Below are 56619 nucleotides of genomic sequence, written 5' to 3' on the forward strand. Positions count from 1 at the left end.
CCGCTACACACAGCGCGATTTCATCGCGCTCGTCCAACGCCACCGCATTGCCTACCACGAGAAGACGCTTGGGCAGTTGTTCTGCGACGGCTCCGCACGCCAGATCATCGACATGCTGGTCTCGGAAATGCAGGGCAGGGGCGTGGAGCTGGCACTGTCGACCAAGGTTGAGGATGTCCGCAAAACCGCCGAGGGGTTTATGCTCACCCTCTCCACGGGCACGGTCACTTGCCAGTCCGTTGTTGTGGCCTGTGGCGGCAAGTCGATCCCCAAGATGGGGGCGACCGGTTTCGGCTATGAGCTTGCGGAACGGTTTGGCCTTGCTGTTGTCGAAACGCGGCCGGCGCTGGTACCGCTGACCTTCGACGCCAACACGCTCGAGCGGTTGGCGCCCCTGGCTGGCAACGCCGTCGACGCGGAAGTCGCCTGCGGCAGCACGCGGTTCGCTGAAGCGATGCTGTTCACGCATCGCGGCGTCAGCGGACCGTCCATCCTGCAGATATCGTCCTATTGGCGCGAGGGCGATGAAATCCGCGTCGCCATGCTGCCGGGGATGGATGTGGCGGACCTCATTCGCGCCGCCAAGCACGGCAATGGACGGCAAGCGGTGCAGACAGTGCTGGCAAACCATCTGCCGAAGCGGCTTGCACAATCGATCGCTGAGCGAACCGGGCTCGACGGTAACCTCGCCGATCTTTCTGACGCCCAGATCAAAACCGTCGCCGCCGCGGTCAATGAATGGCGCATCAAGCCGGCCGGTTCAGAAGGCTACCGCACCGCCGAAGTGACGCTGGGCGGGGTCGACACCAACGGACTCGACCAGAAGACGATGCAGGCGAAATCCGTGCCGGGCCTGTTCTTCATCGGCGAAGTCGTCGATGTCACGGGTTGGCTGGGCGGCTATAATTTCCAATGGGCATGGTCGTCGGGCTGGGTGGCGGGGCAGGCAGCTTAGCGCCGATCCACGACGGGCTTGGTAGTTTTACTTCTGTGGCTTTGCTCCAGTAACCACCGGCGCCTTCTTCTTCTTTTTGGCCTGATTGTAGTCGATAGCGGCACGGACGAGCTCTTTCAGGGCATCCTCATCGAGCTTATCGCCCTCAAAGATGTCGATCGCCCGCCACACCTTGCCGCCAAAACCGTTGTTGAACAGCTTGTCTGGATCGGGCAGGCTGGCGCCATGGGAAAAGGTGAGCTTCACCTTATCCTTGTGCGCGTTGCCGACCACGATGTTCCCGTCGCGGCACCATACGGGGCTCCCCATCCACCTCCACTCCTCGACGATGTCCGGGTCGGCTGCAAGGATGGTCTTGCGGATGCCGGCGAGCGTCTCGCCGCGCCAGTCAGTGAGCCCGGCGATCAGTTGGTCGATCTGTTCGGATGGGCTCATTGTGTGCCTTCCTGTGTCTCGATGGGTTTCAACTGCCGCCTGCTACCAGCGCGCCAACTGAGTGATCTGAACGAGGTTGCCGCAGCCGTCGTTCAGCTGGGCGATCGTTGAACCCGTGACCTCGGTCGGCGCCATGGCGAATGCTGCGCCCTTCGCCTTGATGCGCTCGTAGTCGCCCTTGACGTCGTCGGTGAAGAACATAACCGCGGGCTGGCTCTGTTTGAAGATAGCTTCCTGATAGGCCTTGGCGGCCGGGTTGTCATTGAGCGCGAGCTGCAGCTCGGTCCCGTCGGGTTCTTCGGCAGATGCAACGGTCAGCCAGCGATAGGGCCCATTGCTGAAATCGGCTTTCTTGATAAAGCCGAGCACGTCGGTATAGAAGCGCAGAGCGTTTTCCTGGTTGTCCACGTACACGCTGGTCAGCTTGATCTTCATAGCTATTTCTCCTCTGTCGTATTCGGTCGCTGCGGGATCCAGCCGGGCAGGGCCGCGGCCTGTTTCACCCAGTCCGCCATCCGCGCCTCGTCGAACTGGTCTTCGCGGATGTCGATCCAGCGCACATCCTTGCTCTTTGCCGTGCCGCCGGGCGGGATCGGCCGCAATGACGTGCCGCTGAAGAAGGTCACCTTCACGTAATGGGTGAAGACATGGAACGACACGAACCAGCCCTGGCCCTCGATGCCGTAGAATGGCGAGTTCCATCGCACGGCCTTGCGCACGTCAGGCACGTTGCGCTGGATGAGTGCGTCGAGGCGCTCGCCTAGGCCGCGCTTCCAGCCCGGCATTGCGGCGATGTATGCCTGCACCGGGGCGTCGCCGTCGCCTTTGGCTATCTGCGGGTTGCCGCCCGACAGCAGGACCGGTGCGGCGCTGGCCTTGGTCGATTGTCCCGGCGTCTTGGCCATTCTGCCACTCCTATCCGCCCGCATGCTGCGCGCGGTTGGCGGCATAGGGCAGCACGAACATGTACAGACCGCTGAATAGCAGCAGGAAGAGCGGCAACAGTGGTGAGTAGACCACCCAAGCGGGAGGCTGCCCGAATGCCATGGTGACGAAGTTGGCGATGACGGTCAGCGTAAAGATGATCGACAGCCAGCGATGAATTTGCCGGATCCATTTGTTCCAGTCCAATGAGACCTCCCGTCAGGCGAGCCGAAGCGGACCAGCGATCCGCTTGCCGACAGTTTCAATCCAGCCGCGCCAGCACATCCTCCAGGGCCGTGAGGAACCTTTGCCAGCCTACCGTGGCGCCGCGGAAGTAAGGCTGCTGATCCGACCGGAAGCCCGTCTGCTCCATGCGCAGATGGGTCCCCTTGCTCGTAGCGGTAAGCGTCCAGGTGACCACGCTCTCGAGATCCTTGGTATCCCAGGTGTAGGATAGCGTCTTATTGGGCTCGACTGTCTGGACCTGACAGGTGACGCCGCCCCAGTCGGCGCTGAGATTGAACCGGTGGTCCACGACTGGCTTGAAGTTGTTCTTCATCAGCCACTCCTCGATCAGATGCGGTTGGGTGAGCGCGCGCCAGATCTTTTCCGCCGGATAAGGTATCTCGCGTTCGACGACGACGGAGCGCGTTTCGGTTGCAGTGTTGGTCATTGGTCCATTCTTTTGAGCAAATTTTCGAGGTCGTCGAACCGGCTCTGCCAGAACGCGTTCATCTGGTTCGTCCAATCGGTCAGTGGGGAAAGCGCTGCGAGCTGGGCGCTATAGTGGGTCTGCCGTCCCTCATGGCGATCGCGCACCAGCCCGGCCTGCCTGAGCAGACCGAGATGTTTCGACACCGCCGGCTGTGACACGCCGGATTGAGCCGTCAACGCCCCCACCGTCTGTTCACCCTCGCGGCACAGGCGCTCGAAGATCGCCCGACGCGTCGGATCGGAGAGCGTCCTGAAGAGGACATCATGAGCGTTGGTCATTGGATTGATAACTCACCAGCTATTGATTTGACGTATAACCGCCGAGATATAGATGTGTCAAGCGGGCGTTGATGGTCACGATCCGGCTGTTTCCAAAAAAATCTTTCCATTGCCCAAAGGAATCGCCATTAGCCTTCGTCCAACAGGCAAATGATGGCGATGATGCTGGATGAAAGCGAAGCCTCCGACGCCGAACTGATAGGGCGTGCGAAGGGCGGAGACAGGGGGGCCTTCGGCACATTGCTGGAAAGGCACTATGACTTCGTCTATCGCGCCGCCTATCGCTGGTGCGGCAAGAAGGCGGACGCCGAAGACATCGCCCAGGAAGTCTGCGTGCGGTTGGGCAAGGCGATCCGCGATTATCGCGGCGGCGGCGCCTTCACGACATGGCTCTATTCCGTGACGATGAACGCCGCGCGAGACATGATGCGCAAGACCGCGCGCGAGACTATCAAGACCGAGGCCTATGGCATCCATGCGCTGATCGCGGGCGAGGCTTCGGCGGAACCGGAAGACCCGGCCGATGCGCTTTGGGCAGCGGTGCGGCAATTGCCGGACAAGCAACGCGACGCGGTGCTGCTGGTCTATGGCGAAGGATTGAGCCACGCGGCCGCCGCCGAGGCGATGGCGATCTCGGAGACGACGGTTTCCTGGCACATCCATGAAGCGAAGAAACGGCTGAAGACGCTGATGCGCACGGCCGGGGAAGTGTGACCATGGTCGACGACAACGAACTCAAGAGACTGCGCGATATCGCGGCGCCGGCGCCGGGCGGGAGCGCGAAGGCCCGTGCCTTCGAAGCTGCTCTGCGCGCATACGATCAGGAAAATATTGCTGCTGTCACCCAAGGATCGGTGGGGGGGCTTCGTCTCACAGAGCGAGCACAAAAGCTCTGGAGCGAGATCATGCAAAAGAAACTCATTGCCACGCCGGCCCTTGCAGGGCTCGTCGCCCTGCCGATCGCCGGATACGCCACCTTCCATATGCTGAGGGAGCAGCCGCCCAAATTCGGCGGCGACGAGAAGATCAGCGAGACGCTGGCCGACAAGCCGACGACCCTGAAGCCGACGACCGCCGAGCCGAAGCCGGTTCGCACCGAGCTGGAGAAAGACAAGAAGGCCGACGCCGATGTGGAAAGCCGCGATGCCACCGATGCGCTCGTGGCGCCGGTCTCGCCGCCAAAATCCGAATCGACCGTTGCCGCCGGCGGTACGGCACAGCAGGAATCGGCGATTTCAAGTGGCGCTCCACGACAGGACGCGCTGGGAGGCGGCGTGCCGGCCGAACCCGTGCCACCGGCACCGACAGGTGAATTCGCGTTGGATGGCGCCGTAAGCGCACCCAGCACCTCTCGGGCCGCCCGCATGCCGGCCGAGTCCAAGCTGATGGTGCCGCAGCCGTCGACCTTGCCGGCCGACCAGGTGCAGCCGCAACAGGAAAACCGCGACCGCGTCGAGGATTTCAAGACCAATCCGGTGCATGCCGCGCTCGAGGACCCGGTCTCGACCTTCTCGATCGACGTCGACACGGCCTCCTATTCCTTCGTGCGCGGCTCGCTGAAACAGGGCACCCTGCCGCAGGCAGATACGGTGCGCGTCGAAGAGATGATCAACTACTTCCCCTATGACTGGAAGGGGCCGGATTCGGCCTCGACGCCATTCAACTCGACCGTCAGCGTGATGCCGACGCCATGGAACACGCACACCAGGCTGATGCATGTCGCCATCAAGGGGTTTGACGTCAAGCCGACCGAGCAGCCGAAGGCCAATCTGGTTTTCCTGATCGATGTCTCGGGCTCGATGGACGAGCCGGACAAGCTGCCGCTGCTCAAATCGGCTTTCCGGCTGCTGGTCAGCAAGCTGAAGGCGGACGACACCATCTCTATCGTCACCTACGCGGGTGACGCGGGCACAGTCCTGGAGCCCACTAAGGCGTCCGAAAAGGACAAGATTCTCCGTGCCATCGACAATTTGACGCCTGGCGGTAGCACGGCCGGCGAAGCGGGCATCAAGGAAGCCTACAGGTTGGCGCAAAAATCCTTCGTCAAGGACGGCGTCAACCGGGTGATGTTGGCTACCGACGGCGACTTCAATGTCGGCCAGAGCGACGACGATGATCTGAAGCGGCTGGTCGAGAGCGAGCGCAAGAGCGGTGTCTTTCTGTCGGTGTTCGGTTTCGGCCGCGGCAATCTGAACGACCAGATGATGCAGACCATCGCCCAGAACGGCAACGGCACCGCCGCCTATATCGACACGCTTGCCGAGGCAGAAAAGGTGCTGGTCGAGGATGCCTCCTCGACGCTGTTCACCATTGCCAAGGACGTGAAAATCCAGGTCGAGTTCAACCCGAACAAGGTCTCGGAATATCGCCTGATCGGCTATGAGACCCGGGCGTTGAACCGCGAGGATTTCAACAATGACCGCGTGGATGCCGGCGATATCGGTTCGGGCCATTCCGTCACCGCGATCTACGAGATCACGCCGAAAGGCAGCGGTGGCGAGCAGATCGATCCGCTGCGCTATGGCCAGGCGTCAGTGGACAATGGCGGCGTTGCCAATGCGGACGAATATGCCTTCGTCAAGATACGCTACAAGCTGCCCAATGAAGACGTCTCGAAGCTGATCACCACGCCGGTGACCTCGGCCAACGAGATTTCGTCCTTCGACCAGGCCAGCACCGACCAGCGCTTCTCCGTCGCCGTTGCCGCCTTCGGCCAGAAGCTGCGCGACGAGGATGCGACCGCGAAGTTCGGTTACGACAAGATCATGGAGATCGCCACTGCCGCTCGAGGAGCCGACCCGTTTGGGTACAGGTCCGAGTTCCTCTCGCTCGTGCGCCTTGCCTCGGCGCTGGGCGGTAACCGGTAGTGGTGATAACGGCCGGTTTCTTTCAGATGGGATCGTTCTGACAGGGGAACCGACCAACGGGCAGGTGAGGCAGGCCGGCGAGGGGTTCATTCCCTTGCCGGCCCTTTTTTGGGAAGTTTCCCGGGTCGTTAAATTGCGCAGCATTTCCGGTACCGGATCGCAACCTCCTCCTTGCTACACGGGATAGGTCTACGGGGCTTGAGGAGCCGGAATTGCAGATCAGGACTATCGCCAACTCGATACCGCCGGCAGGGGACGCCTCGGCGGTTCCATCTGCCCCGTCATCCGAATCCAGGCGCATCGGCGACGATGTCGCGCAGGCGCGCCACACCGCCATGTCGGCGCTGAACAACGACCGCTTCCGCATCATGCTGGAGCAGATCACCGATCCGACTTCATCCGGCGCGCTGATGACGATGCGCAGCGACAGTTTGGTCGATTTCAAGTCGGCGCAGTCGAGCTACGCCGACAACAGCGAGTAAAAGACCCACAGGATCAGGCGCGGCTGCGGCGGCGCTCGCGGCGGGCTTCACTGGTCTCGGCGGTGTTTTCCGTCGCCACCTTGTTGCGCATCGGACCGATGCGCTCGACAATCGCGGCAACCGTCGGACGATCCGCCTTGGTGTGGGCGTCGAGCGCCTTGCGCATCGCGGCAAGGTGCTGGAACGAGGTGCCGCAGCAGCCGCCTATGATTTTGGCGCCGCCATCGACGGCGAGCCTGACATAATCGGCCATCAGTTCGGGCGTGCCGGAATAATGGATTTCGGTGCCGCGGAATTCAGGAATACCGCAATTGCCCTTGACGATCACCGTCGCCTCCGGCTTCGCCTCGGTCATGTCGAGCAGCGAGGCCAGGATATCGGATGCTCCGACACCGCAATTGGCACCAACGCCGAGCGGCGCCTGCGACAACCCATCGGTGACGCCGTGGATATCCCTAGGCAGCAGACCCATCATAGTGCGGCCGGCGGTGTCGAAGGAGCCGGTGTAAGTGTAGGGCAGGCCGACGCGGATGGCAGCCTCGGCAGCGGCGCGGATCTCGTCGGGAGCCGACATCGTCTCGATCCAGGCAACTTCGGCGCCGCCGGCCTTGAGGCCCTCGATCTGCTCGGCGAAGGCGTCGACCGCCTCGTCATAGGTCATGGCACCAAGCGGCACCAGCAATTCGCCGGTCGGGCCGACCGAGCCGGCGACGATCACCTTGCGACCGGCCTTGTCGGCGACAGCGCGCGCGAGCTCGGCCGCGCGCTTGTTCAGCGCATGCGCGCGGTCCTGCGCATGGTGCAGCTTCAAGCGATGACGAGTGCCGCCGAAGGAGTTGGTCAGGATGATGTCGGCGCCGGCATCGACGAAATTCTGGTGCAGGCTGGTGATAGTGTCGGGCGCCGTCTCGTTCAGCAGTTCGGGCGCCTCGCCGGCCTCGAGCCCCATGGCGAACAGATTGGTGCCGGTGGCGCCATCGGCGAGCAGCACACCCTTTTCAGCCAACAGCGCATCGATCGGGTTGGTGGTCGTCATCGGATTGGCTCTCATGTTTCGAATTCGAATAAGGATATAAAGAAGTCTTTATGTGCAGTCAATGAAATAGCAGTGACGGCAGGATCCAGTCCGCCCATGGAATCATAATCCCGAGGCTCAGACAGTGCCTGATGGGAACGACATGCCGGCCAGTCTGTGCGCGAAGCCTGCCGCCTCGTGCGCGTTGATGTCGGCGGCGCGGATCAGATTGTCGAAATGCTGGATCAGCGTCTGGATCGGCTGCGTGGCGTTGAGCACCAGATACATGTCGCCGACATAAATGGCGGCACGATAGGGCCCGAAGATGGTGTAGGGGATCGAATAGCGCATCCGCCCGTCATAGAGAAACAGCCGGAATGCCGGATAGAGATCGTCGAGCAGGGTCGCCATGTGCAGCAGCTGGGCGCGCCGATCGGCTTCCGGGAAACGATCCCAGACGCCCAGCCCGCGCGCGAATATCTCCAGCGTATGGCGCGGCATGCAGACTTCCATGTCGGTTTCCGGCCGCCTGTTATAGTCGATGCGGTATTGCGTTTCGCCGGCCTGCGCCAGGCGGCTCTTGTTGGTGATGCCCGCTTCGTACTCGACCAGCGCTTCGGTGCGCAGGAGATCGGGAATGCCGGCCGGCACGTAGCGGATCTTGGTGCCGGCGGCCTCGGCATGCCATTTGGCCAGCAGCGTGCGATCGAAGCCATCGGGTGCCTCCTCGATCTCGAGGCTCTCGCGGATTTCGCCGGTGAGGCCCTCGTCCTGGCTGAGGCCGAGAAGCCAGTCGAGCGACACTTTGAACTCGGCAGCGATGTTGAGCAGCGTCTCGGCGCGAGGCAGGCGGGTCGAGGCGCCTGACAGCAACTGCGACAGCGCCGAGCGATCGATGCCGACCGCAGTCGCGAAAGCCGACTGATTGAGGTCGGAGCGTGTCAAGAGCATTTTCAGGCGTTCGCGAAAGATGGTCGACAGATCACGCTTGTCCATATCGGTGCTCCGGTCCGATTGAGGAAAAATTTGCGCCGAAGCGTCTTCGAGCGCTCCCTAGGCGTAAATGAATCCATAAGTCTGTTTACAATGTATAACATGTGCGGTCAAAAATGCGCAATCGCAACAGCTTGTGCACTTTGTCGCGTTGAGTCGAATCATTTCTCCTGACACAATGCTGTCAGGAACCAGTTGGGGTTCCGGCGACTGAGGGCAGTGGTCGATAGCATGACGGGCAAGAGCATCAGGCGACACAGCATACCGGCTATCGAATGGCCGACAGTGGCTCTCGCTTTCTTCTGTTACGCAACATGGCTAGCCGCTGGTTTCCTGCTCTGGCCATCGTACCCCATCCTCGCGCTCGCCGTCCTGGCCTTCACCGCCGCACTGCAATCCTCGATCATGCACGAAGTGCTGCACGGTCATCCGACGCGCAGCGCGCGGGTCAACGAAGCCTTCGTCTTCCTGCCGATCGGCCTGGTCTGGCCATTCCGACGCTTCAAGACCATACATCTGCGCCACCACGCCGACGAGCGGCTGACTGACCCGTTGGACGATCCGGAAAGCTATTATCAGGCGCTGTGGCAGCATGAAGAGCTGCCGCCGACGATGAGATCTCTGCTCAGGATCAACAACACCATGACCGGCCGTCTGGTGCTCGGCCCCTGGCTGTCCTGCATCGGTTTCTTCATCGACGATGCCAGGCAGATGATCGCTGGCGACAAGGTGGTCCGCAGAGCTTGGCTGCTGCACGCGATCGGGCTTGCCATCGTGGTGCCGATCGTCCAGTTCGGCTTCGGCATTCCGCTGTGGCTTTACATTCTCGTGCCGGTATGGCTCGGCCAGTCGCTGATTTCGATCCGCACGTTTGCCGAGCATCAATGGTCGGAACACCCGGAGGGCCGCACGGTGATCGTCGAGCGCTCGCCGCTGTCGTTCCTGTTCCTCAATAACAATCTGCATTTCATCCACCACAAGAGCCCGACAGTAGCCTGGTACCAGCTTCCAAAGCTGTTTCGCGACCGTCGCGACGAGTGGCTGCGGATGAACAATGGCTATGCCTATCCAAACTATTTCGCGCTGATCAAGGCCTATGCCTTCAAGGCGAAGGAGCCGGTCGTGCACCCGGTACTGCGGCGCCAAGCGGAGCCCGGCAGGGCGTTCAAGCCGCGCGTAAGGGCGCGCAGCATCAGCGGGCTTGGCAGCGCGCCGGTTCCCGCCGAGCCGCCCAAGGAATGAGTTTTGCGGCAGGCAGGTGCTGCCTGCTTGACTGGCTGGGATCGGTTCCCTTCAGTCCAGACATAGTGGTCAGATTCGGTCATGAGTGAATTGGTTGCTGCGTTGCCGATGTATGATTGGCCTGAAGTGCGCGCCCAGATAGACGCTCAATGGGCGGGATTGCGCGATGCATTCCGGCAAAAGGCCATCGACGCGCCGGAAACCATCGTGCGGCGCAATGGTGACCTGCCGCCGGTGCCGGGCGGCATTCACGATGCCAAGGGAGCACTGATCGCGTCCGACCCGGTGACATTGCCGCCGGACGAACTCGATTTTCACAGACTGTGGCTGCACCCGGCGCTGCTATTCGCGCAGACCTGCTGGGGGCCGATGGAGCTTGGCCTGTCCAGGCATGTGCAGGTGATCGGCCAGCCGAGCTACGACGGCTATGAAGGCGGGCAGGGCGAGCTCTACTCCAGCGCCATCGTCATGCTGGCGGATGGCGCGCCATCGGTTGCCTCGCCAGCTGACGGCGGCCCGCTGATCCCGCTCGATCGCATCCGCGGCAAGCGCTTCACCTTCAACAATCTCGATTCCATGTCCGGCCTGATCGGACTGACGCGCGACCTGGAGGCGATGGGCGAGAGCCTTGACCTCTTTGCCTCGCGCAGCAAAAGCGGCGGGCACCGTTCCTCGATCGTCGCAATTGCAGAGGGCAAGGCCGATGTCGCGGCCATCGACTGCGAGAGCTGGGTGCTGGCGCAGCGCTTCGAGCCGGCAGCACAAAAAGTAAGGGTCGTTGGCTGGACGAGACGGCGCAAGGGCCTGCCTTACATCACCGCCGCAACGACACCGGAAAAGACGGTAACCTCACTGCGCGAGGCGCTTGCCGGCCTACCCGAGCAACCGCTGGTCAAGCGGATAGGTTGAAAGCTGCTCGTTGCCGGTCTCAGTGATGAGGATCTGCTGCTCGATCTTCACGCCTTCGCGCCCGCCAAGCCTGCCGATATAGCTTTCGGCGCACAGCACCATTCCCGGTTCCAGCGCGCCATCCGGCGTATCCGACGTCCAGTCGCCGGCATGCGGCAAGGTCGGGTATTCGTCGGCCAGACCGACCCCGTGATAGAGCACGCCGTAACGAGCCGGGTAGCTGTCTCCCGGTGGCACCGCCGAGTGCTCGACGAGGTCGCGGAACGACATGCCGGGCTGCAACAATCGCGTGTTGTGCTCAATCTGGTCGGCCGCGATGCGGAACAGCTCGCGCTGTTCGTTGGTAGGCGTTGCGTCGCCGCATAGCCATGTGCGCGACAGGTCGGCGCAGAAGCCGTAGGGGCCGATCAGGTCGGTGTCGAAGGCGACGAGGTCGCCTGATACAATCTCGCGTGACGAGCATTCCTGGAACCACGGATTGGTGCGCGGACCCGACGTCAGCAGCCGTGTCTCGATCCATTCGCCCCCACGCGCAATGTTGCCGCGATGCAGTTCCGCCCATAGCTCGTTTTCGGAAATGCCAGGCTTCAGAGCCCGTTCCATCTCGCCCATTGCCGCCTCGCAGGCGACGATAGCGCGGCGCATGGCAAGGATTTCGTCCGGCGACTTGATCAGCCGCGCATTCTCCATCACCGCTTCACCATTGCCGATAGAGACGCCAAGGCGCGCGAGTTCGTCGATGCCTTCGCGGTTGATGTGATCGACGGCGATGCGGCTGTTGCCGCAGCCATGTTCCCTGACCAGATCGGCGATGTCGGCGGCCCAGCGGCGGACCTTTTGCTCCGTAAGCTCGCCGCTGTAGAGGTATATCCACGACACAGCGGGTCGAACCTCGTCGACGATGCCGGAATGATCGGACAGATGTTCGCAGGAGAAATAGTCGAAGAGCACCACCGGTCCGTCGGTGGCAACGAAGCAATGCCGCGTCGGATTGTGCGCCACCCACAATTGCATGTTGGTGCTGTCGGTGGCGTAGCGGATGTTGACGGGGTCGTAGAGCAGGACGCCGGCATAATCGCGGCGCTTCAGTTCAGCGCGGATGCGCTCCAGCCGGTATTGGCGCATGGCGAGCAGATCGGGAGCGGCAATGCCTGCCGCGGCCCATTCAGCCTCCGCCTGCGCGCCATAGCCCAGCACATGCTGGTTGAGCGCCGCCGCCTTCTGCCGGGAGGCGTCGCGCATCGCCTCGATCGAGCCCGGCTCGAACGGCATGATCTTGCGATGCCGGCCAAAGCTGCCCTTTGGCCCCGCGCTGTCCATGTCGAACCTCAGGTCCGCATCTTCTCGCCGCTCGGGTCGAAGGGCGCCTCGACATTGATGCGGGCCGGGCGCCGATGTCCGAGGATCTCGATCTCGAACACTCCGGCACTTTCGTCCTCGGCAAGAGCCGCCGGCACATAGCCCTGCGCCATCGACTTCTGGACATAATGAGCATAACCGCCTGAGGTGACCCAGCCGACCACGCGCCATTCGCCGTCGACGATGCCGCGCACGGCGGACGCACCTTCGGCAGCCTTGGAGCCGCGTATTTCCTTGCCGCCCTTGTCGAAACGCGGCGCGCCATAGCCATGCGGCTTTTCAACCGTGCCGTAATCCTTGCTGACCTTGGCCCAGATCGGCTCGTCGCCCATGACGTCAGCATCGGCGGCATCGACGATGAAGGAGACGCGCCGCAGTTTTGGTCCTTCTGCCTGTTCCTTGGCGGCTGCCTCGCGGCCGATGAAGTCGTTTTTCTCCAGTTTGATGAAGCGGTCCATCGCCCCTTCAAACGGTCCGTAGATCGGCCGCAACTCGCGGAACCAGGTCGGAAAATTCTTTTCCAGGCGCATGGAGAGCAGAGCCCGCATGCCGAAATCGACGAGGTCGAATTCCTCGCCGGCATCCTTGATCTGATGATAGACGAGGCGCTGGTACGCCGGCGCCATCCAGATCTCATAGCCGAGATCGCCGGTGTAGGTGATGCGGTTGACCAGGCACGGCGCGCCGCCGACCGCCATCTCGCGGAAATCCATGAAGCGGAAGGATTTGGTCGAGATGTCGACATCGACCAGCTTCTGTAGCAAATCCCGCGATTTCGGTCCGGCGATCGACAGGCCGACCAGCGTCTGGTCGAAGCGGTGGATGCGCACCGACCCGTCCTTCGGCAAATGCTTCTCGAACCAGCGCATGTGGTATTTCTGCGCCGCCGATGAGCCCCAGATCATGAAGCGGTCTTCAGCGGCCTTGGCGATGGTGAAGTCGCCGATCAGCTTGCCGAATTCGTTGAGCATCGGCGTCAGCACGATGCGGCCGGTCTTCGGCATGCGGTTGGTCATCAGCCGGTTGAGGAAGTTCTCAGCCGCCGGTCCCGACACTTCGTATTTGGCGAAGTTGGCGATCTCGGTGACGCCGACGCGCTCACGCGTGGCGCGCACTTCCTCGCCGATCGGATCAAAGTCGTTGGAGCGGTGGAATGAGACGATATCCCTGGGCTCCTGGCCTTTCGGTGCGAACCAGAGCGGTGTCTCGAGACCCCAGGAGTCACCCATGACGGCGTTGTTGGCCAGCATGGTGTCGTAGAGCGGCGTTGTCTGCGCCGGGCGTGCGGCCGGCAGTTCCTCATTGGGGAAGCGGATGGAGAAGCGGCGCGAATAGTTTTCGCGCACCTTGGCGTTGGTGTAGCGCAAGCCGGCCCATTCGCCGAAGCGTGTGACATCCATGCCCCATACGTCGAAGCCGGGATCGCCATGAACCATCCAGTTCGACAGCGCCAAGCCGACGCCGCCCCCCTGGCTGAAACCGGCCATGACGGCGCAGGCGCACCAGAAATTGGTCAGGCCCTGCACTGGGCCGACCAGCGGGTTGCCGTCCAGCGCGAAGGTGAAGGGACCGTTGATGATCTGCTTGATGCCGGCCTTCTCGATGCCGGGGAAATGCTTGAAGCCGATTTCCAGCGACGGCGCGATGCGGTCGAGGTCGGGCGGCAGCAATTCGTGGCCGAAATCCCACGGCGTGTTGACCGGCGACCACGGCTTGCAGGCCTTCTCATAGGTGCCGAGCAGGATACCGTTGCGCTCCTGGCGCGTGTAGATCTCGCCCTTGAAGTCGAGCACGCCGATCATCTCGCGGCCGGTCGATTTGTTGAATTCCTCGACCTCCGGCATCGGCTCGGTCAGGAGATACATGTGCTCCATGGCCAGCACGGGCAGTTCGACACCGACCATGCGGCCGATCTCGCGCGCCCACAGGCCGCCGCAATTGACGACATGCTCGGCCTTCACCGTGCCCTGTTCGGTGACGACATTCCAGGTGCCGTCGACCTCCTGCGTCAGTTCGACGACGCGGTTGCGCAGCACGATCTCGGCGCCGAGTTTCTTGGCCGCCTTGGAATAGGCGATCGTCGTGCCGGACGGATCGAGATGGCCTTCGACCGGATCCCACATGGCGCCGACGAAATTGGTCTCGTCCATCAGCGGGAACATCGCCTTGGCTTCGGACGGAGTGATCAGTTCGGTGTCCATGCCGAGATAGCGACCCTTGGCGTGGGCAAGGCGCAGGAAGTCCATGCGCTCGGGCGTATCGGCCATCATCACGCCGCCGGTCAGGTGCAGCGAGCAGGACTGGCCTGATATTTCCTCGATCTCCTTGTAGAGCTGCACCGTATAGGCCTGCAGCTTGGCGACGTTGGGATCGCCGTTCAGCGTGTGGAAGCCGCCCGCGGCGTGCCAGGACGAGCCGGAGGTAAGCTCCGAGCGCTCGATCAGCATGATGTCGGTCCAGCCGGCCTTGGCCAGGTGATAGAGAACCGAGCAGCCGACGACGCCGCCGCCGATCACAACCGCTTTTACATGAGATTTCATCTAGATAGGTCCGTTTTTGAAGAGGTTGAATCGAGAGGGAGCGGCGTGCGCCCTTCCTCTACCCCGTCGATTGGGGGAGAGGTGTCGAGCGCAGCTCGACGGAGTTGGGGTCGACTGTTCATCAACAACACAGACGATCAAAAATCGGTTGGCGCGCCGCCCTCGGACCGGCGCTTGGCGACGAAGGCGTTGAGTTCCTCGCGGATGGCCGGGTCCATGTAGGGCTCTTCGTAGGACGCAAGCCGTTCCTTCCAGACTTTGTTGGCCTTTTCGAGCGCTGTCGGCGAGCCGGCTTCCGCCCAGGTCTCGTAATTGCGCCAGTCGGACAGGATCGGCGAGTAGAAGGCGGTCTTGTAGCGATCCTGCGTGTGCTGGGTGCCGAAGAAATGGCCGCCGGGACCGACCGACTGGATGGCGTCGAAGCCGAGCGCCTCTTCGGAAAGGTCGAGCGGGGTCAGGAATTCGGCCACCATCTGCAGCAGGTCGATGTCCAGAATGGTCTTCTCGTAAGAGCAGCGCAGGCCGCCCTCGAGCCAGCCGGCGGCATGCATCATCAGATTGCCGCCGCCCTGGATGGCGCCCCACAGAGAGAACACGCTTTCATAAGCGGCCTGCGCGTCAACCGTGTTGGCGGCGCAGGTGTTGGAGGTCCGGTAGGGGATGTTGTAGCGGCGGGCGAGCTGGCCGCCGACGAGCTGCGCCTTCATGTATTCCGGCGTGCCGAAGGCCGGTGAACCGGACTTCATGTCGACATTGGAGGTGAAGCCGCCATAGCCGACCGGCGCGCCCTTGCGCACCATCTGGGCGAAGGCGATGCCGGACAGTGCCTCGGCGTTCTGCTGCACCAGCGCGCCGGCGATGGTGACCGGCGCCATGGCACCCGACAGGGTGAATGGCGTCACGACGACGACCTGGCCCTTGCTCGACATCTGGATGATGCCTTCCATCATCGGCACATCGAGCTTGAGCGGCGAATTGGTGTTGATGATGGTGAAGACGGACGGCTCTTCGAGCAGCTGCTCGGGGCTGATGCCGCGCGCGATCCTGGCGATCTCGATGCCGTCCACATTGCGCTCCTTGCCGAGCGAATAGATGTGGAACACCTTGTCGGTGAGCACGCTGAGATCGCGGATGCATTCGAGGTGGCGCACGGACGGATGGATATCGGTCGGCTCGACCGGATAGCCACCCGTGCAGTTCAGGATGTTGTGCATCTGCGCAAGCTTGAGGAAGTTGCGGTAGTCCTGCTGATTGCCGGGCCGGCGGCCATGATCGAGGTCGGAGCAATTGGGCGCCGACGCCATCATCGAGATGATCACATTGTTGCCGCCGAAGCGCACATTGTGCGCCGGATTACGGGCATGGATGGTGAATTCCGACGGGCAGTGCGACACCAGATCCAGGATCATGTCGCTGTCGAAGCGCACCCGCTCTGAGCCGTCGCGCACGTCGGCGCCGTGCGCCTTCATGATGCGGCGGGCTTCGTCATGCAGAACGTCGACGCCGATTTCCCGCAGCACGCGCAACGAAGCGAGGTGGATCGACTCCAGCTCGTCGTCGGAGACCAGCCTGGTCGGCGCCAGCGGGTTTTTCAGTTGGCGGAAAGCCGGCTGCTCGAACGCGGCCGAGCCGCCGGCGCGCTTTCCGGCGCGGCCGCCGCGGCGGGCGCGGTCGGTGGCCAATGCCGGTTCTGCTGGTTGTAAGGCGGCGGTCATGGCGGTCCTCATAGGATGCGGTAGCGGGCGGCATAATGGACCGGCGGCTGTCCAGCCATTGCGGAGGCGGCGACCACTAGGGCTAGGGAAGCGACATACCGGAACGGCAGTTGCGCGGCCCAAATGCGTTGCCCCGTTGGCGCAAGCGTATTTCGCTTTCCGGCCCTTCCGTTCTCCGGATCGAACCAGTAGCTAGTTGCGCTTGCTGGCCGGATGGCCAGCGCAATTCATTTGGACAGCAGCATGGTCGCGACCGGCTCGAGCGAAAGCGAAGCGACAACGCAATGGCCAGCGCTTGCCGGCCTCACCGCGGCACTTGCCATGTTCGGCGCGGCGCAAGGGGTGGCGGTGCGGCTGGTCGGTGCACGCGTGCGCCGCGCCGCCTGACAGACATCGTACGGAGCAAAGCGGTTTTCGCCCTCCGGGGACTTACCACCACGTAACTAATCGATAATCCTGCAACCCCGATAGCGGTGCGGACAATGAACCTGGCGGAATCGAACGACGAGACGATGCAGTGGGCTGGTATCACCGGCGTGATCGCGACCGTATCTGTGTTCGCCATCGCGCAGGGCCTGTCCTATCCGCTGCTGAGTTTCATCCTGCAGCGCCAGGGCGTTTCTCCGGCGATGATCGGCCTTTCGGCGGCGATGACGCCGATCGGCTTCATCGTGTCGTCGCCATTGATCCCGTCGCTGGCGTGGCGGTTCGGGGCAGGGCGCACGGCGCTCATTTGTGCCGCGCTTTCCGCGGTTGTGCTGGCGCTTATCGGCTGGACGCAGAATGTTTATCTCTGGTTTCCACTGCGCTTCCTGATCGGCGTCGTCACCAATCCGCCTTACGTGCTGAGCGAGATCTGGGTGATCGCGCTGGCGCCGCCGGCGCGACGCGGTCGCGTCATGGGCGTTTACTCGACGATCATCTCGGCCGGTTTCGCGGCTGGCCCGCTGTGCCTGCTTGCCGTCGGCACGGAGGGCTGGCCGCCATTCCTCGTCGGCATTTTTGCCTTCGTGCTGTGCGGCATCTTCCTGGCCTCGGTGCTGCCGCGCTTGCCCAAGGTCGACGAGGCCGGGCATCAGGTTTCGGTGCTTGGCTTCGTGCCGCTGGCCTGGCTGCTTTTGTTTGCCGTCATCGTGGCTGCCGGCTTCGAACAGGGCGCGCTGGCCTTGTTGCCAGTCTACGGCACCCATCACGGCATCACTGAGACCCGCATGTCGGCGCTGCTGTCGGTAATGATCGCCGGCAACATCGCCATGCAGGTGCCGCTCGGACTGCTGGCGGAAAGGCTTTCTGCGCGCCTGGTGCGGCTTGCCTGTGTTGCGCTGACGGTGCTCGGCTGCGTGCTTCTGCCGCTGCTCATCGAGACGCCGCTGATCTGGCCGATGATTTTCGTCTGGGGTGCTGTTTCCTACGGCATCTACACGATGTCGATCATCGAGCTCGGCGAGCGCTTCACAGGCTCGACACTGGTCGCCGGCAACGCAGCATTCTCCTTGATGTGGGGCGTCGGCGGCATCGCCGTGCCGCCGCTGGCGGGCGGCGCTATGGATATTTTGGGCGCCGGCGGGCTGCCGATCACGCTCGGCCTGATGTGCCTGGCGCTGGCCATCGCGAGCCTGGCTGGCCGGCGGAAAGCCTCAATTGTGCGCCGAACATATTGAATATCGGACATGGCATATCGATGTTGGCAATCCCCAATGCGACGCGTTTATCGGAGACCTCATGACCAAGCCCATCCAAAAACCAGGATCCGCCACCGAGACCAACGATCCGTTTCTCTGGCTGGAAGACAGGACAGCCGCGCAGTCGCTTGACTGGGTGCATCGCCAGAACGAGGTCACAGTTGGCGAGCTGCAGGGTGATCCGTCCTATCAGGTTTCGTTCCAGACCGCGCTCGACCTGATGACGGCCGAAGACAACATCGCAGTCGGCGCAGCACTCAAAGGCCATGTCTACAATTTCTGGCAGGACAAGACCAATGTGCTCGGCCTCTGGCGCCGCACGACGGTTGCTTCCTACAAAACCGAAAAACCCGACTGGGAAACGATCATCGACTTCGACCAGCTTGCGGCGAAAGAGGGGATCAAATGGGTGTTCGGAGGCGCAAGCCGACTCTATCCGGACTTCAATCGCTGTCTGGTGAGTATGTCGCCCGATGGCGGCGACGCCAGCGAGATGCGCGAATTCGACATCGAAACGAAATCCTTCGTGGAAGGTGGGTTTCGCGCGCCCGCATCCAAGTCGGGTTTCAGCTGGCTGGACAAGGACACGGTCATCGTTTCGGCGGCGTTCGAGGAGGCCGACAAGACTGAGTCCGGTTATCCGCGCGTGATCAAGCTCTGGAAGCGGGGCACGAAGCTCAAAGACGCGACACCGATCTTCGAGGCGCAGAAAGAGGATCTCGCCGTTGGCGCAGCTGTCGAGTTCGACGGCGACAGGCGCTATTTGATACTGGCCCGGACGCTGAATTTCTTCGCTTCGCACATCTTCCTGAGGCTGCCTTCCGGCGAAAACAGACGTCTGCCGCTGCCGGATGACATGACCGACACCGCGATCTTCAGGGATCAGCTCGTCTTCGGCCTGCGCAGCCCGTGGACGGCGCCCGATGGCACGTTGTGCAAGCCTGATGGCCTCTATTCGCTGGATCTGGCGCTCTGGGTCGAGACCGCTACGCTCGGTCCGGTGGAAACCGTGTTGGAGCCGGCATATCGGGTGTCCATCGCCGGCATTGCCCGCACGCAGGACCGGCTGTTCATCAACCTGATGGACAATGTGCGCGGCAAGGTCGTCGTCTGCGAGCGCAAGGAGGGCGGCTGGTCGCTGAAACCGGTCGCGTTGCCCGAAAACGGCAATGTAGGCATCAGCCATGCCGAGCAGTTCGGGTCGAGTGTGTCGTTCTCCTTCACCGATTTCCTGACGCCGAGCTCGATCATCTGGTCGGACGACAATGGCGAGACACTAGCAACCGTGAAGTCGCAGCCGGCGCGTTTCGATGCCTCGCCGCTGATCTCGGAACAGTTCGAGGCGCGCTCGAAGGACGGCACGATGATCCCTTATTTCGTCGTCAGGCGGCGCGACCAGAAAGGCCCGGTGCCGACGCTGCTCTATGGCTATGGGGGCTTCGAAGTGCCGTTGCTGCCCGGCTATGCCGGCGTGCGCGGCAGGCTGTGGCTGGAGAAGGGCAACGCCTATGTGCAGGCCTGCATTCGCGGCGGCGGCGAATTTGGCCCGGCCTGGCATCAGGCGGCGCTCAAGGGCAATCGCCAGAACGGCTTCGACGATTTTGCGGCAGTAGCACAGGACGTCGTCAAACGCGGTATCGCCACGGCTGCTTCGCTCGGCATCCAAGGCGGTTCGAATGGCGGCCTGCTGACGGGCGTTTCCCTGACGCAGCGCCCCGAACTGTTCGGCGCCGTCATCATCGAAGTGCCGCTGCTCGACATGCTGCGCTACACCGAATTGCCGCCGGGTGCTTCCTGGATGGCCGAATATGGCGACCCGTCGAAACCCGAAGACGCGAAGTGGCTTGCCGCCTATTCGCCCTACCAGCATATCGATGCCGGAGCTGCCTATCCGCCGGTGCTGCTGACCACCTCGACCGCCGACGACCGTGTCCATCCCGGCCATGCGCGGAAGATGGCCGCCCGCCTGCAGCAAGCCGGCCATGCGAGGACTCTATTCTTCGAGGAGACCGAGGGCGGGCATGGCGGCCGCGGCGACCGCCGGCCGCAGGCGGCGCAGACGGCGATGAAATATGTCTTCCTCCAAAGGGCGCTGGGTGGAACGGCATAGACGGCGGATTTTGATGCAGTTCCCGAGGAAGAGCACTACGCACTTTCCTCGGGGAAAACCGTTTCACACTTTTCCCGAAATTGCTCTAAGGTGCCATCCATGGCTCTCGAAGGGACATTGGCTGGCGCATTTGGGCTTCGCGCATTGCGGGTCGCGGTGACACCGTCACCGCGCACGCTGCGCGCCGAGCTTTTGCGGCTGTGCGCTCGCATCGGTTATTCGCCACCTGTCTGCCTCTGACGCATTCACCCCGGCTTGGGCCGGATAGAATCCAGAGGAAAGATCAGATCCATGACTTATCAGAATTATTCGCTGAAGCAGCTTCAGCAGATCGATGCCGCGCATCATCTGCATCCGTTCACCGATCACAGGGAACTGCGCGAAGTCGGCTCGCGTATCATCACCCGCGCCAATGGGCCGTTCATCTATGATTCCGAGGGGGCTGAAATCCTCGACGGCATGGCCGGGCTGTGGTGCGTGAACGTCGGCTATGGGCGCGACGAACTGGCCGAGGCAGCCTATGCCCAGATGAAGGAGCTGCCCTACTACAACTCCTTCTTCAAATGTTCGACGCCGACGCCGGTGCTGTTGTCACAAAAACTGGCGGAAATCGCACCGAAGAACGTCAGCCAGGTGTTCTACGGTTCGTCCGGTTCGGAAGCCAACGACACGGCGCTGCGCCTTGTGCGCCATTACTGGGTGTTGGAAGGCAAGCCGGAGAAGAACCGCATCATCTCGCGCAAGATGGCCTATCACGGCTCGACCGTTGCCGGCACCTCGCTCGGCGGGATGGATGCCATGCACAAGCAGCTCGGCGGCGCGGTGCCCAACATCGTCCATGTGATGATGCCCTATGCCTATGAGCTGGCGCTGCCGGGCGAGAGCGATCATGATTTCGGCCTGCGCGCGGCCGGAGCTGTCGAGGATGCGATCCTCGAAGCCGGCGCCGACAAGGTTGCCGCCTTCATCGGCGAGCCTGTCATGGGAGCAGGCGGTGTGAAAATACCGCCGGTCAGCTATTGGCCGGAGGTGCAGCGCATCTGCCGCAAATATGATGTCCTGCTGATGCTGGATGAGGTCATCACCGGCTATGGCCGCACCGGCGAATGGTTCGCCGCGCAGACGCTCGGCATCGAGCCGGACACCATCACCACGGCCAAGGCCCTGACCTCCGGCTATCAGCCGCTGTCGGCATTGTTGGTCGGCGACCGCATAGCCTCGACGCTGGTCGAGAAGGGCGGCGAGTTCAATCACGGCTACACCTATTCCGGCCACCCGGTGGCCTGCGCTGTGGCGTTGAAGAACCTCGAGATCATCGAGCGGGAAGGGCTGGTCGACCGCGTCCGGAACGATACCGGTGCTTATTTCGCCAAGGCGTTGCAGGAGCGCATTGCCGAGCATGATCTGGTCGGCGAGGTGCGTTCGATCGGGCTGATGGGCGCGATCGAGATCGTAAAGGACAAGGCAACCAAGGAGCGCTTTCTTCCGGCTGGAAGTGCGGCGGTGACCGTGCGCGACCACGCCATCGCGCACGGCATGATGCTGCGCGCCACCGGCGACACGATGATCCTGTCGCCGCCGCTGATCTGGACCCGCGATACGATCGACATGGCCTGCGAGCGCATCTCGAAGGCGCTGGATCTGGCGCAAGCCGATCTGCGCAAGCGGTAGGGCTCGACCTCCAACCAGGCATTCCTCGGCAGGAGCGCCCGGTCTCGACAACATGATCAAGCGGCGAGTGAACGAATTCCATCCCGATCGCGTAGTGTGTGGGGCAGCGGCTGATTCGGCCGCCACAAGGGGTTTGTTTGGATGAGAAAGATCGGCAAGAGCCGACGGACGCAAGAAGCGGCCAGCATCGGCGGTGATCTGATGCTGGCGCCGCTGGTGGCGATGATGCGGCTGCCTCTGATGGCCATGGATGGCGGGAGCAGCCAGCCATGGGGCACGGAGACGGCGCGTGCGGTAAACGAGAAGACCGCCGCCATGGCCCAAGGCGCGTTTGCGGCGCAAATGTCTTTCCTGCAGTCGGCATCGCGGTTCTGGCCGGAAGTCTTTTCCGGCCGCACGCCGTCGCTGTTCAACGGTGTTGCGGCGGAACGCTCGATTAGCGCTGCGCTGAAGCCGGCAAGCCGTGCCGTGAAGGCGAATTTTCGCCGACTGTCCAACAAGACCTGATCGAGTTGCAGACCTTTGATTTTGCGCATCGAGGAGTGCATGCGCTAGAACCAGTCGGTGCAGTTACCGATGGGGGACACGATGGCCGGACAACCGCTCAACCAGCCGGCTGAAATTCCAGCCGAACTCGACCGTTGGAACTGGGGCGCCTTCTTTCTCAACTGGATCTGGGGCATCGGCAACAGCACCTTCATCGCGCTGCTGGCGCTGATCCCGTTCGTCAATATCGTCATGATCATCGTGCTGGGCGCACGAGGCAGTCGCTGGGCGTGGCGGAACCGCGCCTGGCGCGACGCGGAACAGTTTCGCAAGACGCAACGCAACTGGGCAATCGCCGGCGTTGTCGTGTGGGTGGTCGGGATCGGCGGTTGTGCGACGATGGTCGGCAGCATCCCCTACGTCCTGAAAGGCAGCGATGCCTACCGCATGACCATGGACAGACTTCGCGCCGACGATCGCGTGAAGGCCGCGCTCGGTAATGATGTGGCGGCCGACAGTTTCTGGGTCGGTGGCCATCTCAATATCAATGCGAATGGTTCTGGTGACGCCCAGTTCAGCATTCCGGTCCACGGCGCCAAGGGCAAGGGCACTGCCTACTCAACCGCAGTCCGCGCTGCCGGCACGTGGAGCCTGCGCCTGCTGGTCGTCAGGCTCGAGGGGGCCGATGCACCGATCGTGCTGATCAACGAAGATCATGTCCCGATCCCGAATGCGGCAATCGGAATATAAAAACCAGACTGTGCGGATAAACTGGCTGAAACACAAAAACCGCGCTCCATCGGGAACGCGGCTTTGCCAGATACGCATGGCGCTTCGCTACTCAAATACTTTGCGAAACCTACGGCATTTGTCGAAACTTACAGACTCCGGTACGCGAGACCTGATCCGGAGCGCCGGGCGGATGCGATATGTCCGCCTCGCAATCCGTTTTATAGGAACATCGTTACCGCAGAGTTATCGAGAGCTTAAGCAAATCTAAATTCGCATTTTTTCTGCCGAACGAAATCGGAAAAAGCCTGCCAAGTCCGTTGGTTACGCTGGATTGCCGCGCAGAAAATTAATTATGCCGGAGAAATCGGCGCCGCCATGTCCCTGGGCGTTGAACAAGGCATAGAGCTGGGCTGCCTCGGCGCCAAGCGGCGTCACCGCACCCGCGCTTTGTGCTGCTTCCTGGGACAATTTCAGATCTTTCAGCATCAGTGCCGCTGCAAACCCTGGCTTGTAGTCCCTGTTGGCGGGCGAAGTCGGCACAGGGCCGGGCACCGGGCAATAGGCGGTCAAGGACCAGCATTGCCCCGACGAGGTCGAGGCGACATCGAACAGTGCTTGGTGCGAGAGGCCGAGCTTTTCCGCCAGAACGAAGGCTTCGGCGACACCGATCATCGAGATGCCGAGGATCATGTTGTTGCATATCTTTGCCGCCTGTCCGGCGCCGTCGCCGCCGCAATGGACGATGCGGCCGGCCATCGGCTTCAGGACCGGCTCGGCTGCGGCGAAGGCATCGCCGGAGCCTCCGGCCATGAAGGTGAGCGTGCCGGCCGCGGCACCGCCCGTGCCACCCGAGACGGGTGCATCGATGGACAGCAGGCCGTGTTTGGCGGCAATGGCATGCGCCTTGCGCGCCGATTCGACGTCGATGGTCGAGGAATCGATGAACAACGTGCCTTTTTTCGCCTTGGGCGCGATGTCCTCATAGACCGACAGCACGTGCTTGCCGGCTGGCAGCATGGTGATCACCACCTCGGCGCCCTTCACCGCGGCCGGTGCGTTGGCCATGACGACCACGCCATGCTCGCGGGCGACGGTAAGGTTCTCCGGCACCAGGTCGAAGCCGTGCACGGCATACCCCGCCTTGACCAGGTTGGCGGCCATCGGATTGCCCATGTTTCCGAGGCCGATGAAGGCGATGGTGGTCATCGTGGTGCTCCGTGATTTGTGCTAGGCAGTAGGGTTGTCTATTCCGGCTTAAGTCTGACAATGAGTTGGCGAAGCATTTTGCCGATGCCCTCGGTGGATGTCAGCAAATGATCAGCTTGATCATGCGTGGCAAGGCCAATGCGTTCGGCGATCTGGAGGTGTGTCTCGAACTCCTTCAGCGAGCCTTGGGCTATTCTGAGAAATTGCTGATAAGAGCCTCCGTTATCTCGACCGTAACCTTCGGCGATGTTTGCAGGGATCGAGGTCGCTGAACGGCGGATTTGGCTGGTCAACCCGTACAATTCTTCCTTGGGCCATACCTTGGTCAAGGAATAGGTGGCGACAGCCAGGTCCATCGCCTGCTGCCACACGATAAGATCCTTGTATGAATTGATCTTGCCGGTCATCTCACTGCCTACTGCCTACTGCCTACTGCCTTCCAATTAATGCACGCGCGATGATGACGCGCATGATCTCGTTGGTGCCTTCGAGGATCTGGTGCACGCGCAGGTCCCGCACCAGCTTCTCGATGCCGTAGTCGTGCAGGTAGCCATAACCGCCGAGCAGTTGCAGCGCGTCGTTGGCGACATTGAAGCCGGTGTCGGTGACGAAACGCTTGGCCATCGCTGACCATTTGCCGGCATCCGGCGCCTTGCGGTCGAGCTTCGAAGCGGCGGCATAAAGGAAGATGCGCGCCGCCTGCAACTCGGTCTCCATGTCGGCCAGCTTGAACTGCAAGGCCTGGAACTGATTGATCTTCGAGCCGAAGGCCTTGCGCTCGGCGGTGTAGCCAAGCGCCTTGTCGAGCGCCGACTGTGCGCCGCCGAGCGAACAGGCGGCGATGTTCAGCCGGCCGCCATCGAGGCCCGCCATGGCAATGCCGAAGCCAGCGCCTTCGCCCGACAAAAGGTTCTCTGCCGGCACCTTGCAATCCTCGAAGATGACCTGGCGGGTTGACTGCATGTGCCACCCCATCTTGTGCTCGTTGGCGCCGAAGGAGAGGCCCGGTGCATCTTTCGGCACGACGATGGTGGAAATGCCTTTCGGCCCCTCAGTGCCGGTGCGCACCATGACGGCGTAGACATCGCTGTCGCCGGCGCCCGAAATGAACTGCTTGGTGCCGTTGAGGACATAGTCGCCGCCGCTCTTGACCGCGCGCGTCTTGAGCGCCGCGGCGTCGGAGCCCGAGCCCGGCTCGGTCAGGCAGTAGCTCGCAAGCCATTCCATCGAGGTAAGTTTCGGCAGGAAGCGCTGGCGCTGTTCCTCATTGCCGAAACGGTCGATCATCGAGGCCACCATGTTATGGATCGAGATGAACGACGAAAAGGCTGGATCGGCGTGCGAAAGCGCCTCGAAGATCAGCACGGCATCGAGCCGGCCCAGCGCCGAACCGCCGACATCGTCCCTGATATAGATGCCGCCGAGGCCAAGCGGCCCAGTCTCGCGGATCACATCGGCGGGAAAGTGTTTCCGTCGATCCCAGTCGAGTGCATTCGGCGCGACGCGGTCGGCGGCGAAGGCCTGCGCCATCTCCTGGATGGCGCGCTGTTCCTCATTGAGTTCGAACTGGCTGGTGCTCGCATCGACCGAGGCGTCCATGGCGTGCTCCCTATGTGCTGGCCCAGCTAGCCCGCTGGCCCGTCGTTTTTGGCTTTGCGCGCGCACCAATCTAGACCAATGATGCCGCCGCGCAACCCGACCCATCAACCGCCCATTTGGGGAGCGGCTGTGCATCAATGCCTGTCCGGAGCATGACGTGACGACAAAATTTGATGATTTGCTGGGGCAGTTCCACGCATACCTTGCGTCGATCGATCACGCCCTGGTGCGCGATGCCGTGGCGCAGATCGGCTGGGACATGCCCGCCCGCGCGCTGGAGCCGCATCCGCTTGCCTGCCTGCGCCATCTCGATCGCATCGTGGAACCGGCGCCGCCGGATGCCAAGCCGCTGGTGCGGCTGCTTGCCGAGCGTCGGAACGATTTCCGCTGCGGGCAGACCTATGGCGAGGCGGATTTCGGAAAAGAGTTCATCGACAATTACGGCTGGCTGGAAGTGTTCGGCACGCGCGGCCATTTCGCCAATGACGAGGTCGCCGCCGGCCTGCTGATCCTGGGGCCGGATATCGTCTATCCCGACCACCATCATGTTGCCGAGGAAATCTACATTCCGCTGACCGGTGGCACCGAATGGCGCATGGGCGAAAGCGCTTTTTGCCCGCGTATGGCCGGCGAGGTCGTCCACCACGCTTCCAAAGTCAATCACGCCATGCGCACCGGCAAAGAGCCGTTGCTGGCGCTCTACATCTGGCGCGGCGGGCCGCTGGCGCAGAAATCGAGCATCACCGGAACCGTGACGCAGGGCAGGGGCTGATGGCCAGGGCGATCATGCTGCAAGGCACGGGTTCGGATGTCGGCAAGACGGTTCTGGTCGCCGGCCTCTGCCGCGCGGCAAAAAAGCGTGGGCTGAAGGTGCGGCCATTCAAGCCGCAGAACATGTCGAACAATGCTGCCGTCGCCGACATTCCGGGCGACAACAACCATGGCGGCGGCGAGATCGGCCGTGCCCAATGGCTACAGGCGATGGCTTGCGGCGTCGCCCCATCGGTCCACATGAACCCGGTACTGCTCAAGCCGCAGACCGATGTCGGCGCGCAGGTCATCGTGCAGGGAAAGGTATTCGGCGAAGCGCGGGCGCGCGACTACCAGGTGATGAAGGGCCAACTGATGGATGCCGTTCTGGACTCCTGGGACAAGGTTGGCGAGGGCGCCGATCTCGTCATCGTCGAGGGTGCCGGCTCGCCGGCCGAGATCAACCTGCGCAGCCACGACATCGCCAATATGGGCTTTGCCACGCGCGCCGACGTGCCAGTGGTGCTGGTCGGCGATATCGATCGCGGCGGCGTCATCGCTTCGGTCGCCGGTACGCATCTGATCCTGCCGGAAGAGGACCGGCGCATGATCGTCGGCTATCTCATCAACAAGTTCCGCGGCGATGTTTCGCTGTTCGATGACGGCATCAGGTCAATCGAGACATTCACGGGATGGCGCTGTTTTGGCGTCGTTCCGTGGCTGAAGGCGGCGGCACGTTTGCCTTCGGAGGATTCTGTCGTGCTGGAACGGCTGGCGTCCGGTGAGGCGCGCGCGCTGAGGGTGGCCGTGCCGATGCTTGGCCGCATCGCTAATTTCGACGATCTCGACCCGCTCAAGGCCGAACCGCAGGTCGAGGTGGTGTTCGTTCCACCGGGAAAGCCGTTGCCGCAAGACGCGGGGCTGGTGGTTATCCCAGGCTCGAAATCGACGATTGGCGATCTCATAAAATTCCGCGAGAACGGCTGGGACCGCGACCTTCTCGCGCATCGCAAGCGTGGCGGCCATGTCGTCGGTATCTGCGGTGGTTTTCAGATGCTTGGCCATACGGTGCGCGATCCCGACGGCATCGAAGGCAGCATCACCGAAGCCGAAGGGCTCGGCCTTCTCGACGTCGAAACGGTGATGGAACCGGAGAAGACCGTACGCAATGTCAGCGCCCGTTCGGTGCCGTTCGACCTGCCGCTCGAAGGCTACGAAATCCATCTCGGCCGCACCACCGGGCCTGATACGCTGCGGCCGTCGGCAACCATCAATGGTGTCGAGGACGGGGCGGTGTCGGCCGACGGCAAGGTGATCGGCACCTATATGCATGGCTTGTTTGGCGCCGACGGCTTTCGCGGGAAATTCCTCGAAAGCCTCGGCATCAAGGGCGGCGGCATCGACTATCGCGCCGAGGTCGAGCGGGCGCTGGACGAGGTCGCAGCCGAGTTGGAGACGCATCTCGACTGCGACGCAATCTTTGCGCTGGCGCGGTAGATTCGCCCATCGCTTCGTCATCCACGGGCGGGCCAAGAAGGGAAGCGACGCGGCGCAGAGCCGATATTCCATGCCGCGACTTCAAAGCGTTGCAGCGGTACAGAATTCTGCTCCGTTGCACTCCGCGGGATCCGCCCGGCGACGGTTCGGTCCTGCTCGTGCTGGGGTTGCATCTCGGCTGGCATCGGCCATTTGCGCCAAGGCAAATCTAGCAGACCCATGGCCCGAATCAAAAGCGCCCCGCTTTTTGCCGGGCGCTGCTCGTCCCCACTTCAAAGGAACTTGTCAGGCGCCGCGCATCAGGCAGCCGCCGGCAAGCACGATGAAAGCGATAAGAACAATCCACACCGATGCAAGTGGAATGAACGCAAGAATGCCAAGCGCGGCGAGAACGCCGATGATGGCGATAACAACGGAAATGATAAAAACGATCTGGGTAGGTGCGCTAAGATTCATGTCTGGCTCCTCGCAACATGATTCGAACAGTGGCAGTCTATCAGTGCACGTGATCACACACCAATCATGGCACGCAGCGGGTTCGCTGGGTCGGCCAGAAGCTTCACGGCCAGCGCCAGACAGACGATCACCAGCAAGGGCTTGATCAGTTTTGCGCCGATGCGCATGGCCAGGCTGGCGCCGACGCGGGCGCCGAGGAACTGGGCAATGCCCATCATCAGACCGATCTTCCAGTAGACGACGCCGACCGCGGCGAAGACGATGAAGCCGCCGATGTTGGAAGCGAAATTGAGCAGCTTGGTGTGGGCGGTCGCCTTGAGCACGCCGTAGCCGGCAAGTGCCACGAAAGCCAGCATGTAGAAGGAGCCGGCGCCTGGCCCGAACAGGCCATCGTAGAAGCCGATGGCGGGCACGAGGGTCAGTCCGAACAGGAACGGCGACAGGCGCTCGGCGCGGTCGACATCGTTCATGTTGGGTTTGAATGCGAAGTAGACCGCGATGGCGATCAGCACGATGGGCAAGGCCGCCCGCAGAATGTCACCGGGCACGATCGTTGCCAGCAAGGCACCGATGGCGCTTCCGACAAGGGCCAAAAGCGCCGACGGCAATTGCCGGCGCAGGTCGACATGACCCTTCGACGCGTAGTGGATAGTCGCCGAGCCCGACCCGAACATACCTTGCAATTTATTGGTGGCGAGCGCCTGGACCGGTGTGAAGCCGGCAAGCAGCAGCGCCGGCACCGTGATCAACCCGCCGCCGCCCGCGATCGAATCGACAAAGCCCGCGGCGAAGGCGGCGAAGGCGAGCATGGCGACGGTCTGGATGCTAAGGTCGATCATCTGATGTATGGAGGGCTCGGTCGGCTGAGATGTCCGGCGTTCGACCACGACCGCCCTGTTTGCGCAAGACCGATTCCGCGCTACCTCTATGAAGAGGAATCGGAAAGGGACCATGATGGCGTTCGCATTGCTGGACCAGATACGTCAGATCTTCGACGGCGACCCGGGCGTGCGCAAGGTGGCGGACGATCCGGTTCTGTCGGCGGAACTATTGATGCTGTTTCGCATGATCCTGGCCGACGGGTCGGTCAGTGAGAGCGAGATGGTTGCCTTCCGGCGCATCTGCAAGGACGCCTTCGGAATTGCGGAAACCAGCGTCGACAGCGTCATCCAATATCTCAACGAGTTCGGCTACGAGACCAATGGCTCGCAAGCAATTGCGCTGTTCCGTGATCTCGACATCGAACGACGCAAGCAATTGGCCCGCCATATGGCTGACATCGCCAAGGCGGATTCGCAACTGGCCGAGAGCGAGGTGCGCCTGCTGCGGCGCACGCTCGACCTGCTCGATATCAACCCGGTCGATTTGGTGAAGCCGGAAGGCTAGGCATTGCCTGGGCAACGGTTCGCTGACGTCAAAGGGAGTATTCAAATGGCCTTTGCCGACAGCTATCTGGGACAATTGCGGGCGTTGATCGGAAGCCGTCTGGTGTTGATGCCGGGTGCGCGCATCGTCATCGAACGCGCCGACAGCCGCATCCTGTTGCAGAAACGGACCGATTTTGGCCTGTGGGGCCTGCCTGGCGGCAATGCCGAGGAAGGCGAGGGTCTGGAAGCGGTGGTCATCCGGGAGGTGCTTGAGGAAACCGGGTTGATCGTCAGTGATGTCGAACCATTCGGGTTCGGCTGCGACCCGCACTATGAAACCTTCCAGTTTCCAAATGGCGACCGCGCCCAGTTCTTCGCTTTGATGTTCTACACGCGCTTCTTTGAAGGCGAGCCGGCCGTCACCGATGACGAAAGCAGCGCCGTCGGCTGGTTTGCGCCCGACGGCTTGCCTGAAATGCTACCAAACATGGCGCGCAGCATCGACGCCTACCTCCCATTCAAGGCCACCGGAAAATTCCAGATGATCTGAGAGGTTTTGCTTTGTGCATGTCGTTCTCCCAAAACCGGGGCCACTTTGGGCGACATGCATTAACCCTGCTCGCGCATCCGTTTTGCAATCGCCCGGTGCAAATCAGGAGCGGCACTGACAAGCGCCTTGGCCGCCTCGGACTGCGGCTGGTCGAGCACCTCGCTGGTCTTGCCGCGCTCGATGATCTTGCCATCATGCATGACCAGCACCTCGTCCGTGATGGCGCGGGCGACGGTCAGGTCGTGGGTGATGAAGAGATAGGCGATGCCGAGCTTCTGGTTCAGCTCTGCGAACAAATCAAGGATCTGGGCACGGATGGAGACATCGAGCGCCGAAACCGGCTCGTCGGCGACGACCAGTTTCGGGCGCGTGATGATGGCGCGGGCGATCGACAGACGCTGGCGCTGGCCGCCGGAAAATTCGTGCGGGTATTTGTCCATGTCGCGCTGGTCGAGGCCGACTTCGTGCAGTGCGTGCGCCACCATCTCGCGGCGCTCGGCGCGCGTCGGCTTTTTGTCCAGCACATGCAGGGGTTCGGCGACCAGTTTTTCGACCTTCTGGCGCGGATCGAAGGAACCATAAGGATCCTGAAAGACAACCTGCATGTCACGGCGCGCCGGCTTCAGCTCGGCTTCGCTCTTGCCGGTGATGGTTTCGCCGCGAAACCGGATGGTGCCCGAGCTTGGCCGGTCCAGCGCCAGGATCATGCGGGCGAGCGTTGACTTGCCGCAGCCGGAGCGGCCAACCAGCGCCACCGACTGACCCGGCGCCATCGACAAGGACACCTGGTCGACCGCTCTGATATCAGGCGCTCGCCTGAATAGCGAGATGCGCCGACCGGCATAGTCGCGGGTCACGCCCTCGACCTGGAGCAAAGGTCGGCCCGTCTCGATACCATGCGGCCTGGCGCGCGCCGGCACATGCATCGAGGCCTGCGCCAGCTGGCGCGTGTAGGGATGGAGCTGTTCGGACAGCGTGCGCGCCGTGTCGCCGGTTTCCATAACCTCGCCGCGGCGCAGGATGGTGATACGGTTCGCCATCTCGGTCACCACGGCAAGGTCGTGCGAGATCAGCAGCAGGCCCATGCGGCTCTCGGCGACGAGGTCGCGCAGGAGGTCGAGGATCTGGGCCTGCAGCACCACGTCGAGAGCCGTGGTCGGCTCGTCGGCGATCAGCAGCTTCGGCTTCAGCGCACAAGCGATGGCGATGACGACGCGCTGGCGCTGGCCGCCCGACAGTTCGTGCGGATAGCGCGACATTGGGAATTTCGCCGAGGGCAAGCCGACCCGGTCGAGCATTTTTCGCGCCCGGTCTTCGGCTTCGGCGCGGCTTGCCTTGGTGTGCCAGCGAATGCCTTCGGCGACCTGTTCGCCGATGGTCTTGACCGGATTGAGCGCCGTCATCGGCTCCTGGAACACCATGCCGATGTCATCGCCGCGCAGTGCGCACATCTGGTCCTCGGTTGCCGCGAGGAGGTCGATGCCGTCGAATGTGACGCGTCCAGTAGCGCGCGCGGCATAGGGCAGAAGCTGCATCACCGTCAGCGCGGTCATCGACTTGCCCGAGCCGGATTCGCCGACCAGGCCCATCACTTCGCCGGGCGCGACGGAAAGTTCCATACCCTTGAGGATCGGCGTGTCGCCGATGGTCAGCGAAAGGTTCTTGATGTCGAGCAGGCTCATCGCTGCCGCCGCGATTTTGGATCGAGAATGTCGGCGATACCGTCGCCCAGGAGGTTCAGGCCGAGCACGGTGACGACGATCGCCATGCCGGGAAAGATTGCCATCCATGGCGCCACTACCATGCGGGTCTGCGCGTCGAACAGCATGCGGCCCCAGCTCGGCATTGGCGGCTGGGCGCCCAGGCCCAGATAGGAAAGCCCGGCCTCCGCCAGGATACCCAGCGCGAACTGGATGGTGCCTTGCACCAGGAGCAGCGTGGCAATGTTGGGCAGCACATGTTCGATGGATATCTGCGTGCTGCTCTTGCCGGCGGCGCGCGCGGCAAGAATGAACTCGCGTGGCCAGATCGCCAGCGCGCCGGCCCGGGCGACACGGGCAAAGACCGGTATGTTGAAGATGCCGATGGCGATGATGGCGTTGACGGCGCCCGGCCCGAAGATAGCGGTGATCATGATGGCCGATAGCAGCGCCGGAAAGGCGAAAACGAGGTCGTTCAGCCGCATCAGCGCCTCGTCGACGAGGCCGCCGCGTGCTGCGGCAAAGGCGCCGAGCGGCACGCCGACCCCCATGCCGATACCGACCGCGACCAACGCTACGGCAATCGAATTGCGGGCGCCGACCATGACCATCGACAGGATGTCGCGGCCGAAATGGTCGGTGCCGAACCAGTGCGCCAGCGAGGGGGCTTGCGTCTTGTCCGAGATCAACAGTTTCGTGACGTCGTAGGGCGTCCAGGCATAGGAGACGATGGCCATTGCCAGGATCAGCACAGTGATGACGAAACCGGCAACGAAGGCGGTGTTCCTGAATGCCTTGGCCAGGATGCTACCGAGCGTCTCCTCAGGGATGTCAATGTGCAGCGTCATTGCCGGTTTCTCAGGCGCGGATCGACGACCGCATAGGAAAGGTCGACGAGAAGGTTGACGGCGATGACGGCGGCGACCAGCAGCATGACGACGCTTTCGACGACGATCAGGTCGCGCTGGGTGATTGCCTGGAACACCAGCCGGCCGAGGCCGGGCAGGTAAAAGACATTCTCGATGATGATGGTGCCGGCAAGCAGGAAGGCGAATTGCAGGCCCAGGATGGTCAGCACCGGGATCATGGCGTTGCGCAGCGCGTGCCGCCACAGCACGGCGCGATAGGGCAGGCCCTTGGCGCGGGCGGTGCGGATATAGTCCTCGTTCAGCACCTCGATCAGCGCCGAGCGGGTGACGCGCGCCAGGATCGCGGCTTGCGGCAAGGCAAGTGCGACCGCCGGCAGCAACAGCGATTTCAGTGCCGGCCAGATGCCGGCACTCCAGCCGGGAAAGCCACCGGCAGGCACCAGCCGCAGCCAGACGGCGAAGACATAGATCAGCATCAGGGCGAACCAGAAATTGGGCACGGCGACGCCAAGCTGCGCGGCGCCCATGGAAATCGTATCGCCAGCCCGTCCACGCCGGCTGGCGGAAAACAGGCCAACGGGAATCGCGATGATGGTGGAGAGCGCAAGCGCAATCAGCGCCAGCGGCAGCGAGACGGCAAGCCGCTCGCGCACCAGATCGATGACCGGCACCGAATAGGTGTAGGAGCGGCCGAAATCGAGACTGAACAGGCCGCCGGCCCAGTGAAGATAGCGCAGGGCCAGTGGTGCGTTGAGGCCCATCTGGTTGCGCAGCAGTTCAACCTGGTCGGCGCTGGCGTTCAAGCCCAGCATCAGCCGTGCCGGATCGCCGGGCAGGACCTCCAGCACGGCGAACACCACCATGGAGGCCAGGATCAGCGTCGCGAGGGCGATGGCGAGGCGTTTTAGGAGATAGGCGGTCATGGAAGGTCGGGGACCGCTGTTTTGCCGGGGGCAGGCAAGAGGTGACGATAGCGTTCTACGGCGCCCCCCTCTGTCATGCCGGACATCTCCCCCTCAAGGGGGGAGATTGGAAGTTTCAGCGCCGGTGGCACAAATACAGCGTTGATGATTGGCGAAAGCAGCAGCGAGAGCGCAATCTCCCCCCTAGAGGGGGAGATGCCCGGCAGGGCAGAGGGGGGCGCGAAGGAACGCAAGGGTCGCCTTTTGGCCAGCAACCTCACTCGCTCCACTTCACCTTGGTCAAATCATTGGCCTGGATGGGTGCGTTTTCCCACAGGCCTTGCAGCTTGGCGTCCCAGACGCCGACCTTGGGCAGTTCGTAGAGGAAACCGACCACGGCATCGTCGGCCAGGATCTTCTGCGCTTGCCCCAGCAATTCCTTGCGCTTGGCCTCGTCGGAGGTGACGCCGAGATCGGCGATCACCTTATCGAAGGCCGGATTGTCGTAGTTGAAGTAATAGTCCTTGCGCGAATAGATATCGATGTCGTTGGGTTCGGTGTGGGAGACGATGGTGAGGTCGTAATCTTTCTTGGTGAACACCTGATCCAGCCACTGTGCCCATTCGACCGGGATGATCTCCAGATCGATGCCGACGTCGCGAAGCTCGGAGGCGATGATCTCGCCGCCGAGCCTGGCATAGGCGGGCGGCGGCAATTTCAGCGTCGCCTTGAAGCCGTTCTCCAGCCCCGCTTCCTTCAGCAATTCCTTTGATTTGGTGACATCATGCGGATAGCGGCCGGTGAGGTCGACATAGTCCTTGTTGGCAGGCGACATGTGCGAGCCGATCGGCACGCCGAGGCCGGCCGAGGCGCCGTCGATGATCGCCTTGCGGTCGAGTGCATAGGAAATCGCCTGTCTCACCTGCAATTTGTCGAAGGGAGGCTTCTTGTTGTTGATCGACAGGATGGTTTCGCCTTCGGTCGCGCCGATCACCACCTTGAAGCGCGGGTCGTCCTTGACCTGCGCGACGCTGTCGGGATCAAAGAAGGGAAAGGCCTGGATATCGCCGGAGAGCAGCGCCGGCACGGCGGCCGCGGCATCCGGAACGATGCGGAACTCAGCCTTGTCGAGAGACGCCGGCGTGCCCCAGTAATTGTCCGATTTGACCAGCGTGATCGAGGATCCCTTGGCCCAGTTCTGGAATTTGAACGGGCCGGTACCGATCGGCTTCTCCTTGTTGGTGTCGGCCGTCTCAGGCGCCACGATCACCGCGTCGCCCCACCCCATATTGTAGAGGAAGGAGCCTTGCGGGTTCTTCAGCGTGACCTTGACCGTTGCTGGGTCGACGATTTCGACCGTGTCGATGGCCGCGAACAGGGCCTTTTGCGCATTGACCGAATTGTCGGCGCGGGCGCGGTCGAGCGAGAATTTCACGTCACTGGCATCGAAGTCGGTACCGTCGTGGAATTTCACGCCGGTGTGCAGCTTGAAGGTGTAGACCTTGCCGTCATCGGAAATGGTCCAGCTTTCGGCCAGATCCGGCAGCACCTCACCATTCGGCCCGATGCGGGTCAGGCCCTCGAACACATTGGCGTAAAGCACCTCGTCGATCGCCGCGGCGGCACCGGCGGTCGGATCGAGATGCGGTGGTTCGAGCGGGATGCCGATGACGAGGTCGGTTCGCGCGGCGAACGCCTGGCAGTCAGCGGCCAGTGCAAGGATCGTCGCGGCCAGGATGGTTTTCCACAATTTCATCGTGCAACTCCCCATGCGTTTCAGACAGGTGCTCAAACCCGGGCGATAGAAGCGTGATTTTGCCACGGAGTAAATTGCGTTTCGTTCTGCCCGTTGGCGTAGCCGGGAATGTTTTTGTCGTGGCGGCCTCGTCGGCAGGTCGAAGCTTGGCGCGAAGCGCGCGTTATCCCGTGGCGGTGCCGCGCAACAGCACGTTGAGCCCGATCGCCATCACCTTGGCCGATTCCACCATGTCCGATATTCCGACCCATTCGTCCGGCCGGTGGGCGAGGTCGAGAATGCCTGGACCATAGGCGATGCAATCGTAGATGTGGCCGATGCGGGCAATGTGCTTCTGGTCGTAGGTGCCTGGCGAGATGACGTAGTCGGGTTCGCGGTCGAACACAGCCATTATGCCTTGCGCCACCGCCTTGACCACCGGCGCGTCGCGCTCCGTCATCAGCGGCAGCACTTCCATCAGGTCGCGGATTTCATAGTCGAATTTTTTCCGATCGCGCTTCAGGCGCTCGAGAATGCCGGTTACTTCACCTTTGACGGTATCGAGATCTTCCTCGAGCAGAAAGCGACGATCGATGGTCAGCCGGCAGGAATCGGGCACGTTGGGCGAGGGCAGGCCTGGCCGGAAATCCTCGGTCTGGCCGCCATGGATCGAATTGATGTTCATGGTCGAGCGTTTTGCGCCTTCGGGCACGACCGGCATGCGCGTCATCTTGCGGTCGAGTGCGGGGAACAATTCGTCCTCGAATGCCCTTAGCACGGCGCCCATGTGACGCACCGCATTGTCGCCGAGGAACGGCATTGAGCCATGCGCGATCTCGCCCTTGGTCTCGATCTCCGCCCACCAGACGCCACGATGACCCAGACAGATGCGGTCCTTGTTCAGTGGCTCGGGAATGATGACGTGGTCGACCCTGGGTTTCGAGAAATAGCCGAGGCTGGCCAGATGGGCCACGCCGCCGAAGCCACCGGACTCCTCGTCGACCGTGCCGGAGATTTCGATAGCGCCGGGAAAGTCGGGGAAGACTTCCAGGAAGGCCTCGGCGGCGATGATCGAAGCGGCCAGGCCGCCCTTCATGTCGCAGGCGCCGCGACCATAGACCTTGCCGTCCCTGACGACACCGGCAAAGGGATCGACCGTCCAGCCGTCGCCTGCTTCGACAACGTCGATGTGCGAGTTGAAGTGGACGCAGGCACCGGGCGACCTGCCGTCGAAACGGGCAACGACATTGACGCGCGGGTAGCGGTCGGTGTCGCCGGGCGTGCCTTCGGCGCGGATGAATTCTGTCTCGAAACCGCTCTTCTTCAGCCGCGCGCCGAGATACTCGGCGCATGGCCGGTAGGCATCGCCGGGCGGGTTGATGGTCGGAAAACGGATTAGATCGGCGGTTAGCGCGACGACATCATCGCGCCTGATATCGATTGCCTGGAGGAGTCGCTCGTTCATGCGCAGAGTTGAGCAACGATCGTCTTGATTTTGCAAGCCCACCGGTGACCAAGCCCGAGCGGCGTGTCGTTGCGGCAACTATTGCGGGAAATCGTTCAAATTGGCTGCTTTGGATTGGCGAATTGGTCAAGGAGTGTGTGTTACCCGGTTCACCTGCCATTAAAAAGGTGAAAACAACGTGATGGCAGGCAAGTAAGGGGCAATCAAAGGGGTTTGATCGCATGAAAAAGACAGTTCTCATGGCGGCCATTTTTGTCGCGATGCTGTTCGGTGCTTCGGGGCAGGGCTGGGCAGCCAGCCTCGTTGCAAACATAGACGTGTCGTCGCAGACGATGACGGTCAGATATGGCCTGTCGGTTTACCGGTGGAGCGTGTCCACCGCGCGTCCCGGTTATTTCACGCCGCGCGGCAGCTATAAGCCGCAGCGTACGGCACGGATGTGGTATTCGCGCAAATACCATATGTCGCCGATGCCATACTCCGTCTTCTTCCATGGCGGCTATGCCATCCACGGGACCGGTGCCGTCAGGCAACTCGGTCGGCCGGCGTCGCACGGCTGCGTGCGGCTGCACACGGCCAATGCCGCAACTTTCTATGCGATGGTGCGCGAAGTGGGTTTCGGCAACACGCGGATTGTCGTGACAAACTGAGGCGATCCAGAGTCGCTGAAGTCGGCATTATCGGCTGGTGTAGGACTAATCTCCTCGCCAGCGAGGCTTAAGCGTTTGCGGCCGGAGCGGGCTTCAGCCGGCGCTTTCGTCGTCCGCCCCCAATCTCCCACCTTTTGTGGAACCACATCCACTGGCCGGGATCTTCGCGTACCCAGCGTTCGACCACGTCGTTGAGACGCTGGGTGGTGGCGCGGACATCGACGCTGCCGTCAGCGGTGCGCGGCAACGTCAACTTGTCCTCGATCTCGAGCCGGAAGCGGTTGCCTGGCAGCCTGACGCAGCGCGCCGGATAGACGTCGCAGTCGTAGTGACGGGCAAGGGTGGCCAGCACCCGATTGCTTTGGCAGGGGCGGCCGAAGAATGTCGTATCCAGGCCGTTGGAGAATTTCTGATCGACAAGGATGCCGATGTTGCCGCCATTCTCCAGGACCCCTGCCAGCGCGAACGAGGCGCCGGCCATCGACGGCAGCAATGAGCCCATGGTCGAGCGGCGCGTTGAGAGGATGTAGTCGGCGAGATAGGGATTGTTGGGCGGCCGAAACAGCGCCGTGATGTTCATGCCGAAGGTCGCCGCCGCCACCGGCAGCAACTCGAAATTGCCGAGATGGCCGGTGAAGACGATATGCGGCTTCCGTTCACCTGCGATCTCGACGAAATGCTCTGTTCCCTTGACCTCGACGCGGCCGGGCTTGCTGGCCGCAGGATCGTAATCGAACAGGGCGTCGAGAAAGATGTATTCGGCGGCAAGACGAGCCATGTTGCCCCACATGTCGGAGGCGATCGCCTGGATTTCGGCTTCGCCCTTTTCCGGATAGGCCTTGCGCAGATTGTCGACGGCGACCTGATGGCGTCCCACCCAAGGGCCGATGCGGCGTGCGACGCGGTCGGCGAAATTCAGCGCACTGTCCGCCGGCAGCAGACGCAGGATCGAGATGATCGTCATCGCCGCGCGCGCAACCAGCCAGTAGTTGAATTGGCGCAACTGCCTACCGTAGCGAAATTTGAGATCCCGGCGAAACTTCTTGAACACAGAGGGCAAGGCTCTAGCCGACGCGCAGGATGATCTTACCGAACACGTCGCGGCCTTCCATGCGCTTCAGCGCGGTATCGATACCGTCGAAGTCGACTTCGGTGTCGATGACCGGTGCGACCTGTCCTGCTGCCATCTTCTGCATGGCGTTGGCCATGTTCTCCATGCGACAGCCGAAGGAGCCGAGCAGTTTCAGTTGCTGCTGGAACAACTGCATCAGGTTGATTTGCGTCGACACACCGGAGGTCGAACCGCAGGTCACAAGGCGGCCGCCACGCTTCAGGCACAGCATTGAGGCGGCAAAGGTATCGGCGCCGACATGTTCGAAGACGACATCAACGCCCTTCTTCTTGGTCAGCTTGCGCACGACGCCCTCGAAACGATCGTCACGGTAGTTGATGACATGGTCGGCGCCGAGCGCCTTGGCCTTGTCGATCTTGTCGTTCGAACCGACCGTGGTGATAACAGTGCAGCCCATCCGCTTCGCCAACTGGATAGCCGCCGAGCCGATGCCGGATCCGCCGGCATGGATGAGAATGGTCTCGCCGGGCTGCAGCCTGGCATTGTCGAACAGCATGTGCTCGACGGTGCCGAAGGTGACGGGCGCCACCGCGGCACCGACGTCGGTCACGCCGGGCGGTGCGGGGACCAGCAGGCGAGCCGGCAGGTTGATTTTCTCCTGCGCGAAGCCGTCGAGATGGAAACCGTGAACACCCGAAACATGCTCGCAAAGATTGTCTCGGCCTTCGCGGCAGGCTCGGCAAAGCCCGCAGGTGCGGGCACCATAGATCGACACCAATTGTCCGGGCAGCAGGCTGGAAACACCGGGGCCGACCGCTTCGACCTCGCCCGAAGCTTCCGCGCCGACGACCAGGGGAAGCTTGCGCTTGGCGAAGGCCATGCCGCGCCAGCCCCAGACGTCGATGTGGTTCAGCGCCACCGCCTTGATGCGCAGCGTGACTTCGCCGAGTGCCGGCGGTGGGGGAGGCGGCAGGTCCACCGTTTCAAGACGGCGGTCCTCGATAAGTTGCAATGCGCGCATGGGGCCTGTCGGTCAGTCTGGCTGAAAAAGGTCGCTTAGACCGGTTCCCGCGCCATGACAAGGCAAGTGTTCTGGCCGCCGAAGCCGAAGGAGTTCGACAGAACCGTGCGTACCTCGGCATTGCGCTTCTTGTTCGGCACCACGTCGAGCACGATCGCGGGATCCGGATTGTCGTAGTTGATGGTTGGCGGAATGACGCTTTCGCGCATCGTCATCAGCGAGAACGCCGCCTCGACGGCGCCCGCCGCCGACAGCGTATGGCCGATCATCGACTTATTCGACGAGACCGGCATCGAGCCGATCCGCTCGCCGAACACCGTCGACAGCGCCAGGTGTTCCATCTTGTCGTTTTCTGGCGTCGACGTGCCATGGGCGTTGACATAGTCGATCTCGTCTTCCCTCAGGCCTGCATCGGCGAGGGCAGTGCGAACCGCGGCGATGGCCGGCGAAGCGTCGGGCTTCGAACGGGTGCGGTGGAAGTCGTCGGCCTTCTCGCCGCAACCGCCCAGGATACCGAGAATGGTCGCGCCGCGAGACAACGCCGCTTCGAGCGATTCCAACACCAGCGCCCCGGAACCCTCGGCCAGCACGAAGCCGTCGCGGTCCTTCGAGAAAGGCTTCGATGCCTTTTCGGGAATGTCGTTGTGCGTGGAGAGCGCCGAAAGCAATGAGAAACGGATCAATGCCTCGGCGGTGGCAGAGCCATCGGCGCCGATCGACAGCGCGCGTTCGCATTCGCCGCGTCTAATCGCCTCGACACCGAGCTGAATCGCGGTGGCACCCGAAGCGCAAGCCGTCGACAGTGTGATCGGCAGGCCGCGTGTGCCGAGGCGTTCGGCAAGGCGGTCGGCGATCGAACCGAACTGAGTCGTCTCGAAAATATCCAGCTCTTTCAAGCTGCGCGCCACCCGAAGCAGTTTTTCGGCGGCGGTGTCATCCTTGTCCTTGCCGGAATTGTAGAGCGAGAAGCGTTCGGCCCAGTCGAGTTCGACCGGTGGCGAGGCGAGGAAGAGCGGTCCGCCGAAATCGCTGGAATCAAGACCGGCTTCGGCCACCGCTTCAAGGCCCGCAAGCTCGGCCAACTCATAGGTGAGGGGGCTGGCGCCCTTCGAACTCGACGGCAGGAAATCGACCATGCCGGAGATGCGGGTGTTGAGTTGATCGATCGGAAAGCGCGTAATCGGGTGGATGCCTGACTTTCCCGAGGTCAACGCCGCCCAATTGTCTGTCTTGCCGACACCAAGCGAGGTCACCACGCCGATGCCGGTGACCGCGACAATCGGCCTGCCCATGTGATCGTTCAGATTGGCCATCCGGGAGTTCTCGACTTCTATCGTTGCAGCATGGATTGCGGAGTGCCGTCTCAGGCGGTGTTGACCAGCGCCATGCCCTCGAATTGGTGATAGCCGATCGCAGTTGCAAGGACAGTTGCGGGAATGCCTTCGAACGGCTTCTCGGCTGCGGCATCAAAAACAGGATAGGCAGCCTTGCGGTTGACGGCGAGAGCCGCCAACGCCACGGCGAAGGGAAACTGCGCTTCCTTCATGTGCCCGGTCAGCGTCGAGAAACCGCGCGCTGATATCACAGGATTGGCAAGAAGTGCCGCTTGCTCGGCTGATGTGGCCGCATGGGCGCCCGATGCGCCCGAGAGGGCCAGCAATTTGCCGTTCGGCAATGCAGCCTGCTTGAGCAGCGCGGCGATCGCGGTATCGAGTTCTCCCCGCTGCCGTCTGGCGCGGCCGGAGACGACCGGCCCTAGCTCGGCATAGATCTTGCGCCCACGGCTTGTCGCGTGTTCGCGCTGCTCCAGCACCAGGAAAGCACCGCCAGACCCGGTCACGACGCCGCCGCCCTCAGCACCTTGTCTTTGCCAGACGGGTTTCCACGGGCCGCGATGCAGATAGCCGGCAAGCTCATAGCCCAGCAGCATGTCGGAATGTTCGGTCTGGAAGGCACCGCCGACCAGGATGTGCGTCGACTGGCCCGATCGGATGCGTGCGGCGGCGGTCTCGACGGCGGCGACGCCGGCACCTTCCTCACCCATGAAGGTTCTGGACGATCCCGTCACCTTGTGGACGATGGAGATGTTGCCGGCGAGCAGGTTGGAGAGTTGGGCCAGGAACAAAGTAGGCCGCAATTCGGTGGTCAGCTTCTCGTTGAGCAGCACGTCGCGGTCGTTGCGGCTTTCCGAAGCGGCGAGAATGGCGGCATCGACCGCCTCGTCGCGCTCGCCACCGCCTGCGGCCACGACCATGTCCATGGTCGTGCAGAGTTCGTCATTGCCCTTGATGCCGGCGTCGTCCAGCGCAAGTCCCGCGGCGTAGGTGCCGAGTCTCTGCCAGGTTTCCATCTGGCGCTGATCGCCGCGTTTGGCGATCTGCAGGTTCCAATCGATCTCCGGTAGCGGATGGACGGTGTAGGGGGCAAAGCGCGCCGCTTCGAGCACCGGCTGCAGGCCCGGCTGAGTGAGCTTCTGCCAATGGGCGTCCGGACCTTCCCCCAAGGAGGAGACCAGGCCGATACCAGTGATGACGACGTCGCGGGGGCTGCTCATGGGCGGCTTTGTGGGTCAGGCGGCAGAGCGCGTCAAGGTCGCGCGCTCAACTGACGTCAGGCGGTCTTGGCGGCGACCAGTGCGTCGATCTTGGCGCACAGGTTCTTCATGACGAAGTAATCGTCGGTCGAAGCCTTGCCGTCATTGACCTCCTGGGTCCACTTTTCAAGCGGCACCTTGATGCCGAATTCCTTGTCGATGGCGAAGACGATATCGAGGAAATCGAGGCTGTCGATGCCGAGATCGTCGATCGTATGGCTCTCCGGGGTGATGGTGTCGATATCGATCTCGCTGGTGTCGGCAATGATCTTGGCGACTTTGTCGAACGTGGTGGACAAGGGCTTTTCCTTCGGTTGCGGGCGGAATCTGTCCGCATCTAGTTTCGGCGCTGTCTAATCGGTTTTTCCCGGCAGGAAAAGGCCTCATACGCCGGGCGCAGATGGGAACCCGCTCTGCAAAGGCAAGAAGGGCCGCCGGGGGCCCGGCGGCCCTTCCCCTGACGTAACGTCAGCCATTGTTTCGATGCAGGTCGCTTTCCCAAGCAGGAACCAGTCTTGGGCGGCATGCATCAGCTGTCGCGGAGCTTGACCAGGTCGTTGAGCAGTCCGCCCGTACCGTTGTGGACGGTCAGCCGCTCGACCTTGCCGGCGATGGTTTCCAGAGCCTCGAGCTCCTTCAGCCGCAGCATTACCGGGTTTTCCGCCATCACCCTGGCCGTGTTGAGCAGCGAACGCGTGGCGTTCGTCTCCTCGCGGCGACGGATGATGTTGGCCTCGGCCTGCTTTTCGGCCGACACCACCTGGTTGAGGATCTCGCGCATCTCGCCCGGCAGGATGACATCCTTGAGAGCGATATCGCTGACCTCCACTCCGATCTCGGCCATATCGGCGCGAACCTTGGCCGCCGCCTCCTCGTCGATCGTCACCTTCTTTTCAAGGATCTGGTCGAGCGTCAGCGCGCCAAGCGTCTTGCGGAAGGCGTACTGCAGGGCGCGGTAGAGGGCTTCGGAGAAGTCCTTCACAGCGCTCACCGCCTTGACCGGATCGACGACGCGGTACTCGGCTGATATGTTGACGCGGATCGTGACGCGATCCTTGGTCAGCACTTCCTGCCCGGCAACATCGAGCGACTGGCGCTTGAGGTCGACGACCTTGATCTGCACCATGCGTCCGACGTTCCAGAAGCCATGCACGCCCGCCGTCAGCGTCCTGACCAGGACACCGTCGATGAACAGCAGTCCGGATTGACCATCGACGACCGGATGGACGGACATCAATTCCGCCTTCCGAGCCTGGCCGAGCCGGCGCATGACTGCCAAATCGATGGCGAGGTCGACCGATGTGTCGATCAGCGTCACCTTCCACGGACCGGCATCCGTCCACAGCACCAGCTTGCGATCCGGCGCCAGCACGGCGTGCAAATTGCCGTCACGCTCGATGATTGCAACGTCCGTGCGCCCGGTGCGAACGACGGTGAAATGACGCGCGGCCACATCCGGGAGCTTGTCGAACAACGCCTTCTCGTATGCCGAAACGAATTCCGGGTTCTTTAGATCGTGCCGGGACACTTCGAGGCTGCCGCGCCGGTTGGCGAGCCAATGTTCGCCCGGCATCAGGACGGCCTTGATCTCACCCTTGTGCAGGGTGAGGGCACGTTCGTTTTCCCTTACGAGGACGCGCTCGCGTCCAAGAACCTGATCGAGAATAGTCATTGTCTTTTACTCCAGTCGGGCATGGCCCCATGCGAGGCGTCAAGTCATGCGTCGATCGTCCTTTTCGTTTCTCGTTTCACATCGTTTCGTCCGGGCACGAATGATCCGGGGACTGGTGGCATCAATCCGTGGCGGGCCTGCGGGAGCGGATCGCGAGGCAGCGAAGCGAGCGCCGGAGGCCCTGGCCTCCCTTGCAGGCGACACTGCGCCTTGATCGTCACCGCGGGCCTGGCCGCGAGCCGATGGCGGAAGACGCTCAGGATGATCCGTGCCCGAGGGCCTGGGCCATCCGTCCAGTCTTTCGCATTCCAGTCCCCGGACCGTTTTCGAATGGCTTGGAAGCCAATGGAGAAGGAATCGAACCTTCGACAGTCAGATTCTCGATCTGATGCTCTACCCAACTGAGCTATCCGTGGTGCAGATGAAGGGAATTGAACCCCCGACCTCCGGACCCAAATCCGGCGCTCTCCCGCTGAGCTACATCCGCGATCCCAATCCCCAAAGCGGCGCCGTATACAGGGCGGCAAAGCCGCCTGCACGGGCGGAGACGAAAGCTCCAACCGTTGTGCTCACTCCAGTTCTCGTGACCGGGAGCGCGCCTATAGCCCCTGCGACGGGTTGTCGCAAGCGGGATTGTCGCGGCTGATTTGCGGCGTCTTTCAATGGTGGCATTTCGGCAACACTGCTTCAAACCATCCGTGATGGAGTGCAGTGCCTAAAAGGTGACCCGGCCGAGTACGCGCAGGCCATCGTCCTGCGGTTCGACGACCACGGCCTCGCCTTCGCGGGGCGAAACGCCGGTCAGTGCCTGGATATTTTCCAGATGGGTGACCATGACCAGATTGTCGGAGCCGGAATAGGCGCGGATCTCCTTCAGGATCGCTGCGATCTGAGAGGCTTTTTGCGCCGCGTCGCCCTTCAGGAGATCGAGCGGTGCAAACAGCTTCGGTTCGGCCTCGAAAGCAATGCGGGCGGTGTCCACGCAGCGGCAGTAGCGGCTGGACAGCACGCGCTCGATAGGTGCTGCACGAGCGGCGAACAAGGCGCCGATCTTGCTTGCCTGCTGCTTGCCGCGTGCGGACAGGTTGACCTGGGTGGCACAGCTGTCGATGTCGAAATTGACCGGATCAGTGGTGCCGGTGACCATGGCATGACGCAGTAGTACGACATGGCCGCCATCGCGTAATAGTGCCCAGCCGGCGTCCGTGGCGTGGGCTGCGGCCGGGATGGCCAGCAGAAGCAAAGCCAGCACAAATCGAATCATAGGCTATCCTTCTCCGGTTCCCGGCAATGGGTTCCGGTGACCGGACATATAGGGACGTAAAGCCAGCCGAAAGACAAGGCGCGGTCGGGCGGAGCCCTACTTCTTGGCCATCTGCTTCTTCGCCAGATTGATTTTCTGGTCGGTCAACGGAATGGGCATCGTGTAGCCGGCTTCGGTAAACCCCCGCTTGGCGTTCTCGAAGAATTCGATGGCTTTCAGATATTCCAGCTTACCCGCGCCGTAACTGGCGTGGTTCCAATGGACGTCGCCGAGGTTGTTCTGTTCGAAGGCCCACTGCAAGGGCTGACTCTCGCGGGTGAATACCTTCAGCGTCGCCGTGAAGGCTGCCTCAGCGTCATTGAGGTATTTGTCCGTGCGTTCGAGATTCCCGAGGTTGAGCAGACTCATGCCTATGCCGTTCTGGGCGTTGGCCCAATCGATGGGGGCGGCTTCGATAGTCAGCACCTCAAGCGCTGCCCGCCGGGCCGCGATGGAATCCTGCAGGGTTTTGGGATTGGCATCGCTCATGCTCAGCCAGTGCAGCGCCGACCCGAGACCGGCCTCACTCAGCGCCCATTGCCGCGGGTTCGTCTCGCGCTTGTACTCGCGCAACGCATCGCGATAGGCGGCGATGGCCTCGCCGTAATGTTCGGGCTTGTCCGTGACGCCGCCGAGAAGCTGCAGCGTGTTGCCGAGATTGTAGTGGCTCATCGCCCAGTCGAGGGGGAATTTTCGCCTGACATAAACCTGCCGCGCGGCCTGGAAGGCGTTCACCGATTGCTCGAGCTTGGCCGCGTCTCGGGTGCGCTGGCCAAGCGTCTGGTAGATCGATCCGAGATTGTTCTGCGCCGACGCCCAGTCCGTCGGGAAACGCTGGCGGGTAAACACCGTCAGAGCATCGTCATAGGCCGCCGCTGCCTCTTCGAGCGCGCCGGTCCCCATATCGAAGCGGGCGACACCACTCAGTGCGTTGCCGAGATTCAGCCGGCTGGTTGCCCACGAGACCGGGAAGGTTTCGCGGGTTCGCACCTCAAGCGCGGCACGGAATGCATCGGCCGCCTCGTTGATCTTCTCCTTGACGTTAAGCTGAATGCCGAGCGACACCAGCGTGTTGCCGAGATTGTTCTCGACCATCGCCCATTCCACCGGCGCTTTTTCGCGGGTGTATTCTTCGAGCGCCAGCCGGTAGGCGGCTTCGGCTTGCGTCAGATGCTCGCTGGCGGGTTCGCGTTCGGAAAGCGCATAGAGCGCCAGACCGAGATTGTTTTGCGAAGCCGCCCAGTCGAGCGGCACCTTGTCGCGCGGGCGCTTCTCGAGTGTGGCGCGCATCGCCACCACCGCTTCATTCAGGCGCTTCGGGTCGCTCTCGCGTTCGCCGATCTTCAAGAGCACGTTGGCCAGATTGTTTTGCGCGGCGGCCCAGTTGAGGTCGTCCTTCTCATGCTCGAAGACGACAAGGGAATCACGGAAGATCCGAGCCGCTTCTTCGAGGTGAGCCGTTTCGGTCTCGCGCTCGCCGATGGTCTGCAGAACCACCGCCATGTTGTTGCGGGTGATCGCCCAGTCGCGGTTCTGTTCGCCATTGGGAATGAAGTTGAGGATGATGCGATAGGCCTCGATGGAGTGCTGCAGCGCATCGAGGTCACCGGTGGCGTAGCCGTAAGCGTTCAGCGCCTCGGCTTCCTGGTTCTTGTAGTTCCAGCGCAGCTTGTCGTCCCATTTTTCCGTCAGCGAAAACGCCTTGGCATAGTCGCCGGCGGCGGATTTGTAGTCGAAGACAAGTGCCGAGGCACCGGCGCGCCTGGCGTAGATCGCGGCATCGGCAAGACGCTTCTGCTTGACGAGATCCTCGGCCTCATCAACCGCATCGTTGGTCTGCTCGACCCGGCCGACGGCGTCGTCGAGGAATTTCCGCGCCGTCACGATGGCGCCCTGGCCGATCGCCTTGTCGGCGGAGGCGACCAGCCGTTTGATCTCCGGATCGTCGGTGCGCAGTGCGGCGCGCTCGGACATCATCTTCTTCAGGCGTTCAGCTTGGGCGTCGAGCACCTTTTGCAGGTCGGTCGGATCTTCGGGGATTTTTTCCCTGCCTAGCGCCTTCAGTACGCCATAGAGCGCGTCGAGCGGCACGCCTTCCTGCAGCGAGGCCAGTTCCACCTGTGCCCGTTTCGGGTCGGGCAGCTCGGAAATCGTCAACAGCAGCTGGCGCCGTTCGCCGGTGATCAGCCCGTCGTCGCCGGTCGGTTCCGCTGGTGCGACGCCGAAATAGAGTAGCCGGCGCAGGCTTTCATTGACCCAGGGGCGCTGCTTTGCCTTGGTGTCGAGATAGACCTCCTCGGTCACCATGCGCATCACCGAGCCGAACTCGGTGCCCTTCATCGCCGCGAGGTGGCGCAGCAGGGCGGCCGCGTAGGGGCTGTTTTCGCCGGCGGCGCCATCGAGCGCCGGACGGCCCGGCTCGGCGGCAAAGCCGACCACCGTGCCCAGGCTTGCGTCGGCCGCCGGCGCATTGCCCAGCGCCTTGGCGCCGCGCACCGGTTCCAGCCCGCCGGCGCCGATGGGCGAAGCGGAGGCGGTCGGGGCGCGCCGCACCACGGCGCCCGCGGGAAACGGGTTGGTGCGGCATGCATCGAGCAGCATGATCGTCACCGGTACGGTCGTTTTCAGCGCGTCCATGACGGCGGATATCGGCACCAGTGCCTCGTCGGCATCTCTGAGTGACGACACGTCGGCATCGACCGGAACCAGATAGTTCTCGCCGCCGGCCTCGATGCCGTGACCGGAATAATAGATGAAGGCGACATCTGCACCTTCGGCATCTTCCGTGAAACGCTCCAGGTCGCGCTTCAGCTTGGCGGTGTCGCGATCGGTGACGCTGCGGGCGTCGAAGCCGAGATCAGTCAGCATCTTGGCCATGTCGCGGGCGTCATTGGCCGGGTTGGGGAGGGCGGCGATGTGCTCGTATTTCGACTGGCCGATGATCAGCGCCACGCCCTTGAGGTTTTTGGTTTCGGCGGCGCGGGCCATACCAACGCCGAGGCAAAGCAGCACGGCGACGAGAGCTGCCAACCGTCGGACAAGATTGCCGTTCCAAGTGCCGACAAAGGCCATTTGTCGTTTCATCCGCCCGATGCTTCAAACCCTCTATAAGCCTGCCAGCCGACGATGATCAAATTCGGGCGCGATTGCGCCGCCGCCGTGGCTCGCCTATCCCTGAAAAATGTCTCCGCTCACCGAAACCGTCCTTTTCGTCTTCAGTCTTGTCGCGCTCGGCTATCTCGCCGGGTTTACCGGCTATTTGAAGCCGGCGAGCGGCGAGGGCATAGCCGATTTTGCGGTGAGCGTAGCGATGCCGCTGCTGTTGTTCCAGACCATGGTGAACGCGGATTTCCACGGAGTGGCACCTTGGTCGCTGTGGGGCGCCTATTTCGCGGCCGTGGCAATCACCTGGGCCGCCGGCCACCTCGTCACCACGCGGATATTCGGGCGAGATGCACGCGCCGGCGTCGTCGGCGGAGTTTCATCGGCCTTTTCCAATATCGTGCTGCTCGGCGCCCCCTTTATCCTCGGCATATTCGGAGCGGATGGTTTCGAGGTACTGTCGTTGCTGGTGTCAGTGCATCTGCCGATCATGCTGATGGCCTCGATCGTGTTGTTCGAAGCCTTCGGCCGCGCCAGCGGCGAACCGGTGCATCCGTTGCGCGTTATCCATAGCTTCCTCAAGCGGCTTTTCATGAATCCGTTGATCATCGGCATTCTGGCAGGACTTGCATGGCGCATCACAGGTGCGCCGCTGCCTGATGTCGCCATGCGCCTGGTCGATGCATTGGCCGGTACGGCGGGGCCGGTTGCGTTGTTCGCCATGGGGCTCAGCCTGCGCCGCTTCGGCATTTCGGGCAATATCAGGCCGGCGCTGGTGCTTTCGGCGTTGAAGCTGTTCCTGATGCCGGCGCTGGTCCTCGCCTTCGTCTGGCTTCTCGGCCTGCCGCCCTTGACGGCCAAGGTGGCGGTGATGGTTGCCGCGATGCCATCCGGCGTCAATTCCTATCTGATCGCGGTGCAGTTCAACACGGGCCAGGCGTTGGCGTCGAACCAGATGACCATCGCGACCGCCTGCGCCGCCATCACCACCGCTTTCTGGCTGACGGTGGTGCTCCACGTTTTCTGATACGATATATGCCGATTTTCGGGTGATGCCCGCCTGCGATCGGCATCTCATAAGCGAGCCTGCTCTCGCCTCCGACTGGCCCAACCCCTATATGCCATGTAGCGATTGCTTGCGGGCCTTGCCCTAGGTAAAGAGCAATGGCTCCGGCGAGCGGGCTTCAGTCCATGGCGCGCGCTCACCGAAGACTTCACAGACCGGCCGTCAGTGCCGAACGGAGGATAGACCATGCTTCAGAAAACCAGCCATTTCATGCGGCAGGCCAATCTCATCAACGGCGAATGGGTGCAGGCCGACAGCGGCCAGACGGTCGACGTCAACAATCCGGCCACCGGCCTCAAGATCGGCACTGTACCGAAGTCGGGCAAGGCCGAGACCCGCCGCGCCATCGAAGCCGCCGCAGAAGCTTTCAAGAGTTGGCGGAAGACGACTGCGCTCGAGCGCTCGAAGCTGTTGCGCAAGTTGCACGACGCGATGATGGACAGCCAGGACGTGCTGGCCGAGCTGCTGACCATCGAGCAGGGAAAGTCGCTGTTCGAATCGAAGGGCGAGATCGGCTCCGCCGCATCCTATGTCCTGTGGTTCGCCGAGGAAGGTCGCCGCACCTATGGCGACGTGGTACCATCGCCGTGGGCGGACCGCCGCATCCTGGTGACCAAGGAGCCGGTCGGCGTCATCGCCGCCATCACGCCGTGGAATTTTCCGTCCTCGATGCTGGCCCGCAAACTCGGCCCGGCGCTCGCCGCCGGCTGCACCGCGGTGGTAAAGCCCGCCTCGCAGACGCCTTACTCGGGTCTTGCCTGGGGCGCGCTCGCCGAGGAAGTCGGTTTCCCGAAGGGCGTCATCAACATCCTGACCGGCTCGGCCAGCGAGATCGGCGACGAGATCTGCGCAAATCCGCTGGTGTCGAAGATCACCTTCACCGGCTCGACCGAGGTCGGAAAGCTTCTCATTCAGAAGTCGTCGGTCACCGTCAAGAAGGTGTCGATGGAACTCGGCGGCAACGCGCCGTTCATCGTCTTCGACGACGCCGACCTCGATCGTGCCGTCGCCGGTGCGATCACCGCCAAGTATCGCAATTCCGGTCAGACCTGCGTTTGCACCAACCGCTTCCTGGTTCAGTCTGGCGTCTATGACAAATTCGTCGAGAAGCTCGCCGCCGCCAGCAACGGGCTGAAGGTCGGTTCCGGCCTCGAGGACGGCGTGCAGCAGGGACCGCTGATCGACGAGAAGGCGGTCGAGAAGGTCGAGGAACTGATCGCCGACGCGACGTCCAAGGGCGGCAAGGTCGTCGCCGGCGGCAAGCGCCATGCGCTCGGCGGTTCGTTCTTCCAGCCGACGGTCATCGCCAACGCGACACCCAAGATGCGCTTCATGAAGGAAGAGATATTTGGCCCGGTCGCACCGGTATTCAAGTTCGACACCGAAGAGGAAGCCGTCGCGCTCGCCAACGACACCGAATTCGGCCTTGCCTGCTATTTCTACACCGGCGATCTCGGCCGCGCCTTCCGCGTCATGGAAGGACTGAAATACGGCATGGTCGGCGTCAATGAAGGCCTCATCACCACACCGGAGGCGCCGTTCGGCGGCGTCAAGGAATCCGGCCTTGGCAAGGAAGGCGGACATCAGGGCATCGAGGATTATCTCGATACCAAATATGTCTGCATTGGCGGCCTCGGCCTCTGATAAGCTATTCCTGAGATGGGGAGGCCGATGGCCTGCCCGTTTTGTGCGGGAAACCAGCCGACTGGATCAACTGGCATTTGCGGGCATGGCGATGAAGGACGGCGAGGTTTTCGGTACGACGCAGGCAGGCGAGGCGGTGCGTCGCTTCACGATCAGGGGCGGCGGCATCACTGCCAACATCCTTGGCCTGGGAGCGATCATCCAGGATCTGCGCCTAACCGGGCACGATGCGCCGTTGGTGCTCGGCTATGACCGTCTGGGTTCCTATGAGACCGATACGGCCTTCTTCGGCGCGGTCGTCGGCCGCTATGCCAACCGCATCCGCGATGGCCGTTTCACCATCGCCGGCAGTCGCTATCAGACCGAGCAAAATTTCCTCGGGAAACATACGTTGCATGGCGGCTCGCAGGGCTATTCCCACAGGCCGTGGACGGTTTCGCTGCATGGCAGGGATTTCGTCACCCTGACGCTGCATGACCCCGATGGCTCGATGGGCTTTCCCGGCGCGCTCGACGTCACCTGCACCTATCGGCTGAAGATCCCGGGCACGCTCAGTGTCGAGCTGACCGCCACCTGCGAGGAGCCGACGCTGTGCAATCTCACCCAGCATTCCTATTTCAACCTGGATGATGGCGGTGCCGGCGACATTCTCGACCACAGGATGATGCTGAATGCCGGTGCCTATCTGCCGGTCGATGGCGACATGATCCCGACCGGGGTGGTCAAGCCGGTTGACGGCACGCCGTTCGATTTCCGCCAGGCGCGGCCGTTGCGCATGGAGACCGAGGGCGAGCAACTGCCCTACGACCAGAATTTTTGCCTTGCCGCGTCACGTGGACCGCTCAAGCAGGCGGCATGGACGCAAGGCGCCAGTTCCGGTGTCGAGATGGAAGTCTGGACCACCGAGCCCGGCGTTCAGCTCTATACCGGCCAGTACGTGACGCCGCGTACCGGACTCGAAGGCCGCAACTACAAGGCCTTTTGCGGTTTCTGCCTGGAGCCGCAGGTATGGCCGGATGCGCCGAACCGGCCCTATTTCCCGCAGGCAACATTGTGGCCGGGCGCGATCTATCATCATGTGACGGAGTATCGCTTCCGCCTGCCTTAAGGTCCGCCGATGTTCAGGTCAGGCCGGCCTGCAAAAAGCAGTTTCCTGCGCTTCCGGTGCTCGCGTACCCAAAAGTACGCTCCGCTCCGGTTCTCGGAACCTACTGTTTTCGGCTCGGCCTGACCTGAATCTCACCGGACCTTAGCCTTCGAAAGCGTTTCGCAGCGTCTCGAACGGCGCCAGCGCGCCGCGCACCTGCACCACGGCGGCGGCGACGCGATGGGCACGGCGTGCGGCTTCCAGCGCCTCATGGCCGGCAAGACGAGCTGCAAGATAACCGCCGTTGAACGAGTCGCCTGCGCCGGTCGTATCGACGGGGTCGGCGACATGGATCGCCGGGACCTCGCACAGCGTTTCTCCTTGGGCAATCAGTGCCGGCGCTTCGCCATTCTTGACGACGACCTCACCGACGAGTTGCCCGAGCCGCTCTGCCGTCGCCCGCGGTGTTTTATCACCAAACAGCATCTGCTCGTCGGGGTAGGTCGGCAGTGCGATATCGGTGACGACAAGGGCTTCGGCGATCGCGGCCTGCGCCTCCTCGCGATTGCGCCAAAGCCGCGGCCGGTAATTGGGATCGAACGCGACAGTCGAGCCGGCTGCCCGCGCCTTGGCGACAGCCGCCAGCAATGTGGTGCGCGCGGCCTCGCTCAGAATTGCCAAAGTGATGCCGCTGAAATAGACAAGGGCCTGATTTTCCAGGTTTTTCGATAGTGCTGCAGGATCCGAGGCAAGCTGCCGGGCAGCAGCGTCGGAACGCCAGTACGTGAAGGAGCGCTCGGCGCCGGTGAGCGTGATGGCATAGAGACCCGGTCGCGCCCCCGCTATGATGGGGCTGGAGCCGATGCCGATGCCGTTTTCCGCGAAGAAGCCGATTTGGCCTTGGGAAAACGGATCGTCGCCGAAGGCCGAGACATAGGTTGCGGGCCGCTCAGTGCTCAACGCGTGCAGTGCCCAAAGCGTGTTGAACGTGTCGCCGGCAAAGCCCATGCGCCAGTTTGGTCCCGTCTGACCCGACAGTTCGAGCATGCATTCGCCGATCGAGGCGACGCCGTTTCCCGCCATCTGCAATCCTCCAGTGATCTCGCTGCTGTAGCTTTTTGCCACCGGCAGCGCCATGCTTGGCAAGCAGGGTTTTTTCCGCCATGGCGTTTTCCCACAGCTGGCGGGATGCGATCCGTCCGGCAGAGCGTTGTCTGCAGAAGAGGAAACGGTTTGGCATCGATATGGCGCTATCTTCTCGCAGGTTTTGGTCTGGCTGCCTTGCTGGTCGGAATTCTCGCGGTGGTCTATCTGACGGCGCCGCGGTCGTCGCACCCTGCCGGCCCGGATGTTTCGCGCACGAAGAACACCGACAACGGGCTATTCGTGGCTAGTTTCTTGCCGGAGCGGGGCGTTGTGCGGCAAGGCCAGCTGCAATCGTGGCTGCTGACGCTGAAGACAAAGTCTGGAACTGCGGTCGAGGGGGCCGCGATCACGATCTCCGGTGGCATGCCGCTGCACAGTCATGGCCTGCCAACCAGCCCGCAGGCGACCGACTATCTCGGCGACGGACGCTATCGCATAGAGGGGGTGAAGTTCACCATGAGCGGCTGGTGGCAGCTGCATTTCGCCATTTCGGCCAATGCCGGCTCCGACACCGTGCTCTTCAATGTGGTGCTGTGAGCGAGAAATGAGGTGGCTTTCACGTTTTCTGGCAATGATGGTTGCCGTTATGCTTGCCGGTTGCGGCGAGCCTGACTTCTCCGACGCCGAGAAGAAGACCATCGCCTCGCTGGCGCTGTCCTCACTGCCGCCGCCCAAGCCCGACACCACCAACCGCTTTGCCGACGTGCCGGCCGCCGCCGCACTCGGTTCGACGCTGTTTTTCGATCAGGGCATGAGCCGTGATGGCACGGTATCCTGTTCGACCTGCCATAAGATCGACCGGCAATTCCAGGACGACCTGCCACAAGCCGTCGGCGTCGGCCACACCAACCGGCGCACCATGCCGCTGGCCGGAGTGGCGCGCGATCCCTGGTTCTTCTGGGACGGCCGCCGCGATAGCCTGTGGGCGCAAGCGCTAACACCGCTCGAAAATCCACTGGAGCAGGCAGGAAACCGCGCTGCCTACGCCCATTACATCAAGGCGCGCTTCGGCGAACGCTACGAGCGCATCTTCGGGCCGCTGCCCGATTTTTCCGACATGCCGTCGAATGCCAGCCCGCTTGGAAACGATGCTGAGAAGGCTGTTTGGGACGCGATGAGCGGCGTGCAGCGTGACGCCATCAACGGCGTCTTTGCCAATATCGGCAAGGCGATCGCCGCTTTCGAACGATCGATCGAGCCAGCGCCGACGCGCTTCGACCGCTTTGCGATGGACCTCGTCACCGGCGCCGAGCCGAAAGGCGACGCTGTTTTTTCGAAGGAGGAGATCCTTGGGCTAAAACTGTTCATCGGCAAGGCCAATTGCGTGACCTGCCACAACGGCCCGCGCTTCACCGACAACGGTTTTCACAACACCGGCGTGCCGCCCGTTGCGGGCCTGCCGCCAGATCGCGGCCGCATCGATGCCGTGCGCCAAGTCGAAGCCGACCCGTTCAACTGCTTCGGCGCCTATCGCGATGGCGACGCCACCGCCTGTGGCGAACTGCGCTTCATGGTCAAGGATGCGCCGCAACTCATCCGCGCCTACAAGACACCGTCGCTGCGCGGAGCCGCAACGCGGCCGCCCTACATGCATGCCGGGCAGTTTTCGTCGCTCGACGAAGTGGTGGCGCACTACGCCAAGGCGGCCCCTAGCGTGGAGGGTACGTCCGAAGTTCATCCGCTGGAGCTGTCGGATCATGAACGTGCGGCGCTGGTGGCGTTCCTGAAGACGCTTTCGGAGTGAGTTACCGATCCTTCACCGTCTCCATTGCCACGAAGGTCGAGGTCTGGGCGACGTGGGGCAGGGCTGAAATACGCTCGCCCAAGACGCGGCGGTAGGCGGCGATATCCCGGGTGCGAACCTTCAGCAGATAGTCGAAGCTCGACGCCATCATGTGGCATTGTTCGATCTCCGGCACGGCCTGCACGGATCGGTTGAAGGCGTCGAGCGCGGCGGATCGGGTGTCGGACAACTTCACCTGGACGAAGGCAACATGGCCTTCGTCCATGCGCTCGCGGTCGATGATCGCCTGGTAGCCCCTGATGTAGCCTTCCTTTTCCAGCCGCTTCACCCGCGCCTGGACGGGCGTCTTCGACAGGCCGACCTTTGCCGCCAGTTCTGACATGGACAGCCGGCCATCGCTTGCCAGCGCCGCCAGGATATTCCTGTCGATGCGGTCCAATTGGTCTTCTGTCATCGAAGTTTCAGGCCATATGTCAATTTCTGGACGCCCAAGATAGGGCAAATGAGCTGCAGTGTCGATTTCTTTGGACCGGCCGAAATTTCGCATTTGTGCTAGCTTGCGCCATTCGGTTCGGTGACCGCCGTCCCGATCCCCTTTGCTCGATCCATGGGACCGCCATGCCAGCGCTTGATGCCATCCGCCAGCAGATCCGCGCCAACTATCTGCCCGACGAAGACGAGGCCGTGAAGCGACTGGCCGAGGCGACGGGGCTTTCAGCGAAAGACCGCAAGGCAATCTCTGCCCGCGCCGCGGATCTGGTGCGGGCGGTGCGTGGATCGTCCGATCCAAGGCTGATGGAAGTCTTCCTCTCCGCCTACGGTCTTTCCACCAAGGAAGGCGTGGCGCTGATGTGCCTGGCCGAGGCGTTGTTGCGCGTGCCCGACACCGAGACGATGGACGACCTCATCGCCGACAAGATCGCGCCGCACGACTGGTCGGCGCATTCGGGCGGCTCGAGTTCCATTTTCGTCAACGCCTCGACCTGGGCGCTGATGCTGACCGGCCGTGTCCTCGATGAAGGCGAGGGCGGCATCGAAGGCACGCTGCGCTCGATGGTGCGGCGGTTGGGCGAGCCGGTCATCCGCAAGGCAGTGGCCGCCGCCATGCGCGAAATGGGCGAGCAGTTCGTGCTCGGCCGCACCATCACTGAAGCCGTCAAGCGCGGCCGACCAATGACGCAGAAGGGCTATCTCTATTCCTTCGATATGCTGGGCGAGGCAGCCCGCACCGAGGCCGATGCCTTGCGTTACCACAAGGCCTATGCCGACGCGATTTCCTCGCTCGACGCCGGTTCCAATGGCCCTGATATCCG

General features: G+C 62.5%; 54 protein-coding genes and 2 tRNA genes (2 of these 56 cut by a window edge). 23 read left to right on the top strand and 33 right to left on the bottom strand.

The features are described 5' to 3' along the window. Nucleotides 1-955, top strand: the 3' portion of a protein-coding gene (locus NKJ01_RS13360; RefSeq protein ID WP_023757740.1) for a BaiN/RdsA family NAD(P)/FAD-dependent oxidoreductase. It extends 224 nt beyond the left edge of the window; 955 of the gene's 1179 nt are visible here — the last part of the coding sequence; the start codon falls outside the window, past its left edge; the stop codon is at nt 953-955. A 27-nt stretch (nt 956-982) separates the two neighbouring features. On the opposite strand, the gene NKJ01_RS13365 is transcribed toward NKJ01_RS13360, so the two are convergent. The 6 genes from NKJ01_RS13365 to NKJ01_RS13390 are packed head-to-tail and all read right to left on the bottom strand — an operon-like array spanning nt 983 to nt 3307. Then, nucleotides 983-1390: a DUF1801 domain-containing protein gene (locus NKJ01_RS13365; protein WP_352728507.1), complete on the bottom strand. Its 408-nt coding sequence runs from the start codon at nt 1388-1390 to the stop codon at nt 983-985. A gap of 42 nt (nt 1391-1432) precedes the next feature. Next, the gene (locus NKJ01_RS13370) at nt 1433-1825 is read right to left on the bottom strand and encodes a VOC family protein (protein ID WP_352728509.1); all 393 of its coding nucleotides are present in this window, start codon (nt 1823-1825) and stop codon (nt 1433-1435) included. Nucleotides 1826-1827: 2 nt separating this feature from the next. After that, nucleotides 1828-2295 (bottom strand): DUF1801 domain-containing protein, encoded by a 468-nt coding sequence (locus tag NKJ01_RS13375; protein WP_352728511.1) that lies wholly within the window; start codon nt 2293-2295, stop codon nt 1828-1830. Nucleotides 2296-2305: 10 nt separating this feature from the next. Then, entirely contained in the window at nt 2306-2521 is a 216-nt protein-coding gene (locus NKJ01_RS13380; protein WP_023757736.1) for a hypothetical protein, read from the bottom strand. Between the two features lie 55 nt (nt 2522-2576). Beyond that, entirely contained in the window at nt 2577-2987 is a 411-nt protein-coding gene (locus NKJ01_RS13385) for an SRPBCC family protein (protein WP_023757735.1), read from the bottom strand. Continuing rightward, entirely contained in the window at nt 2984-3307 is a 324-nt protein-coding gene (locus NKJ01_RS13390; protein WP_023757734.1) for an ArsR/SmtB family transcription factor, read from the bottom strand. Before NKJ01_RS13390 ends, NKJ01_RS13385 begins: the two co-directional genes overlap by 4 nt. 153 nt (nt 3308-3460) lie before the next feature. On the opposite strand from NKJ01_RS13390, the gene NKJ01_RS13395 reads away from it, so the two are divergent. The 3 genes from NKJ01_RS13395 to NKJ01_RS13405 all read left to right on the top strand — a co-directional run bounded on the left by NKJ01_RS13395 (nt 3461) and on the right by NKJ01_RS13405 (nt 6656). Next, complete coding sequence (locus NKJ01_RS13395) at nt 3461-4021, top strand: RNA polymerase sigma factor (RefSeq protein ID WP_023757733.1); 561 nt, start codon at nt 3461-3463, stop codon at nt 4019-4021. 2 nt (nt 4022-4023) lie between these two features. Then, complete coding sequence (locus NKJ01_RS13400) at nt 4024-6174, top strand: vWA domain-containing protein (protein ID WP_352728514.1); 2151 nt, start codon at nt 4024-4026, stop codon at nt 6172-6174. A 212-nt stretch (nt 6175-6386) separates the two neighbouring features. Next, nucleotides 6387-6656: a hypothetical protein gene (locus NKJ01_RS13405; protein ID WP_352728516.1), complete on the top strand. Its 270-nt coding sequence runs from the start codon at nt 6387-6389 to the stop codon at nt 6654-6656. Nucleotides 6657-6669: 13 nt separating this feature from the next. Here the strand turns inward: NKJ01_RS13405 and bmt are convergent, their stop codons facing one another. Next, a complete protein-coding gene (bmt, locus tag NKJ01_RS13410) occupies nt 6670-7692 on the bottom strand; it encodes a betaine--homocysteine S-methyltransferase (protein WP_352728518.1) in 1023 nt (340 codons plus the stop codon). Nucleotides 7693-7809: 117 nt separating this feature from the next. Next, entirely contained in the window at nt 7810-8667 is an 858-nt protein-coding gene (locus NKJ01_RS13415) for a helix-turn-helix domain-containing protein (protein ID WP_023757729.1), read from the bottom strand. A 228-nt stretch (nt 8668-8895) separates the two neighbouring features. Here NKJ01_RS13415 and NKJ01_RS13420 point away from each other — a divergent pair, with 228 nt between their 5' ends. After that, the gene (locus NKJ01_RS13420; RefSeq protein ID WP_352728521.1) at nt 8896-9906 is read left to right on the top strand and encodes a fatty acid desaturase; all 1011 of its coding nucleotides are present in this window, start codon (nt 8896-8898) and stop codon (nt 9904-9906) included. Nucleotides 9907-9987: 81 nt separating this feature from the next. Continuing rightward, the gene (locus NKJ01_RS13425) at nt 9988-10815 is read left to right on the top strand and encodes a phosphate/phosphite/phosphonate ABC transporter substrate-binding protein (protein WP_352728523.1); all 828 of its coding nucleotides are present in this window, start codon (nt 9988-9990) and stop codon (nt 10813-10815) included. On the opposite strand, the gene NKJ01_RS13430 is transcribed toward NKJ01_RS13425, so the two are convergent. From NKJ01_RS13430 to NKJ01_RS13440, 3 genes are all read right to left on the bottom strand, one after another. Beyond that, the gene (locus tag NKJ01_RS13430) at nt 10780-12135 is read right to left on the bottom strand and encodes a M24 family metallopeptidase (protein ID WP_352728525.1); all 1356 of its coding nucleotides are present in this window, start codon (nt 12133-12135) and stop codon (nt 10780-10782) included. The two genes, NKJ01_RS13425 and NKJ01_RS13430, sit on opposite strands and share 36 nt — an antisense overlap. Nucleotides 12136-12143: 8 nt before the next feature. Next, entirely contained in the window at nt 12144-14714 is a 2571-nt protein-coding gene (locus NKJ01_RS13435) for a GcvT family protein (RefSeq protein WP_352728527.1), read from the bottom strand. 137 nt (nt 14715-14851) lie between these two features. Continuing rightward, nucleotides 14852-16429 (bottom strand): trimethylamine methyltransferase family protein, encoded by a 1578-nt coding sequence (locus NKJ01_RS13440; RefSeq protein WP_352728529.1) that lies wholly within the window; start codon nt 16427-16429, stop codon nt 14852-14854. A gap of 243 nt (nt 16430-16672) precedes the next feature. On the opposite strand from NKJ01_RS13440, the gene NKJ01_RS13445 reads away from it, so the two are divergent. From NKJ01_RS13445 to NKJ01_RS13470, 6 genes are all read left to right on the top strand, one after another. Next, nucleotides 16673-16816: a hypothetical protein gene (locus NKJ01_RS13445; protein WP_352604984.1), complete on the top strand. Its 144-nt coding sequence runs from the start codon at nt 16673-16675 to the stop codon at nt 16814-16816. 95 nt (nt 16817-16911) lie between these two features. Further along, nucleotides 16912-18090 (top strand): MFS transporter, encoded by a 1179-nt coding sequence (locus tag NKJ01_RS13450; RefSeq protein WP_352728531.1) that lies wholly within the window; start codon nt 16912-16914, stop codon nt 18088-18090. 61 nt (nt 18091-18151) lie between these two features. Then, nucleotides 18152-20221 (top strand): prolyl oligopeptidase family serine peptidase, encoded by a 2070-nt coding sequence (locus NKJ01_RS13455; protein ID WP_352728533.1) that lies wholly within the window; start codon nt 18152-18154, stop codon nt 20219-20221. Nucleotides 20222-20512: 291 nt separating this feature from the next. Beyond that, a complete protein-coding gene (locus NKJ01_RS13460; RefSeq protein WP_352728535.1) occupies nt 20513-21892 on the top strand; it encodes an aspartate aminotransferase family protein in 1380 nt (459 codons plus the stop codon). Nucleotides 21893-22033: 141 nt separating this feature from the next. Further along, complete coding sequence (locus NKJ01_RS13465; RefSeq protein ID WP_352728537.1) at nt 22034-22399, top strand: hypothetical protein; 366 nt, start codon at nt 22034-22036, stop codon at nt 22397-22399. Between the two features lie 81 nt (nt 22400-22480). Then, complete coding sequence (locus NKJ01_RS13470) at nt 22481-23128, top strand: cytochrome c oxidase assembly factor Coa1 family protein (protein ID WP_352728539.1); 648 nt, start codon at nt 22481-22483, stop codon at nt 23126-23128. Nucleotides 23129-23431: 303 nt separating this feature from the next. Here NKJ01_RS13470 and mmsB read toward each other — a convergent pair whose 3' ends face one another. Genes mmsB through NKJ01_RS13485 form a run of 3 tightly spaced genes read right to left on the bottom strand, consistent with a single transcriptional unit; the run spans nt 23432 to nt 25915 of the window. After that, a complete protein-coding gene (gene mmsB, locus NKJ01_RS13475) occupies nt 23432-24316 on the bottom strand; it encodes a 3-hydroxyisobutyrate dehydrogenase (protein ID WP_352604972.1) in 885 nt (294 codons plus the stop codon). A 38-nt stretch (nt 24317-24354) separates the two neighbouring features. Next, nucleotides 24355-24723, bottom strand: a complete 369-nt coding sequence (locus NKJ01_RS13480) for a four helix bundle protein (RefSeq protein WP_352728542.1) — start codon at nt 24721-24723, stop codon at nt 24355-24357. Nucleotides 24724-24745: 22 nt separating this feature from the next. Continuing rightward, nucleotides 24746-25915, bottom strand: a complete 1170-nt coding sequence (locus NKJ01_RS13485; protein WP_352728544.1) for an isobutyryl-CoA dehydrogenase — start codon at nt 25913-25915, stop codon at nt 24746-24748. A 157-nt stretch (nt 25916-26072) separates the two neighbouring features. Here NKJ01_RS13485 and NKJ01_RS13490 point away from each other — a divergent pair, with 157 nt between their 5' ends. Further along, nucleotides 26073-26687, top strand: coding sequence for a dimethylsulfonioproprionate lyase family protein (locus tag NKJ01_RS13490; protein WP_352728546.1), 615 nt, complete (start codon nt 26073-26075; stop codon nt 26685-26687). Beyond that, complete coding sequence (locus tag NKJ01_RS13495) at nt 26687-28162, top strand: cobyric acid synthase (RefSeq protein ID WP_352728548.1); 1476 nt, start codon at nt 26687-26689, stop codon at nt 28160-28162. The genes NKJ01_RS13490 and NKJ01_RS13495 overlap by 1 nt, the downstream gene beginning before the upstream one ends. A 285-nt stretch (nt 28163-28447) precedes the next feature. On the opposite strand, the gene NKJ01_RS13500 is transcribed toward NKJ01_RS13495, so the two are convergent. Further along, nucleotides 28448-28618: a hypothetical protein gene (locus NKJ01_RS13500; RefSeq protein WP_023757712.1), complete on the bottom strand. Its 171-nt coding sequence runs from the start codon at nt 28616-28618 to the stop codon at nt 28448-28450. 53 nt (nt 28619-28671) lie between these two features. Further along, nucleotides 28672-29457 (bottom strand): TSUP family transporter, encoded by a 786-nt coding sequence (locus NKJ01_RS13505; protein WP_352728550.1) that lies wholly within the window; start codon nt 29455-29457, stop codon nt 28672-28674. 115 nt (nt 29458-29572) lie between these two features. Between NKJ01_RS13505 and NKJ01_RS13510 the strand changes: the two genes are divergently transcribed. Next, nucleotides 29573-30004, top strand: coding sequence for a TerB family tellurite resistance protein (locus tag NKJ01_RS13510; RefSeq protein WP_352604990.1), 432 nt, complete (start codon nt 29573-29575; stop codon nt 30002-30004). A gap of 45 nt (nt 30005-30049) precedes the next feature. After that, entirely contained in the window at nt 30050-30535 is a 486-nt protein-coding gene (locus NKJ01_RS13515) for an NUDIX domain-containing protein (RefSeq protein WP_352728552.1), read from the top strand. A gap of 59 nt (nt 30536-30594) precedes the next feature. Here NKJ01_RS13515 and NKJ01_RS13520 read toward each other — a convergent pair whose 3' ends face one another. From NKJ01_RS13520 to NKJ01_RS13540, 5 genes are all read right to left on the bottom strand, one after another. Beyond that, on the bottom strand, nt 30595-32217 hold the full coding sequence (locus tag NKJ01_RS13520; protein WP_352728554.1) for an ABC transporter ATP-binding protein: 1623 nt from the start codon (nt 32215-32217) through the stop codon (nt 30595-30597). Continuing rightward, nucleotides 32214-33083, bottom strand: a complete 870-nt coding sequence (locus NKJ01_RS13525; protein WP_352728556.1) for an ABC transporter permease — start codon at nt 33081-33083, stop codon at nt 32214-32216. The genes NKJ01_RS13520 and NKJ01_RS13525 overlap by 4 nt, the downstream gene beginning before the upstream one ends. Then, a complete protein-coding gene (locus NKJ01_RS13530) occupies nt 33080-34027 on the bottom strand; it encodes an ABC transporter permease (RefSeq protein ID WP_352728558.1) in 948 nt (315 codons plus the stop codon). Before NKJ01_RS13530 ends, NKJ01_RS13525 begins: the two co-directional genes overlap by 4 nt. A gap of 256 nt (nt 34028-34283) precedes the next feature. Next, on the bottom strand, nt 34284-35762 hold the full coding sequence (locus tag NKJ01_RS13535; RefSeq protein WP_352728560.1) for an ABC transporter substrate-binding protein: 1479 nt from the start codon (nt 35760-35762) through the stop codon (nt 34284-34286). Between the two features lie 163 nt (nt 35763-35925). Continuing rightward, nucleotides 35926-37206 carry an acetylornithine deacetylase/succinyl-diaminopimelate desuccinylase family protein gene (locus tag NKJ01_RS13540; RefSeq protein ID WP_352728562.1) on the bottom strand — a complete coding sequence of 427 codons (1281 nt, stop codon included), beginning with the start codon at nt 37204-37206 and terminating at the stop codon, nt 35926-35928. 221 nt (nt 37207-37427) lie between these two features. Here NKJ01_RS13540 and NKJ01_RS13545 point away from each other — a divergent pair, with 221 nt between their 5' ends. After that, nucleotides 37428-37856 carry a L,D-transpeptidase gene (locus NKJ01_RS13545; protein ID WP_023757703.1) on the top strand — a complete coding sequence of 143 codons (429 nt, stop codon included), beginning with the start codon at nt 37428-37430 and terminating at the stop codon, nt 37854-37856. A gap of 67 nt (nt 37857-37923) precedes the next feature. On the opposite strand, the gene NKJ01_RS13550 is transcribed toward NKJ01_RS13545, so the two are convergent. The 10 genes from NKJ01_RS13550 to NKJ01_RS13595 all read right to left on the bottom strand — a co-directional run bounded on the left by NKJ01_RS13550 (nt 37924) and on the right by NKJ01_RS13595 (nt 48601). Beyond that, nucleotides 37924-38907: a lipid A biosynthesis lauroyl acyltransferase gene (locus NKJ01_RS13550; RefSeq protein WP_352728632.1), complete on the bottom strand. Its 984-nt coding sequence runs from the start codon at nt 38905-38907 to the stop codon at nt 37924-37926. Between the two features lie 13 nt (nt 38908-38920). Further along, nucleotides 38921-39949, bottom strand: coding sequence for a zinc-binding dehydrogenase (locus NKJ01_RS13555; RefSeq protein ID WP_352728564.1), 1029 nt, complete (start codon nt 39947-39949; stop codon nt 38921-38923). 35 nt (nt 39950-39984) lie between these two features. Further along, nucleotides 39985-41262 carry a beta-ketoacyl-ACP synthase gene (locus tag NKJ01_RS13560; RefSeq protein ID WP_352728566.1) on the bottom strand — a complete coding sequence of 426 codons (1278 nt, stop codon included), beginning with the start codon at nt 41260-41262 and terminating at the stop codon, nt 39985-39987. 50 nt (nt 41263-41312) lie between these two features. After that, the gene (locus tag NKJ01_RS13565) at nt 41313-42503 is read right to left on the bottom strand and encodes a beta-ketoacyl-ACP synthase (protein WP_352728568.1); all 1191 of its coding nucleotides are present in this window, start codon (nt 42501-42503) and stop codon (nt 41313-41315) included. Nucleotides 42504-42559: 56 nt separating this feature from the next. After that, entirely contained in the window at nt 42560-42841 is a 282-nt protein-coding gene (locus tag NKJ01_RS13570) for an acyl carrier protein (RefSeq protein ID WP_010909964.1), read from the bottom strand. A gap of 230 nt (nt 42842-43071) precedes the next feature. Further along, a complete protein-coding gene (locus NKJ01_RS13575; protein ID WP_352728570.1) occupies nt 43072-44214 on the bottom strand; it encodes a slipin family protein in 1143 nt (380 codons plus the stop codon). 336 nt (nt 44215-44550) lie between these two features. After that, nucleotides 44551-44625: transfer RNA gene (locus NKJ01_RS13580), tRNA-Leu, on the bottom strand. Between the two features lie 2 nt (nt 44626-44627). Next, nucleotides 44628-44701 (bottom strand) — tRNA-OTHER (locus tag NKJ01_RS13585). 228 nt (nt 44702-44929) lie between these two features. Beyond that, nucleotides 44930-45478 (bottom strand): histidine phosphatase family protein, encoded by a 549-nt coding sequence (locus NKJ01_RS13590; RefSeq protein WP_352604932.1) that lies wholly within the window; start codon nt 45476-45478, stop codon nt 44930-44932. A gap of 96 nt (nt 45479-45574) precedes the next feature. Beyond that, on the bottom strand, nt 45575-48601 hold the full coding sequence (locus tag NKJ01_RS13595) for a caspase family protein (RefSeq protein WP_352728572.1): 3027 nt from the start codon (nt 48599-48601) through the stop codon (nt 45575-45577). A 97-nt stretch (nt 48602-48698) separates the two neighbouring features. Here NKJ01_RS13595 and NKJ01_RS13600 point away from each other — a divergent pair, with 97 nt between their 5' ends. The 3 genes from NKJ01_RS13600 to NKJ01_RS13610 all read left to right on the top strand — a co-directional run bounded on the left by NKJ01_RS13600 (nt 48699) and on the right by NKJ01_RS13610 (nt 52437). Further along, entirely contained in the window at nt 48699-49646 is a 948-nt protein-coding gene (locus NKJ01_RS13600; protein WP_352728574.1) for an AEC family transporter, read from the top strand. A gap of 225 nt (nt 49647-49871) precedes the next feature. Next, the gene (locus NKJ01_RS13605) at nt 49872-51329 is read left to right on the top strand and encodes an NAD-dependent succinate-semialdehyde dehydrogenase (RefSeq protein WP_352728576.1); all 1458 of its coding nucleotides are present in this window, start codon (nt 49872-49874) and stop codon (nt 51327-51329) included. 85 nt (nt 51330-51414) lie between these two features. Beyond that, nucleotides 51415-52437 (top strand): aldose epimerase family protein, encoded by a 1023-nt coding sequence (locus NKJ01_RS13610; RefSeq protein ID WP_352728578.1) that lies wholly within the window; start codon nt 51415-51417, stop codon nt 52435-52437. Nucleotides 52438-52578: 141 nt separating this feature from the next. On the opposite strand, the gene NKJ01_RS13615 is transcribed toward NKJ01_RS13610, so the two are convergent. Next, nucleotides 52579-53499, bottom strand: a complete 921-nt coding sequence (locus tag NKJ01_RS13615; RefSeq protein ID WP_023757692.1) for a sugar kinase — start codon at nt 53497-53499, stop codon at nt 52579-52581. 150 nt (nt 53500-53649) lie between these two features. Between NKJ01_RS13615 and NKJ01_RS13620 the strand changes: the two genes are divergently transcribed. Together NKJ01_RS13620 and NKJ01_RS13625 are read left to right on the top strand one after the other, a co-directional pair. Further along, nucleotides 53650-54099, top strand: coding sequence for a FixH family protein (locus NKJ01_RS13620; RefSeq protein ID WP_352728579.1), 450 nt, complete (start codon nt 53650-53652; stop codon nt 54097-54099). Nucleotides 54100-54106: 7 nt separating this feature from the next. Beyond that, nucleotides 54107-55306, top strand: a complete 1200-nt coding sequence (locus NKJ01_RS13625) for a cytochrome c peroxidase (protein ID WP_352728581.1) — start codon at nt 54107-54109, stop codon at nt 55304-55306. 1 nt (nt 55307) lies between these two features. Here NKJ01_RS13625 and NKJ01_RS13630 read toward each other — a convergent pair whose 3' ends face one another. Then, nucleotides 55308-55760, bottom strand: coding sequence for an Lrp/AsnC family transcriptional regulator (locus NKJ01_RS13630; protein ID WP_023757689.1), 453 nt, complete (start codon nt 55758-55760; stop codon nt 55308-55310). Nucleotides 55761-55924: 164 nt separating this feature from the next. On the opposite strand from NKJ01_RS13630, the gene putA reads away from it, so the two are divergent. After that, nucleotides 55925-56619 carry the start of a bifunctional proline dehydrogenase/L-glutamate gamma-semialdehyde dehydrogenase PutA gene (gene putA / locus NKJ01_RS13635; protein WP_352728583.1) on the top strand. Its footprint extends 2917 nt past the window's final position, so the window shows 695 of its 3612 coding nt (coding positions 1-695); its start codon is at nt 55925-55927; its stop codon lies beyond the right edge, outside the window.

Origin of the sequence: Mesorhizobium sp. M0276 (assembly GCF_040321755.1) — a bacterium.
In the GTDB taxonomy this organism is placed as follows: domain Bacteria; phylum Pseudomonadota; class Alphaproteobacteria; order Rhizobiales; family Rhizobiaceae; genus Mesorhizobium.

Bases quoted from the DNA above. Each gene is read 5' to 3' on its own strand.
- NKJ01_RS13365 (WP_352728507.1), bottom strand. From the start codon at position 1,390: ATGAGCCCATCCGAACAGATCGACCAACTGATCGCCGGGCTCACTGAC.
- NKJ01_RS13370 (WP_352728509.1), bottom strand. From the start codon at position 1,825: ATGAAGATCAAGCTGACCAGCGTGTACGTGGACAACCAGGAAAACGCT.
- NKJ01_RS13375 (WP_352728511.1), bottom strand. From the start codon at position 2,295: ATGGCCAAGACGCCGGGACAATCGACCAAGGCCAGCGCCGCACCGGTC.
- NKJ01_RS13385 (WP_023757735.1), bottom strand. From the start codon at position 2,987: ATGACCAACACTGCAACCGAAACGCGCTCCGTCGTCGTCGAACGCGAG.
- NKJ01_RS13390 (WP_023757734.1), bottom strand. From the start codon at position 3,307: ATGACCAACGCTCATGATGTCCTCTTCAGGACGCTCTCCGATCCGACG.
- NKJ01_RS13395 (WP_023757733.1), top strand. From the start codon at position 3,461: ATGGCGATGATGCTGGATGAAAGCGAAGCCTCCGACGCCGAACTGATA.
- NKJ01_RS13400 (WP_352728514.1), top strand. From the start codon at position 4,024: ATGGTCGACGACAACGAACTCAAGAGACTGCGCGATATCGCGGCGCCG.
- bmt (WP_352728518.1), bottom strand. From the start codon at position 7,692: ATGACGACCACCAACCCGATCGATGCGCTGTTGGCTGAAAAGGGTGTG.
- NKJ01_RS13415 (WP_023757729.1), bottom strand. From the start codon at position 8,667: ATGGACAAGCGTGATCTGTCGACCATCTTTCGCGAACGCCTGAAAATG.
- NKJ01_RS13420 (WP_352728521.1), top strand. From the start codon at position 8,896: ATGACGGGCAAGAGCATCAGGCGACACAGCATACCGGCTATCGAATGG.
- NKJ01_RS13425 (WP_352728523.1), top strand. From the start codon at position 9,988: ATGAGTGAATTGGTTGCTGCGTTGCCGATGTATGATTGGCCTGAAGTG.
- NKJ01_RS13430 (WP_352728525.1), bottom strand. From the start codon at position 12,135: ATGGACAGCGCGGGGCCAAAGGGCAGCTTTGGCCGGCATCGCAAGATC.
- NKJ01_RS13435 (WP_352728527.1), bottom strand. From the start codon at position 14,714: ATGAAATCTCATGTAAAAGCGGTTGTGATCGGCGGCGGCGTCGTCGGC.
- NKJ01_RS13440 (WP_352728529.1), bottom strand. From the start codon at position 16,429: ATGACCGCCGCCTTACAACCAGCAGAACCGGCATTGGCCACCGACCGC.
- NKJ01_RS13445 (WP_352604984.1), top strand. From the start codon at position 16,673: ATGGTCGCGACCGGCTCGAGCGAAAGCGAAGCGACAACGCAATGGCCA.
- NKJ01_RS13450 (WP_352728531.1), top strand. From the start codon at position 16,912: ATGAACCTGGCGGAATCGAACGACGAGACGATGCAGTGGGCTGGTATC.
- NKJ01_RS13455 (WP_352728533.1), top strand. From the start codon at position 18,152: ATGACCAAGCCCATCCAAAAACCAGGATCCGCCACCGAGACCAACGAT.
- NKJ01_RS13460 (WP_352728535.1), top strand. From the start codon at position 20,513: ATGACTTATCAGAATTATTCGCTGAAGCAGCTTCAGCAGATCGATGCC.
- NKJ01_RS13465 (WP_352728537.1), top strand. From the start codon at position 22,034: ATGAGAAAGATCGGCAAGAGCCGACGGACGCAAGAAGCGGCCAGCATC.
- NKJ01_RS13470 (WP_352728539.1), top strand. From the start codon at position 22,481: ATGGCCGGACAACCGCTCAACCAGCCGGCTGAAATTCCAGCCGAACTC.
- mmsB (WP_352604972.1), bottom strand. From the start codon at position 24,316: ATGACCACCATCGCCTTCATCGGCCTCGGAAACATGGGCAATCCGATG.
- NKJ01_RS13480 (WP_352728542.1), bottom strand. From the start codon at position 24,723: ATGACCGGCAAGATCAATTCATACAAGGATCTTATCGTGTGGCAGCAG.
- NKJ01_RS13485 (WP_352728544.1), bottom strand. From the start codon at position 25,915: ATGGACGCCTCGGTCGATGCGAGCACCAGCCAGTTCGAACTCAATGAG.
- NKJ01_RS13495 (WP_352728548.1), top strand. From the start codon at position 26,687: ATGGCCAGGGCGATCATGCTGCAAGGCACGGGTTCGGATGTCGGCAAG.
- NKJ01_RS13500 (WP_023757712.1), bottom strand. From the start codon at position 28,618: ATGAATCTTAGCGCACCTACCCAGATCGTTTTTATCATTTCCGTTGTT.
- NKJ01_RS13505 (WP_352728550.1), bottom strand. From the start codon at position 29,457: ATGATCGACCTTAGCATCCAGACCGTCGCCATGCTCGCCTTCGCCGCC.
- NKJ01_RS13510 (WP_352604990.1), top strand. From the start codon at position 29,573: ATGGCGTTCGCATTGCTGGACCAGATACGTCAGATCTTCGACGGCGAC.
- NKJ01_RS13515 (WP_352728552.1), top strand. From the start codon at position 30,050: ATGGCCTTTGCCGACAGCTATCTGGGACAATTGCGGGCGTTGATCGGA.
- NKJ01_RS13520 (WP_352728554.1), bottom strand. From the start codon at position 32,217: ATGAGCCTGCTCGACATCAAGAACCTTTCGCTGACCATCGGCGACACG.
- NKJ01_RS13525 (WP_352728556.1), bottom strand. From the start codon at position 33,083: ATGACGCTGCACATTGACATCCCTGAGGAGACGCTCGGTAGCATCCTG.
- NKJ01_RS13530 (WP_352728558.1), bottom strand. From the start codon at position 34,027: ATGACCGCCTATCTCCTAAAACGCCTCGCCATCGCCCTCGCGACGCTG.
- NKJ01_RS13535 (WP_352728560.1), bottom strand. From the start codon at position 35,762: ATGAAATTGTGGAAAACCATCCTGGCCGCGACGATCCTTGCACTGGCC.
- NKJ01_RS13540 (WP_352728562.1), bottom strand. From the start codon at position 37,206: ATGAACGAGCGACTCCTCCAGGCAATCGATATCAGGCGCGATGATGTC.
- NKJ01_RS13545 (WP_023757703.1), top strand. From the start codon at position 37,428: ATGAAAAAGACAGTTCTCATGGCGGCCATTTTTGTCGCGATGCTGTTC.
- NKJ01_RS13555 (WP_352728564.1), bottom strand. From the start codon at position 39,949: ATGCGCGCATTGCAACTTATCGAGGACCGCCGTCTTGAAACGGTGGAC.
- NKJ01_RS13560 (WP_352728566.1), bottom strand. From the start codon at position 41,262: ATGGCCAATCTGAACGATCACATGGGCAGGCCGATTGTCGCGGTCACC.
- NKJ01_RS13565 (WP_352728568.1), bottom strand. From the start codon at position 42,503: ATGAGCAGCCCCCGCGACGTCGTCATCACTGGTATCGGCCTGGTCTCC.
- NKJ01_RS13575 (WP_352728570.1), bottom strand. From the start codon at position 44,214: ATGACTATTCTCGATCAGGTTCTTGGACGCGAGCGCGTCCTCGTAAGG.
- NKJ01_RS13590 (WP_352604932.1), bottom strand. From the start codon at position 45,478: ATGATTCGATTTGTGCTGGCTTTGCTTCTGCTGGCCATCCCGGCCGCA.
- NKJ01_RS13595 (WP_352728572.1), bottom strand. From the start codon at position 48,601: ATGAAACGACAAATGGCCTTTGTCGGCACTTGGAACGGCAATCTTGTC.
- NKJ01_RS13600 (WP_352728574.1), top strand. From the start codon at position 48,699: ATGTCTCCGCTCACCGAAACCGTCCTTTTCGTCTTCAGTCTTGTCGCG.
- NKJ01_RS13605 (WP_352728576.1), top strand. From the start codon at position 49,872: ATGCTTCAGAAAACCAGCCATTTCATGCGGCAGGCCAATCTCATCAAC.
- NKJ01_RS13610 (WP_352728578.1), top strand. From the start codon at position 51,415: ATGGCGATGAAGGACGGCGAGGTTTTCGGTACGACGCAGGCAGGCGAG.
- NKJ01_RS13615 (WP_023757692.1), bottom strand. From the start codon at position 53,499: ATGGCGGGAAACGGCGTCGCCTCGATCGGCGAATGCATGCTCGAACTG.
- NKJ01_RS13625 (WP_352728581.1), top strand. From the start codon at position 54,107: ATGAGGTGGCTTTCACGTTTTCTGGCAATGATGGTTGCCGTTATGCTT.
- NKJ01_RS13630 (WP_023757689.1), bottom strand. From the start codon at position 55,760: ATGACAGAAGACCAATTGGACCGCATCGACAGGAATATCCTGGCGGCG.